Below are 48,777 nucleotides of genomic sequence, written 5' to 3' on the forward strand. Positions count from 1 at the left end.
CCTCAATAATCGCGAGAAGCCCCTTCAGATTGAAATCGCCGGAAAGGCGGACATGCGGGTCTATCTGTCCCTCCAGCAAAAAGAATTTTCCCTCCTCCTCCAGGGCATCCAGATCCCAGCCGAAGATGGCGGCGTTCTGGCGTATGCTTTCCCCGGTTTCTTCAAAGCTTAGAAACATGCCCGGATTTCCGGCCAGCGCGCCCCGGTACAAAAACTCCAGCCCGATCAGGCTTTTTCCTGTGCCCGGACCTCCGCTGATGAGGGTGGTCCTCCCTGCCGGAAAACCCCCGTTCAGTATCTCGTCCAGTCCCTCAATCTGTGTGGACACCTTTGGAAGCCCTGTGACTGCCTTTGGCACCCGCGGTGTGCCTGTCATTGGGTACCCTCATTCATGAAACAATTTTTTGTTGCGATGTGCGATACGGGCCATATCCCATATCCCATATCCCTGTACCATATCTCACATCTGGAAGCGAAAGTTAAAAGCGACCTGGAACCACATCCCACATCTCACATCTCTATTTAGTACCCGAACGGAAACCCGAAAAATCAAGAAACAGTGAAATATGGGAAGAAGTTCTGTTAATGTAAAATTTGTTCCATCAATTTTGATGGTCTCGTAAAAAGTCAGGAAATGTCATTTTTCGTCATTCCGGCGAAGCTTGTCCCGGACTCCGATCCGGGAGCCGGAATCCAGTCCCGCAACAGCGGGATTCAATCAGTTACAAAACCTCTGGACCCCGTCCCGCCATTCGGCGGGATTCAACGGGGTGACGACTTTTTACGAATGCATCAATTTTCACTTTTCAATTCTTGAATATTCAATAGTGCCTGAATCACGCCAAGGCGTGATTTCCGTTCAGGCACTGCTATTCAACCGGTATCTCCGCGCTCACAATTGTGCCTTTTCCGATCCCGGAGTCCACGGTCAATTCGCCGCCCGCAAGAAGGGCCCGCTCCTGCATCATCTTTATCCCTAACGCGCCTTGGCCCGTTTCGGATCTCATTATCTCATCCACATTGAACCCGATGCCGTTGTCTTCCACGCTCAACCGGAGTGAACCGTCTTTCCTGATCAGGCTCACAAACACCTCTGTTGCCTGGGCATACTTGGCCATATTGGCGAGGGCTTCCTGGGTGATGCGGTAGACGGCAAGGGTTTTGTCAGGGTCAAGGTCCTTGAAGGTATCTTTGCAATGAAAATGTACCTTGAGGCCGGAGTCCATACGAACGTTTTCGATCAGAGACCGGAGCGCCCGGTCGAGCCCCAGGGTATCCAGTACGTTCGGCCTCAGGTCTCGGGAAATGTCCTTGACCTTCCTCATAACCCCAAGCGCCTTGGCTTCCGCCCTTTCCAGCATCTCCTTGGATGGGCCATCCGGTCTTCCAAGGCCGTCCCTGGCCAATTCCAGGTCCATTTTCAAGGATGTCAACATCTGGCCGAGATCGTCATGAAGATACATGGCCATGTCACGACGATCCCTTTCGATAATTTCCACAAGCCTGGCGGACAAATATCGTCTTTTTTTTGATTCCCGCAATATTTTTTCTGATGCGGCCTTCAAATCCGCCTCATACCGTTTGCGTTTGGCCACTTCGTTAAGAAGCATCTCGTTCGTTCGTTTGAGCTCTCCTGTGCGCTCTTCAACCTTCTCTTCGAGCGTCTTGTAAGACTCGTGCAGTTTGATGGACAGGAGTTTGGCATCCGTGATGTCGAAGTTCACCCCGGACATGCGGATCGGCTGCTCCCCCTCATGGTGGAATATCCGGCCGAAGGAGGCCAGCCAGCGCACCTCGCCATCTTCGCGTATCACCCTGAATTCATCGACATAATTCGTCAGGTTCCGGAATGCCTCTCGCACGCGTTCACGTACCCGGGGCAGGTCGTCCGGGTGAATATATTCAAAGAACGTCTCCCCGGTGATGGGCCGGCCGGGGTCCCGGCCGAGCAGGCCGTACAGAATACTGTTCCATGTCACCTCATCGGTAATCAGGTCGATGTCCCAGGTCCCCAATTGGCCTCCCTCGACTGCGAGGCGAAGGTGCTCCTCGTTTCTTCTGAGGGTCTCCTGGATTTGCCTGCGCCAGGTCAAATCCCGGGCAATTCCAAAGATGGCGACAAGTTCACCGTCACTATGGGCAAGCGCCGTACCGATCTCCAGGGAAACAGGGATTCCGCTCTTGCTCACGGCGCAAATCTCGAAAGGTGGGGTCTTCTTGCCGCTGAGCATCTCTTGAAATACACCCCGTGCTTTTGGAACGTCAGAGGCTTGTACATATTTCTCGAAAGGCGTTCCTCGAACCTCTTCGGGCATATAGCCGAACAGATTTTCCACGGCGGGCGAGCTGTAGCGGATGATCCCCTCCCTGTCTATCTCAAAAATAACGTCGTTGCTTGTCTCGGCGATCAGCCGGAACTTTTCTTCAGCATGGAGCCGTTCGGTAATGTCGAGCATCACCGACCTGCAGAAAACGCGGTCCTTATGATCTTCATGGAATTTCCCCTTCAGGGTGACCTGTTTTACCTCCCGGCGCTCATTCTTGATTCGAAGCTCGCATTCCGCACCTTTTTTGTGCCGGAACGTCTCTCTCAAATAGATATAAAGGGTATCTCTGTCATCCCGGACAATATGGTCGTAGAACGATCCGCCGATCAATCCCTGCCTTTCGGTTTCCAGCATAAGAGCGGTACCCAGATTGAGATCCAGGATTTGGCCGTTTGGATCCAGACTCAAATAGCCGACCGGCGAGAAATCATAAAAATCCTCAAGTTCCTTGATTCTGGCCAGAAGCGCCTCTTTCGAATCGCGGTCCGTGTGGGCAGAGATATTATCAAGCCCCGAATCATCATGCCGGTAGTCGTCGATTTTATGTGCCATAGTCAAAAAATAATAAGGCGGGTCACCGTATCCGCAGGTTTCAATTTTCCCTTGCACAGATAGGTTACTCTACAGTCCGAAGTTCTTCTAACATATTGATATTATTAGATTCGAGAATCTCGATCCGTCATTCCGGCGAAAGCCGGAATCCAGTCCCGCCACTGCGGGATTTCAATAAGTTCCATCATATGGATGCCGGATCAAGTCCGGCATGACGAGAGAACTTTGGACTCTCAAGATAGGTTAATTTATTTTGTTTTTTTCAAATACACAACAAAAAATTCGTTGTTTTGACACAGAAGCCTGCGCTCCTGACCAAAAACGGTCCTCATGTTACCTCCTTTTATTTATTGAAATACAGGATTGCCCTCATGTACCGGAACACGGTTATGGCATAGGGTGGAATATGGATCCGGTACCAAGCTCAAAGCTGAAAGCAAATAAGTAACCCAATAACCCCTAAAGCGGATACCCGCAACCAGAACGGCTGTGTGCTGTCCCGTCATTCCGGCATGCCCTTGGCCGGAATCCAGTCCGCCGTATTTCTGGATTCCGGCTGGAAGCGTGCCGGAATGACGGAAGGCTAATATCCAGTACCCAATACCGAGTACCCAGACGATGGAGGTTACAAATGGTTATCCCGGAATTCTTTGTTTCGTTCGTAATCGCTGTGATTTTGACCGGTCTCTACGTGCTCGTCACCCGAAAGTCCGGGCGCAGGACCGGGTTGATCTGGCTGTTCCTCCTCATTTTCCTGGCCATCTGGGCAGGAGGGGTATGGATCAGGCCTTTCGGTCCGACCCTGTGGGGCCTCCATTGGCTGGTCTTTGTCCTGGCGGGCCTCATGATCGGCCTGCTTCTCATCATCATTTTGCCCAGGAAGCCCCCCGCGGGGCGACATGAGACCCTCAACATGCTTGAACGCGTTGAGTTGGAAAAAGAGCTTGAAACATTGACCTATATTACACTCAACATTTTTTTCTGGATACTGATCATTGGGCTCGTCATAGCCATCATCCTCCACCATGTCATCGGCGTGGACCTGTAGGGATGTGGGATGTGCCACCGAAAGGATCAATAACCCATGAACGGCAAACAGACCCCCCCGTTGAACAAGGAACCCATGGGCTGGAGAGGGTTTAACTGGAAAATCGTCATCTGGATGGTCCTCTTCTGGATAATGATGTCTTATCTCTTCGGCCGGTGGGGCGGCCCGGTGCGGATGAATCTCTCCTATTCGGATTTTAAGCAGAGGGTAAGAGAGGCGCAGATCGAGGCCATAACGGTCAGGGGACAGGAAGTGACGGGAACATTTAAAGCACCCGTGGAGGGGGAGCCGCGCCCCACCCTGTTCGGCGATAAAGAGACGCCTGAATTCAAAGAGTTTAAGACGACCCGGCCCTCTTTCGAGGACCCGGGGCTCATGGATCTCCTGGAAAAGAAAGATGTGATTATCCATGCGCAATCAGGAGAACACTCGTGGTGGTGGACCCTGATCATCAGCGTACTTCCATGGATCCTCATCATCGGATTTTTCGTATACACCAGCAAAAAATTCCAGGAACGGATGGGAGGCGGGGCCGGCCCCTTCGGATTCGCCAAGTCCAAGGCCAAGCTCTATACCAAGTCCACGAGCAACCTGACCTTTCAGGATGTGGCGGGGCTGGCCAATGCCAAGAAGGAACTTCATGAGGTGGTTGATTTCCTGAAGGATCCGTCAAAATTCAGAACCCTGGGTGGCGAATTGCCCAAGGGAATCCTCCTGGTGGGTCCCCCGGGGGTGGGCAAAACCCTCTTGGCGCGGGCCGTTGCCGGGGAGGCGGATGTCCCCTTCTACAGCATCAGCGGGTCGGAATTCATAGAAATGTTCGTGGGCGTGGGGGCATCCCGGGTGAGAGACATGTTCAAGAATGCCAAAAAGGACGCCCCCACCATCATCTTCATTGACGAACTTGATTCCATAGGGAGGGTACGCGGAACCGGTCTCGGCGGCGGCCATGATGAGAGAGAGCAGACCCTGAATCAGATTCTGGCCGAGATGGACGGGTTCGATCCCAATGAAAATGTAGTGGTCATGTCGGCCACCAACCGGCCGGATGTACTCGATCCCGCCCTGGTGCGGCCCGGCCGTTTCGACCGGCAGATCACATTGGAACTGCCCCAGAAGAAGGCGCGCATCGAGATTCTTCAGGTTCACACACGAAAAGTCCCTCTGGCAGATGACGTGGACCTGGAGGAAGTATCCGCCCGGACCGTCGGGCTTTCGGGGGCGGATCTCAAGAATCTGGTCAATGAAGCGGCCCTGCTGGCTGCCCGCAAGGAAAAGCAGAAAGTGGAAGCAGAGGATTTTGATCAGGCCAGGGATAAGATTATCATGGGGATCGAACGTGAGGATGTGATCAAAGATGAAGAGAAACAGCTGATCGCCTACCATGAGGCGGGCCATGCCCTGGTGGCCAAACTCTATCCCGGCGCGGATCCCCTGGAGAAGGTGAGCATCATTCCCCGGGGCCGGTCACTGGGCGCGACTGAACAGCTCCCCACGGAGGACCGGCACAATTTCAGCCGCAGTTATCTCCTTGGCCGGATAGCCATCATGCTGGGCGGAAGGGCGGCGGAAAAGATCGTGTTCAAGGATGTCTCCTCCGGGGCCGGCGATGACCTCAAGAAGGCCACCGAACTGGTGCGTCGAATGGTGTGCCAGTGGGGGATGAGCGACAAGGTGGGTCCGGTGACCTTCCGCCGGGGCGAACCCCACCCCTTTCTGGGGCGGGAGATGTCGGAAGCGAGAGACTTCAGTGAAGAGACCGCCCGCCTGATCGATGAAGAAGTACGGCGCATGATCCAGGAGATGGCGGATAAGGCCGCGCACCTGCTGGAATCCAACCGCGACAAACTGGATGGCCTTGCTGAAGCGCTTCTGGAACATGAATCCCTTTCCAGAGAGGAGATCGATGAGATCCTGGAGTCGAAAGGAGGAGGCCCGGAAGAGAAGCAAAAATCACCTGCGACGTCCGGCGCCCCTGTGAAATAAAGCGCCTTTTACGTTCCACAGCCTCCGGGATACTGTCTTCACCCCATTTTCCCGCTGCCCCGCATCCGCTATTGATATAAGCTCAATATTAAGGAAAAGGAGTAATTCGTATGGCGAAAGAGAGCCCCTATGTCCTTTCATTCGAGGAGATCGGGTCCAAAGACGTGCCGAAGGTGGGGGGAAAGAATGCCTCCCTGGGAGAAATGATCCGAAATTTGAAGGAGGAAGGCATTCGCGTTCCCCTGGGCTTTGCCACCACAGCAGAGGCGTACCGGGAGTTTCTGGATGCCAATAATCTTCAGGAAAAGATTGAACGCCGGCTGAGGGATCTGAATCAGGGAGACACATCGTTGGAACAGACAGGCAAAGCCGTCCGCAGGTTCTTCCTCAAGGCCGCGTTCCCGGAGGGTGTTTCCCTGGCCGTGGGGAATGCCTATAAGCGGTTGTGCGAGCAGTATGGCGTTGAGGATGTGGATGTGGCGGTGAGGAGCAGCGCAACGGCCGAAGACCTGCCGGATGCCAGTTTTGCCGGGCAGCAGGAGACATTCCTCAATGTGACCGGGGAGGAGGAACTCCTGGACGCCTGCCGGAAATGCTACGCGTCTCTGTTTACGGACAGGGCCATCAGCTATCGTCAGGAAAAGGGATTTGACCACATGAAAGTGGCCCTCTCGGTAGGCGTTCAGAAGATGGTGCGCTCGGACAAGGCCGGCTCCGGGGTTATCTTTTCCATCGATACGGAGACCGGTTTCCCGGACGTGGTGGTGATCAATGCGGCCTGGGGGCTGGGAGAAAATGTGGTCCAGGGGACCGTTAATCCGGATGAGTACAGGGTTTTCAAGCCCCTGTTGGGCAAGGATGACTATCGACCCATTATTGAAAAGACCCTGGGCGCCAAAGAAAAAAAGATGATCTATGCCAGTGGGGGGAGCAGCACCACACGGAACATCGATACCCCCAAAAAGGAACGCGGCGCCTTTGTCCTTAACGACGGCGACATACTGAAGCTGGCGCAATGGACGTGCCGTATCGAAGACCACTACGGCAGGCCGATGGATATCGAATGGGCCAAGGATGGTGAAACCAATGAACTGTTCATTGTACAGGCCCGCCCGGAAACGGTTCAGTCGCAGAAAGAGGCAGGTACGCTCAAGGCCTATTCTCTCATGGAAAAAGGAGAAAGGCTTCTGACCGGTCTGAGTATCGGAGATGCCATCGCCGCGGGAAAGGCGTGCCTCATCAAGAGCCCGGATCAGATCGGACAGTTCGAAAAAAACGCGGTGCTGGTTACCGAGATGACGGATCCTGACTGGGTGCCGATCATGAAGAACGCCGCGGGCATCATCACAGACCACGGAGGCCGCACCTGTCATGCGGCCATTGTCAGCAGGGAACTGGGAATACCTGCCATCGTCGGAACCGAAGAGGCCACCGAGGTCCTCAAGACAGGCGAGGAAATCACCCTCTCCTGCGCCGAAGGAGACCAAGGATATGTTTACAAGGGGATCCTGAAATTCGAGGAGGAGGAGGTGAACCTGGAGGATATCCCGGAGACCCGGACCCGCATCATGATGAACATCGCCAGTCCCGCGGCCGCCTTCCGCTGGTGGCGACTGCCCTGTGAAGGGATCGGGCTGGCCAGGATGGAATTCATCATCAACAACATCATCAAGATCCATCCCATGGCCCTGGTCCGCTTTAAGGCCCTGAAAGACAAGGAGGCGAAAAAGGAGATCGACAGGCTTACCCGGGGATACGAGGACAAGACCGAGTATTTTGTGGATCACCTGTCACGGGGGATTGCAAAGATCGCCGCTTCCCAGTATCCGGATCCGGTGATCGTACGAATGAGCGATTTCAAGACCAACGAATATGCCGAACTCATCGGAGGGAGGGAGTTTGAAGGAAGGGAAAACAACCCCATGCTCGGCTTTCGCGGGGCCTCCCGCTATTACAGTGACAAATATCGTGAAGGCTTTGCACTGGAATGCCGGGCCGTCAAGCGCGTCCGGGAAGAGATCGGGCTGACCAATGTCATTATCATGATCCCCTTCTGCAGAACCCTTGAAGAGGCGGACAGGGTCCTGGAGGTCCTGGCGCACAACGATCTCATTCGCGGGGACAAAGGCCTGGAGGTCTATGTCATGTGCGAGATTCCCTCCAATGTGAGCCTGGCCGAGGAATTCGCCGAACGGTTTGACGGGTTTTCCATCGGATCCAATGATCTCACCCAACTGGTCCTGGGAGTGGATCGTGACGCTGCGGAGCTGGCAGACCTCTTTGATGAGCGGAATGAGGCCGTCAAGAAAGAGATCCGGAGGCTGATTGAGGCCGCTCACAAGAAACAGACAAAGGTGGGGATCTGCGGGCAGGCGCCCAGCGACTATCCGGACTTCGCCGCCTTTCTCGTGGAGGAGGGGATTGACTCCATATCCCTGAACCCGGACAGCGTCATCGAGGTGAAAAAACGCGTTGCAGAGGTGGAAAGAAAGTAGGACTCGAACAGGGGATGTGGGATGTGGAATCGCAGAACGCTGGGGGAAGTGGAATGAACGAAAGGCGGCATTCCGAGGGTGAAAACATCGGGACCGTTCTCTCCGTCCGGGGGAGCGTGGTGGATGCCCATTTTCCCGAACGGCTTCCATCCCTGCTCAATGTGTTGCGGGCAGGGGATGACGGGGACATCATCATCGAGGTGGTGACCCACCTGAGCGCCGAACAGGTTCGAGGCGTCGCCCTCACCTCGGAGCAGGGGCTGGCTCAAGGGTCTCCCATCACGGATACGGGCCATCCGCTGAAGGTGCCGGTGGGAAAGCGATTGAAGGGAAGGGTATTCAATGTATTCGGGGAGACCATTGACAGGGGGGACCCTGTCACGGGCGGAGAGTGGCAGTCCATTCATCAGGCGCCGGTGCCCCTGCACAGGCAATCCACCGCATCAGAGATCTTCACCACCGGCATCAAGGCCATTGATGTCCTGTCGCCCCTTGAGCTTGGGGGAAAGGCCGGCCTGTTCGGCGGCGCGGGGGTGGGCAAAACGGTCCTCATCATGGAGATGATCAACAACATGGTGGGCGGGCATGAGGGGGTCAGCCTTTTTTGCGGAATCGGCGAGCGGGTTCGGGAGGGCGAAGAGCTGTACCGCGAAATGAAGGAGGCCGGGGTCCTGGAGAACACGGTCATGGTCTTCGGCCAGATGAACGAGCCGCCGGGGGCCAGATTCCGGGTAGGGCATGCGGCCCTGACCATGGCGGAATATTTCCGGGACGAGATCCGGCAGGACGTGCTCCTCCTGATAGACAACATTTTCCGTTTTGTCCAGGCGGGCATGGAGGTCTCCGGACTTCTGGGACAGCTTCCGTCACGGCTCGGATATCAGCCCACCCTGGGGACGGAACTGGCCGGACTGGAGGAGAGAATCTGCAACACCTCCACAGGCGCCATTACCTCCATTCAGGCGGTATACGTGCCGGCCGATGATTTCACGGACCCGGCCGCGGTTCACACCTTCGGCCATCTGTCGGCATCCATCGTCCTTTCCCGTAAAAAGGCCAGCGAGGGGCTTTACCCGGCCATTGATCCGCTCCAGTCCGGGTCCAAAATGCTGGTGCCCCACATGGTGGGAGAACGACACTACGCCATTGCTCAGAAGGTGCGCAATACCCTTGCAGAGTATGAGGATCTCAAAGATATCATTGCCATGCTGGGGATTGAAGAACTCTCCCAGGAGGATCGGCGAACCGTGTATCGGGCCCGCAGGCTGGAGCGGTTTTTGACGCAGCCGTTTTTTGTCACTGAACAGTTTACGGGTCATGAGGGCAAAATGGTGGATCTGGAGGATGCCCTTGATGGGTGCGAGCGGATCCTGAACGATGAATTCGCCGATTATCCAGAAAGGTCCCTTTACATGATCGGCAAGATCGATGAAGCCTAAATTCCCTTGGGTATCGGGTATCGGGTGCCTGACGCCTTGGGCCTAACGCCTCGAGCCTTTTCCCGAAAGGGGGAATTACATGCGTCTGAAAGTACTGCTTCCCACTGAAGTCCTCCTCGATGAAGAGGTAGGCAAGGTAACCGCAGAGGCGCAAAATGGATTTTTTTGTCTGCTCCCCGCACATATTGATTTTGTGACGGCCCTGGTCCCCGGACTCCTCTCTTTCGAGTCAAAAGAGGGCGAGGAAATTTTCGTGGCAGTGGATGAAGGGGTGCTGGTGAAAGAGGGGCAGAATGTATGGGTTTCCACGAGAAACGCCATGCGGGGGACGGAGCTTGGCCGGTTGAGAAAAACCGTAGAGGACACATTTAAGGTTCTGGACGATCGGGAAAAGACAGCCCGTTCCGCCATGGCGAAAATAGAGGCCGGCTTTGTCCGGCGCTTTTTGGAGATCCAGCGACGGGGGTGAGGGCCCTTTGTAAATGAAAAAAGATAATCCTAAAGATTTCTCGGAAGAAGTGAGAAAAAAGGAAGCGCGTAAGGTCCAGGCGAGAAAGGAAGGGGACCGAAGTGTCTGGTTCGGGCTGGGGATGTTCGGCCTCGTGGGATGGTCCGTGGCCATTCCTACCCTGGGCGGCATCGCCATCGGCATCTGGATCGATAAGACCTGGCCCGGTCCCCGGTCCTGGACCCTCATGTGTCTCGTCATAGGGGTCATCATAGGGTGTGTGAATGCATGGTACTGGGTGAAACGGGAGAGCGGGCGTGAGTAAATACGAACTGAATTATCCGCTTGTCATCCTCATGGTCGGCAGCGTCATCTTCCTGGTGATGTTGATCAAATCAGGATTGGATCGGACCAGTGTGCCTTCTCTGGTGGGGTTTCTGATCCTCGGTTTCTTCATTCGGCTGGCAGACGATTACCTCGGATTTTTCACCATCGGCTGTGAAGAGATCTTTGGGTTTTTAGCGCAAATAGGGCTGTTTACGCTTCTGTTTCGGGTCGGGCTGGAGAGCAATCTCCGGGGTCTGCTGGGCCAGCTCCGCCGTGCGAGCGTCATTTGGATCGCCAATGTGATTATCACCGGCCTTATCGGTTTCGCCACGGCCTTCTACATGCTCCATTACCACTGGGTCGCGAGCCTCGTCATTGCAACCGCGTTTACCGCCACCAGCGTGGGCATATCCGTGGCCGTATGGGAGGAATCCGGAATGTTGAACACTCCCCGGGGCGAACTCCTGGTCGATGTGGCGGAAATGGATGATATCTCCGCCGTGGTACTCATGGCCATGCTTTTCGCCGTCCTCCCCAGCCTGAAGTCCGGCTCACCCCCTGACTGGCTGCCAATGATCTCCAGTGTCCTCGGCCTCTTCTTGATTAAGCTGATCGGGTTCGGAACATTATGTTTTCTATTCAGCCGGTATGCCGAAAAAGGGTTGACCCATTTCTTTCGAAATCTGGAACCTCCACCGGATCCCATGCTCGTGGTTGTGGCCATAGGACTGATGATTGCCGCCCTGGCAGACCTGCTCGGGTTTTCTCTGGCTATCGGCGCTTTTTTCGCCGGGCTGGTCTTCAGTCGAGACCCGGACAGTGTAAAGATGGAATCTTCCTTTCTCCCTTTATATGAGCTTCTCAGCCCCTTTTTCTTTATTGGAATCGGATTGGCCCTGGACCCCGCCGTTATGGACACAGCCCTGGGAATGGGCGGCATTCTTCTGGTTATGGCCATATTGAGTAAACTGATAGCGAACGGCGTACCCATGTTTCTGATGGGCGGGATAGCGGGCGCCCTCCTTATCGGGACGAGTATGGTCCCGAGAGCGGAAATCGCCATGGTGATCATGCACAAAGGGCTCAGCCTGGGAGAATGGGCGGTCCCTTCCCATGCGTACGCCGCCATGGTGGTGGTCTCAGCCGCCACATGCATCCTGTCCCCCCCGGTGGTGCGATCCCTTTTGAATAGCCGGTTTTTGGATGGAGAAGCGCGATGACGGAGCATATTTCTCATCTCTTATTGGCGTTTGCAGCAGGTGCGGGCATCGGGGCCTTTTACTTCGGCGGCCTGTGGTGGACGGTCAGGCGACTCGCCACGGATGACCATCCGGCGCGGTTGACCCTGTTAAGCTTACTGGTGCGCACAGGCCTGTCCCTGGGCGCATTCTATGTGGTCATGGGAGGGGAATGGGAGCGGCTCATGGCTGCGCTGTTGGGCGTCATGGTGATCCGCCTCTTGATGGTTCGGCGGTTGAGACCGGATTAGAGGTCGGGGATGAGCAATTTTTTTTCTGACCTCTGGCTTCTGATCTCTGTTCTTTGGGATGTGCGATGTGAGATGTTGTTTCATCTTCCGCGCTCCGCGTTCCGAGTTCCGCGTTTGGGACTGTTGATTATCAGCTTTCAGCTTTCAGCTTTGAGCTTTCAGCTTTGAGTTTTCAGCTTTGAGTTTTCTGGAGGTAAGACGAAGTGGATTTTATGACCATAAAGGATATCAGCCCGGATCAGGTGATCTTTTGGCAATGGGGACCGGTTTCCATCAACGCGACCATCGCATTTACATGGCTGGTGATGGCCCTCATGGTGATCGGTTCCTGGTTGATCACACGGCGGTTGTCAGCGGATGTGCGCCTGTCACGATGGCAGAACCTCCTGGAAGTCGTGGTGGACGGGATACGAAAGGAGATCCGCGAGATCAGTCAGCAGGAGCCGGACGCTTACCTCTATTTTGTGGGGACCCTGTTTTTGTTCATCCTGATCTCCAATATCCTCTCCATTATCCCGGGATATGTGGCGCCCACGTCATCCCTCTCCACCACGGCAGGACTGGCCGTGTGCGTATTTGCGGCCGTTCCTGTTTACGGCATTCTGCGCCGTGGCCTTCGGGGCTATTTAAGGCAATATATCAAGCCCACGCCGTTCATGCTTCCCTTTAACATCATCGGCGAGGTGTCCCGCACCCTGGCCCTTGCGGTCCGGTTGTTCGGAAATATGATGAGCGGTACAAAGATCGTCGCCATCCTTCTGGCCATTACGCCCCTTATATTTCCCATTGTCATGCATGCGTTGGGCCTCCTTACCGGCGTGATTCAGGCCTATATCTTTGCGGTGCTCGCCATGGTCTATATTGCATCGGCGACACGGATTCAAGAACAGAAGAAAGATAACCCGGAACAAGAGAAAGGAGAAGATTCATAATGGACAGTATTTCGCTAATCGGAATGGCCTCCGTGATCACCGCCGGACTCACCATCGGCATCGGCGCCATCGGTCCCGCCCTCGGCGAGGGCCGGTCTGTGGCCCAGGCGTTGAGTTCCATGGCCCAGCAACCGGATGAAGCCAACAGGATTACGCGGACCCTGTTTGTGGGTCTGGCCATGATCGAGTCCACGGCCATTTACGCCTTCGTGGTCTCCATGATTCTGTTGTTTGCCAACCCCTTCTGGGACCATGTGGTCTCCAAGGCAGGAGGATAAGCCGTGCTCATCGACTGGTTCACCGTCGTCGCCCAGATCGTCAATTTTCTTATCCTGGTGGCGTTGCTCAAATACTTCCTCTACGACCGGGTCATCCGGGCCATGGACGCGCGCGAGGAAAAGGTCCATTCCCGCCTGGAATCGGCTGAAGAAATGAAAAAGGAGAGTGAAGAGGAGGCGGAGAACTATCGCCGGAAGAACCGGGAGATTGAAGAGAAACGAAAAGAGATATTGGACAATGCCAGGGAAGAGGCTGAGCATCAGCGTAAGGAACTGACCCGGCAGGCCCGCAGCGATGTGGAGAACCTGCGGTCAAAGTGGCAGGAATCCGTGCATCGGGAGAAGGCGGCCTTTCTCAGGGAGTTGAAAGAGCTGGCCGGTCAGCAGGTCTATGCCCTGTCCCGCCGCGCCCTGAGGGATCTGGCCGATGCAGATCTGGAAGAACGGGTTGCCCATGTCTTTGTCCGGGAAATGAGGCACGTGAAAAAGGAAGAACGACAAAAGATGGCCGAGGCCGTCAAGGCGGACGGCAACATTGCAACGGTTCGAAGCGGATTCGAAATCCCCGACACCCGACGTCAAGAGATCACGACGGCCGTTCATGAACTGATTTCAGAGGATGCGGAGGTCAGGTATAAGGAGGATCCTGAGATCATCCTTGGAATTGAACTCAAGAGCGGGGGAGAGAAAATGGCCTGGAGTCTTGAGGACTATATGCGGGACCTGGAAGACAAGACACGATCGATGTTGAAGCAAGAGGCAAGAGAAGAAGACGCTGACGCCGCTGAAGAGAAGAAAGCCAAAGGGGATAAGGGCGGGGGACGAGGAAATGGTGAAGGCTGAAGCCGATGAGATGGGAGCAGCTCTCCATAACGTGTTTGATGTTATGGCGGACGCCCTGAAATCCCACCGAACCCGATTGGGGCTTCAGGAGGTAGGCGTGATCAGTTTCCTGGGACCGGGTGTGGTTCGTGTTGCGGGCCTGCAGGGTGTTCGGTCCCGGGAACTCCTTCGCTTTCCCGGTGAGCGTTTGGGAATGGCCTTTGATGTGGCGCCTCATGAGGCGGGGATTGTACTCCTTGATGAAAGCGAGGATCTGGGGGCCGGTGATGAGGTGCGGCGCACGGACAGGGTGCTGGACATCCCCGTAGGCGATGACCTGTTGGGACGGGTCATCGATGCCCAGGGACGTCCCCTTGACAACCGGGGGCCGATACATGGTTCGAAGCGACTTCCTGTTGAGCGGCCTGCGCATCCCATCATGGACCGTCTCCCCGTCACCGTCCCCCTTCAGACCGGGATCAAGGTGGTGGATGCCCTGATTCCCATCGGCCGGGGCCAAAGGGAACTGATCATCGGAGACCGCCAGACAGGCAAGACCGCCATCGCCTTGGATACCATCATCAACCAGAAGGACACGGACGTGCTCTGCATCTATTGCGCCATCGGCAAACGCGCCTCGGCCGCGGCAAAGGTCATTGCCGATCTGCATCAGGGCGAGGCCATGGACCACAGCATGGTGATGGTGGCCACCGAAGAAGACCCTCCCGGCCTTCAATTTGTCACGCCCTACGCGGCCATGACCGTGGGTGAATATTTCATGGAACAGGGGAGGAATGTGTTGGTGGTCTTCGACGATCTCACCCGGCATGCACGGGCATACAGAGAACTCTCCCTTCTTCTCCGTCGTCCACCCGGGAGGGAGGCCTATCCCGGCGACATCTTCTATATCCATTCGAGGCTCCTGGAACGTTCCACCCATCTTCGCGAGGAACTGGGCGGGGGGTCGCTGTCGGCCCTCCCGATTATTGAGACAGAGGCCCAGAACATCTCCGCCTATATCCCCACCAACCTGATTTCCATTACCGACGGCCAGATATATCTCTCGCCGGACCTGTTCCAGAAAGGGATCCTCCCTGCCGTCGACGTGGGGAAGTCCGTATCCCGCGTAGGCGGCAAGACCCAGCTCAGCGCCTATCGGGCCGTGGCCGGCGATCTTCGATTATCCTATTCGCAGTTTGAAGAACTGGAGGCGTTTGCCCGGTTCGGCACCCAGTTGGATGAGGATACCCGCAAGACCCTGGAACGGGGCCGCCGGGTGCGCGAGGTCCTCAAACAGCCTCAGTATGCCCCCATGGGGGTGGCCGAGCAGATCGCCGTACTGGTGGCCGTGAACGAGGGGGTATTGGATTCGACCGCCCCTGAAAAGATGGCCGGGGCGGAGAGACGGATACGAGAGGCGGCGACGAAAAACCTGGGCGATCTCTGTCACCGGATCGAACAGGGTGAAAAAATCAGCCAAAACGATATGGAGGCCCTGAAAGAGACGGCGGCGAATGCGGTTTAGAATGGGGATGCAGGATGTGGGATGTATCGTTTTTTTCTGACCTCTGACATCTGATCTCTGTTTTTCTCGGTTGGGCACTTGCTTATGGAAACCCTGGAGGAACTGAAACAGCGGATTGAAAGCACCAAAGATCTGCAATCCGTGGTGAAAACCATGAAGGCCCTGGCCGCGGTCAGGATCCGGCAGTTCGAACGGGCTGTGGAATCCCTCGGCGATTACAATCAGACCGTGGAGATGGCCCTTCGCGTTGCCCTTCGGGACCGTCCCCACATGACGGTGGGGGCCCGGGCCGGGCCGAAGGATCAACTGGGGGCGGTGGTGTTCGGCTCCGACCAGGGGATGTGCGGGCAGCTCAACGATCAGATCGTCGCACACGCGCTCGATGAAATGGGACGATTTTCTCAGGTGGCGCATCAAAATCGGATGATCATGGCCCTGGGTGAGCGTGTCAGGGGGAGGCTTGAGGATGCGGATCAGCCGGTGGATGTGGCATTGTCCGCGCCCGGCTCTGTGAGCGGCATAACACCCCTGGTCCAGGACATTCTGATGACCATTGAGGGTTGGCACAAAGAGCGGGGCCTGGACCAGGTATTTCTGTTTTACAGTAAACACCTCTCCGGCGCATCCTATCGGCCCCACACCATGCACCTGTTGCCGGTGGACAGGACATGGCTCTCGAAGGTGCGGGAAAAACAGTGGCCCAACCGATGTCTCCCCATGTTTACCATGGACTGGGACCCCCTGTTTTCGGCATTGATCCGGCAGTACCTCTTTGTTTCCCTTTTTCGCGCCTTTGCAGAATCCCTGGCCAGCGAAAACGCCAGTCGTCTGGCCTCCATGCAGGGGGCGGAACGGAACATCCGGGACCAGATGGAAGAACTCAATATGCAGTACCACCAGCAGCGGCAGATGTCCATTACAGAGGAACTGCTGGATATTGTGTCCGGATTCGAGGCCATGGAACATGATGCGTAAGAGAGTGCACGGCCCATGGCGAATCATACGACCGCATTTTATTGCAGCTCTTGAGCAGAGACCCCCACGGGCGTCCGGAACGCTTCCGGGACTTAGGTGAAACCTGTTTGGTTGCGGCCGTCAGGTCGCTTTAGGGAGGGACTCGCATGTCCATATTGACTTTGACCATGAACCCCTGCATCGACAAGAGTTCAAGCATCGAAAATGTGGTGGCCGAACGGAAATTGCGTTGTGAAGAACCCGTCTATGAGCCTGGGGGCGGGGGCGTTAATGTCTCCCGGGCCGTCCATAAGCTCGGCGGGACATCCACGCTCATCTATCTCTCAGGAGGTCAGATAGGCCGAATGCTGGATATGCTGCTGGATCAGGAAGGGATAGTCTGCCAGAGGATGCCGATCGAAGGCATGACCCGCGAAAACCTCATGGTGTATGAGAAGGCCACCGGCCAGCAATACCGGTTCGGAATGCCGGGGCCGATGGTGGTTGAAGAAGAATGGAAGCAGTGCCTTGGAAGCATATCGGCGGTGGATCCCGCACCCGAATATATGGTGGCCAGCGGCAGTCTTCCTCCCGGGACCCCGGATGATTTCTACGGGCGGCTTGCCCGTCTGGCAAAAGACCGGCATATCAGGCTCATTCTGGATACCACCGGAGAGCCTCTCCGTATTGCGGTGGAGGAAGGCCTCTACATGATAAAACCCAATTTCCGCGAACTCGAGGCCCTGTCGGATACAAAGATCGATCAGGAATCGTGTCAGGTGACCCTGGCCGAGCAGATTGTTCAAAAGGGACAGAGCGAAGCGCTTGTAGTCTCTCTCGGGGCGGCAGGTGCGCTCCTGGTCTCGAAAGACGGCTGTGAACGCCTGCGCGTCCCCACCGTACCGATCAAGAGTAAAGTGGGGGCAGGAGACAGCATGGTGGGCGGCATGGTCCTTGCGCTGGAACGTGGCGAGCCCCTCCTGAATGCCGTCCGATTCGGTATGGCGGCAGGCGCCGCCGCCGTCATGACGCCGGGAACTGAACTCTGCCGAAGGGAGGATACGGAAAGGCTCTATGAGGAAATGCTTTCGGAAGGACCTTCATAGGATCGTCTCATCGCACGTTTTCCGGTATGAACTCATCCGGAGGGCTGACAGGCTTTCCGGATTTGCTCGAATGAAACACTTCTTCATTAATGTCCTCGCCCTGCAGCAGTTCCTCCTCTTCTGTTTTTTTCAGGTCTGCCGGACGATCGCGATCCTCCCTTTGCCGGGAGATACCTTCAATCCGCACGTGGTCCTCAAGTTCGTGAAACCCCAGGGTGTCCTGAAGTATTTCCATCAGGATTTCATGGGATGCTTCACTGGGCAGGGAACCCTCCATGCGAACCACACCTTTGTCCACATCGATTTGAAGATCTTCCAGCTCAATACTGCCGTCATCCTTCAGTTTTTCATTGATGAGCGTTTTCAGTTCATCATCGGACATCCCTTCAAAATCCGACGGCAGCCCGGTCTCACCTGTCTCGGGGGAAACCGACATGTCTAACCCTTCTTTCCGCGTCTTTGCACACCGGGTACAGTGCTGCGTCCATGGCAAGGCGTTCAGGCGCCTTGGTGAGATGGGCTTTCCGCAGACCCGGCATACCCCGTAATCGCCGGTCTCCATCCGGCGCAGGGCCGTATCGATGGCCTCGATTTCCCGCGCCTCCTGCTCATCCAGTTGCTCGAGGCCCAGGGATAATTGTCTCTTTTCAGCAGTCTCCTCAAGCTCTACTTCTTTTTCCTGCAGTTCTTTCCAGGAGGTGTCAAAACCTTCTCGAAGTTTGAAGATTTCTTCGCGTCTCCTCATGAGGGTCTCTCTTAAGTTTTCCATATCCGTCTGGCTCATGACATCTGCCATTTGGTTACTCCTTTGCTGTCAGGAACTGGTGTCAACCATAAACTGTCTTTCGAATTCTTTTATCCTCTCCATCGGGAAATGGGAATAGGGTCCATGCGGTATTTCTCCCGCAAAGGAGGATGGGTCCAAAGGAAAATCGGATATGCCGGCACCGAGGCTTGATAGGGCTGTAACTACGGTGGGGGATGGGGTGTCCGGATATACAGGATCTACCCCATTTACTTATTCCCGGGGTGAAGTAAACTCCACAAACAAGACTATACCCTATTTTAAAGAATGCCTTGATTCTGTTGGCTGTCCGGCGCGGTGAAGCGGACAAGGGAGAACTCATGGGACTTTTCAATCTTGATAAAATATTCAAACCGGAATCCGTGGCGGTAATAGGGGCAAGCCCCAGTCAGGGGAGCATCGGCTTCGCCCTAATGGAAAATCTGACCGGGGGCGGATACGAGGGCCGGATCGTCCCGGTAAACCCCAAGCATTCCGAGATCATGGGCATCAAAACATACCCCGCCCTCTCCATGGCAAAACAGGATGTGGACCTTGCAATCATCGCAACACCGATCGCCACGGTGCCGGAAATTGTCAAGGAGTGCGTGGAAACGGGGGTCGGGGGCGCCATTATTATTTCCGCCGGCGGGAGGGAGACCGGACCGGAAGGTCTCGAGTTGGAGAAGGAAATTGACAGAGAGGCCAGAAAAGGCGGGCTTCGGATTATCGGCCCCAACTGCATGGGCATCATACGTCCGGATCGGAACCTGAACGCCAGTTTTGCCGCTCACATGGTGCCAAAAGGGAACCTTGCCTTTATTTCCCAGAGCGGCGCCATCTGCTCCGCCATGCTCGATCTCTCTTTGAAAGAGCACATGGGGTTCAGATATTTCGTGAGCATCGGCGCCATGCTGGATGTGGATTTCGGAGATTTGATCGATTATCTGGGAATGGATCCTGAAGTAAAAAGTATTCTCCTCTACATCGAAAGCCTGACCCATTTTCGCAAATTCATGAGTGCGGCGCGTGCGGTGTCGCGTGTAAAACCGATCGTGATTCTGAAAGCCGGAAAAGGAAAGGCAGGGGCCCGGGCCGCAGCATCCCATACCGGCGCCATGGCCGGAGAGGATACGGTGTACGAGGCGGCATTTAAACGGGCGGGAGCGGTGAGGGTCGATACCCTGCAGGATTTCTTCGACTGCGCAGAGTTGCTGGCCAAACAGCCCCTCCCTTCGGGACGACGGTTGGTGGTGATTACAAATTCAGGCGGTCCGGGCGTAATGGCAGCAGATGCCATAGAAGAATATGGACTGGAACTCAGCCCTTTGAGCCGGGAAACCATGAACGGGCTCAATAAAATCCTGCCGCCCCACTGGAGTCACGGAAATCCCATCGATATCCTGGGGGATGCTACGGCCGAGCGGTATGAAAAGGCGGCCGAATGCTGCTTCAAGGCCGGGGAGATCGACGGCATGCTCGTCATTGTCAATCCTCAGGCCATGACCAATCCCACCGAGGTGGCCCGGACCCTGGGAAAGGGCCTGCAAAAGAGATCTTTCCAGGTATTTACCGCCCTCATGGGGGGCGCGGACGTGGAGGAGGGGAGGCATGTCCTTAACAGGGCGGGCATTCCCACATATGATACCCCGGAACGTGCCATCCGTTCTTTCATGTTTCTCGACAAATATGCACGGAACCTGAAACTGCTTCAGGAGATCCCCTCCAAACTTTTACGAGATGTTGCTGCGGACGAAGATTCCGCCAGGGAGGTGATCGGGAAAGCGCTGGAAAAGGGGGAATGCCTTCTCACGGAAACCGAATCCAAACGGCTCCTCTCTTCCTACGGGATCCCGGTCAACCGGACGGAGACGGCGGGATCACCGGAGGCGGCCGTCGGTTTGGCCTCAGAAATAGGATATCCCGTGGTGATGAAGGTGCTCTCTCCGGATATCTCTCACAAAACCGAAGCCGGAGGGGTGTTGACGGATCTTGGAAGCGACCAGGAAGTCCGCGAGGCCTATGAAAAGATCATGAACAGTGCCCATGCATACGATCCTGAGGCCGAGATTCTGGGTGTGACGCTCCAGTCCATGATAAAAAATCCCGATGTGGAGCTTCTGGTGGGCGCGGTCAAGGACCCGAATTTCGGGCCGGTGATCGTCTTCGGTCTGGGGGGCATCTTTGCCGAAGTCCTCGGCGACAGGGAGATGGGATTGCCGCCGCTGAACCGGACACTTGCGCGAAGGCTCATGGAACCTACAAAGGCCTTTACCCTTCTCAACGGATTTCGCAACATCCCCCCGGCCGACATGTCCCTCCTCGAAAAGTTGATCGTCTGTCTTTCTCATCTTTTGGTGGATTTTCCGGAGATTGCGGAGTTGGACATGAATCCGGTAATTGTAAAGGATGGAAAGCCCTATGCTGTGGACGCCCGGGTTCTGATAAAAAAATCCGATACGCCTTCCCCCCTCCACCTGGTGATCAGCCCCTACCCTGAACAGTATGAATTCCAGGAGGTAACCTCCGGGGGCGTGGAGATCTTTATTCGACCCATCAGACCCGAAGATGCCTCCCTCCTCTTGGATCTCTTCGACAACATGTCCATGAAAAGCCGGTATCAGCGCTTTTTCATACCGATGAAATCCCTGTCCAATGATCTCCTGATTCAACTGACCCAGATCGATTACGATCGTCATATCGCCCTGGTGGCATTACGTCGGGAAGCGGGGGAAGATGAAATGCTGGGAGTGGCCCGGGCAATCGCCGGTCCGGATAATGAGGAAGCGGAATTTTCCGTGGCGGTGGGAGATGCCTGGCAGGGAAAAGGGATCGGCAGGAAACTTCTCCGGACGTGCCTTCGCGTGGGAAAGGAATACGGGATCAAAACCCTTTATGGGACTGTTCTTGCAGAAAACACCCAGATGCTGGGACTGGCCCGGGAATTCGGGTTTAAGGTGACCAGGGGCAAAGGCGGCAATGAATATCAGCTGTTTATCGACCTGGAGCAGTATCAGGAATCGGCCACTGAGTAAAGCTGTTTGTATCCCGGTATACCTTATTTTATAGACTCACACGGAGCCAAAGAACACAGAGAAAAGGGCATGTTCCCGTTTATTTTCAAAAAAAATCCTTTGTGTGCTTTGTGTCTTTGTTTACCCCGTAGCTTCGGAAAATGGTACTGGGGTGTGAGTCCCGCCTGGCGGGATTGGTTGCGGGTATCCGCTTTAGACTTTTTGTCCGTAACTTCTCTGCACCGTGCAAAGAAGTTTGCCCGTGGGGGTCTCTGCCCAAGAGCTGCAATAAAATGCGGTCGTATCGTTCGGCGGCCGCCCCCGGGCTCCGAATAATGTTTACGGAAAGGCAGCAAGGACATACGGTCCCATGAAAGGCTGTGCTTGGGGCTGGAACAGACTGTATTGTAAAGCCCTGCTGCCGTCCCCAGGAGCTGTATTCGGTTTTTGCAGCTCTTGGGCAGAGGCCCCCACGGGCGTCCGGAACGCTTCCGGGACTTAGGTGAAACCTGTTCGGTTGCGGGCGCCTGTCCGCCTTAGAATCTTTGGTGGCAATCCCGCCTTGCGGGACACCACGCGGAGAACTTACTGACACAGGTCCAACCCTGTTGCCCATTAACGGGTAACCATGCCCGATATCCAATAACCGGCACCACCTGAGCCGAATTTCATATAAATTCCTTTGGGCAGAGAGCATTTTGGGTCTTCAAGATCATGACGAATAATTCAGAACACTCCTTGAAAGCACCCTGGGCATCCCCCTGGGAAGAGGTGGCCGAGGCGCTGAGGGTTTCTGCGGATAAAGGCCTGGGGCCTGCGGAGGTGAAAAAGCGGCGGAGCCGGGCCGGACCCAATCTTCTCAAGACCACCCCTAAAAAATCCGCATGGGTGATCCTGTGGAACCAGGGCAAAAACCCCATTGTGGCCCTCCTGGTGCTGGCTGCGGGCCTTTCATTTTCCTTCGGCCGCTTGCTGGAAGGCGTCTCCATCGCCATAGCCATTGTGATCAACGGTCTCATCGGGTTTTTTACGGAACTGAAGGCGGTCCGGTCTATGGAGGCGCTTCATCGCATGGGTCACGCCACGGCCAAGGTCCTCCGGGAAGGAGAACTTCGGGAAATCCCAGGAAGGGATCTCGTCCCCGGCGACATCGCTCACCTGGAGGCCGGAGACGTGGTCTCCGCCGATCTGCGGCTTTTTGAGGCATCCAGACTTCAGACCAATGAGTCTTCCCTCACGGGTGAATCCATGGCAATTTCCAAAGAGATCTCCCAGCTGGAGAAGGACACGCCGTTGGCCGAACGACGCAACATGGTCTTTAAGGGGACTGCGGTAACCATTGGCTCCGGACGGGGAATCGTGACCGCCACGGGGATGCAGACCGAGTTGGGCAGCATCGCCTCTATGGCCCAGGAGGCTGAAGAGGAACTGACCCCCCTGGAGAAACGTCTCAACAGCCTGGCCTACCGGCTCATCTGGATTACCCTGGCCATTGCGGCATTATTGATCGTCACCGGTCTGATTGCTCAAAGGGAGATTCTCCTCATTATCGAGACATCCATCGCCCTTGCCGTTGCGGCCATTCCCGAGGGGCTGCCGATTGTCGCCACGGTTGCCCTGGCCAGGGGGATGTGGCGGATGTCTCGCCGCAATGCATTGATAAACCGCCTCTCTGCCGTGGAGACCCTGGGCGCCACAAACATCATATGTACCGACAAGACGGGTACGTTGACGGAAAACCGAATGACCCTTTCTCAGCTCCTCCTGCCGTCAAAACATCGGAATGAAATAGAGGAAATCGAGATCCGGGGGACAGCGGGGGAAGATTTCCGATTTCTGTCAGGCGATCAGGAAGTGGATCCTTCCGATGATACTGTATTACGGGAGGCCCTGCAGGTGGGGGTCCTCTGTAACAATGCGGACCTGGGGCGGCAATCCTCCGGAGAAAACGGGGACGGGGTGGGGGATCCGATGGAGATTGCGCTCCTCAAAGCCGGCCTGGGCGCGGGATGGCCCCGGGCCGACCTGCTCCAGTCCATGCCCGAGGAACGGGAAGAGGCCTTTGACCCGGACGTTATGATGATGGCCACATTTCATAAGGTCAACGGCCAATATCTCGTGGCCGTGAAGGGGGCGCCCGAGGCGGTGCTGGAGGTGTGCACCCGAATGCGAACCGGAGAGGGAGATACGGAACTGAACAAGGAAACGCGGGAAAGATGGCTGGATGCCAACGGACGGATGGCCGAAGAAGGTCTCAGGGTACTGGCTGTGGCAACCAAGCATACGGAATCGAGGGATGAGAAACCGTATGAGAATCTCGTCTTCCTCGGCCTTCTCGGCCTCGTGGACCCGCCGCGGAAAGATGTGGCGGGCGCTATTCAGGCCTGTCGGGAGGCCGGCATCCGCGTAATCATGGTTACCGGGGATCAGCCGGTGACGGCGAGGTATATCGGTTCCGTGCTGAACCTGACGGACGAAGATGGAACCGGGGTGATCCACGGTAAAGATATAGGAGATCCGGATGAGCTTTCCCAGGATCAACGCAATAGACTCTTACAGGCGTCTATTTTCGCCAGGGTGAGTCCAAAACAGAAGCTGGACCTGATTGCGCTTCATCAGAAAAACGGCGCTATCGTGGCGATGACAGGCGACGGGATTAATGATGCGCCTGCCCTTAAGAAGGCGGACATCGGCGTGGCCATGGGGAGGCGGGGGACACAGGTGGCACGGGAGGCCGCAGATGTTGTATTGAAGGATGACGCGTTCAAGTCCATTGTGGTGGCTGTTCAGCAGGGACGGGCCATCTTCGACAACATCCGGAAATTTATTCTGTTTCTCCTCTCAGGCAACGTGGGCGAAGTGATGATCGTCGCATTTGCACTGCTGGCCGGGGCGCCTCTGCCCCTCCTGCCGTTACAGATCCTTTATTTGAACATGATCGGCGACGTCTTTCCTGCCCTGGCGCTGGGTGTGGGGGAAGGGGATTCTTCTAAAATGAACCGCCCGCCCCGCGATTCAAAGGAGCCGATTCTTACCCGCGGGCATTGGATCGCCATCGGAGGATACGGGTTCTTGATTTCGGCATGCGTGCTGGTCGCCTTTTACATCGCACTTGCCTCGCTGGAGATGGACACGGACAAGGCAGTAACCGTGTCTTTTCTAACCCTGGCATTTGCCAGGCTCTGGCACGTGTTCAACATGAGAGATAAGGGATCCCGTCTCATACGCAACGACGTCACACGGAATCCCTTTGTGTGGGGGGCATTGGGACTCTGTTCTGCGTTGCTGGTTGCAGCCGTCTATCTTCCAGGCATTTCCACAGCACTCCAGATGGCGCCCCCCGGCATATCGGGATGGGGGGTCATCTTCGGGATGAGCCTGATCCCCCTTTTCATCGGACAGACCGTGAAACAAATAAGGAGCTAGAGGCGTCGCATAGGGCGTTTCCAATCTTCTGATTAATAGGACTGGAGAACGGAACCGGAGATATGAAATGGACCTCGTCATCAGAGCTTTGATAGACCGCTTGTCAGACAAAGGTCTGCCCATCGACGTCATCCCTGCCTGCATCCGGAATGCACTTCAGATCATTGCCGTGGATCCCTGGATCCCCCTTGAGGAACTGAAAGCGGAGATGCAGTCCCTGGGCTGGGATGATTTGGATCTGGATGAATGCACTTTTCAGCTCATTATGGCCACTTTGGATCCGGGTTCCGACGATTATTCCGCGCTCAGGTTGTCAATACATGTGCAGCAACCATGCTGACCATCGGAAGAACAAGGAGAGCACACCACGGTTCGCCTGATGCGCCATTCTTGAATTTCAACGGTGCGGTAACCAAGCGCTACGCCTGTTTTTCCATACATAAAGGGGTTGGATCGTATACGGGATTTAACCCATTTACTTTGTCAATATAAGCTGTTATACTTTTCTTCGACATTCAGAATTCGAGGATTCTGCAGACTGAGCGTTCAAGGGTGAAGCGGTTTATGACCACGGCACGCATGACACAGGGCGGGTCACCCCATCCGCCTGAGCCGGGTCGGTTCGATGACCAATCTACAGGATAGAAGGAAATTACCTTGAGTAATCCCGAAATACCTCCCTTTTCCATCAAGGATTGTGCATTAATTGCCATTGCCTCCGGAAAAAGGGCTCAAAATTTGCGAGAACTGCGAGAGCACTTGCGGTCTATCGATCCCGGAAGCATCTATTATCATTTCTGGGGCGGTTTGCTGAGGCCTCGTTTTAATGATCCCGAATACCATAACGACTTTGCCCATTGGGTGGCCCACAGCCTTAACAACAAGAGCCTTGCGGAAAGGCTGGCGGTTATAGATCCCACGACATTCGGATCAATGGAACTGATCAGAACGGAACTTATCGAAACAATCGAAGACAGCCTGGATGAAATCGCCTTTCCCACCTGGGCCAAAAGAGATGATCAATTCGAGTTCATTCAGCACCAGATTGTCGTCTTTGATACCAGGATGACAGCCAACACCCCGGAAGATTTCCTCCATATCATGCCCGGGATATCCGTCGGATCGATATTTTACCATTTTATCGATGCGAGACGCCGAAGTCTCAACTCTCTGGATGATTTTCAAAATTGGCTGATGAATTCCGGAGAGGAGTATCAGGTGCTATGCCGGATGATCAATGACATATGTCCTTATTTTACCTCCTTGAGAAAATTGCGTGAGGAGCTGGCAAAGGTTTTCGAGACCTATTTTCAGAAAGAGGAATTGTGAAAGAGAGCAGCCTGCTTGAAAAATATGCAGAGATCGCGGGGAGGGATGTCATTGAGCATTTACGGCAGCTGGCCCGGCCTTTGAAAGGACTCCGTCTGGTGCACGTTAACGCGACCCGGATGGGAGGAGGTGTTGCCGAAATATTGCAGAAGATGGTGCCCCTGATGCAGGAGCTTGGCATCGAAACCCGGTGGGAAGTCATCACCGGCGAAAGCGCCTTTTATCAATGTACGAAGAGCTTTCATAATGCCATCCAGGGGAATCAGGTCAGTATACCTGAAAGTTATCTCACGATATACGAAGAGACCAATGCAGAAACAGCCGAAAAGCTGAGAGAGCCATTGGAAGACGCCGATTTTGTTATTGTTCACGACCCGCAACCCGCTGCCTTGATCAAACATTTTCCAAACCGCAGGGGGAAATGGGTCTGGCGATGCCATGTGGATGCCAGCAAGCCCTTCAGGCCGGTGTGGCGATATCTGAGCAACTTCGTCTCAGAATATGATGCAAGCATATTTTCCATCTCAAGTTTCGCCCAGCAACTCCCGCACCCTGCATATATTATCGCCCCGAGCATCGATCCGCTGCACGAGAAAAATATTCAATTATCCCAGGAAGAAATCAGAGCCGTACAGAACCGGTTTGAAATCGACCCTGAAAGGCCGATGATTCTCCAGGTTTCTCGTTACGATCGATTTAAGGATCCCCTCGGCGTCATTCACGCGTTTCAGCTTGCAAAGAAATTTGTTGCCCCCTTGCAGCTGGTACTTGCGGGAGGAGGGGCCACAGATGATCCCGAAGGGGAAGAAGTCTTGCAGGAGGTCCGATTGGCTGCCGTGGATAATCCGGATATTCACGTGCTCCTCCTGCCCGGGGACGCATTCCGTACGATCAACGCCCTTCAACGCTGCGCAGACATTGTCATACAGAAATCCACTAAAGAAGGTTTTGGGCTGACGGTCACCGAAGGCATGTGGAAGAAAAAACCGGTGATAGGAGGGGATACCGGGGGGATTCGGTTACAGGTGGTAAATCATTACACGGGGTTTTTGGTAAACACGCCTGAAGGTGCCGCGCTCCGGATTCGATATCTTTTCCACAACCGAGAGATCATGGACAGGATCGGAGAGACGGCAAAGGAGTTTGTACGTGAGAATTTCCTCATTACACGGCAATTAAGGGAATATCTGACCTTGATTCTCGCCCTTTTCAACGGTAAATCGGAACGCATTGAACTCGATTAACCCCTCATCCCTCCTGCGGCGTCGATAATGCGTCCGCCTCAGACGGGCCGCACCGACTCCCATATGGTAACTGGTGCCTGAAGGAAAACCCCGTTCAGGCACTGAATATTGAAGAATTGAATATTGAAAATTGATGGAATAAATTTAAGCTTAACAAAACGGATTCTCACATTTGCCTGCTTCTTGATTTCCCGGGTTTCCGTTCGGGTACTAACTATCGGATACAGCATATGAGCGACCTGGTCATTATTTCAAACAGGGGGCCCTTCAGCTTTTCAGAAACGTTTCTTAAGGACGCCCGGAATTCTCTGAAGACAGGGAAACTCCCGGACTCGCCCGAGTTCGGAGCCGGGGGTCTGGTTCAGGCAATGTCCGGGCTTTTGAAACCGGGCGCCTGGACCACCACATGGATTGGCGCCTCATTGGGCGACAGGGATATCGATGTTGCCAGAGGTCATTATACGCGGTTATTCAATAGGATGACCAAGGCCGGGATTGCCCCGAAACACTTTCCCCACATCGAGATTGAACCCGACAACAGGATGCGTTTCAGATATCAGAATTATGATTTTTACATGCGGTTCGTCTTGTTCGACACGCGGCATATGCACAGTTATTACAGCAACTTCGCCAATGGCTTCCTCTGGCCTCTCTTACACCTTACCCGGGCCCCCCTCTTTTACAAGAAGACCGGTGTGTTTCCCAGGCCATTTTTTGAAAAGAACGATTTCGTGCAGTATACAAGCAGTGCCGTCACCTTTGCCAACACCATCGTCGATGAGATTCGAAAGAGCAGAGAACTCTGGGAAGAAGGAGATGACGTTGTGGTTTGGAATCAGGACTATCACCTGATGCAAATTGCCGAGATTTCCAATTTATTGCTTAAGGAGGGGGGACTTTCGAGTGAGATCAACAGGAGAATCCATGTGGGTCAGTTCATGCACACCCCCTTTTTCAATATTCATGAAATCCAGGGGCTCATTCGGGAAGACAAGAGAAAAAGGGTCAAGACTCAGATTTATGAGCCCTTCGGGGAATCCGTTGAAAGTGTATTGCAGAAATTGACCTGGGGTCTGCTTGCCAATGATTTTATCGGGTTTCACACCAAGGAATTCTGCGATCACTACCTGGAGGCACTTGAAGAATGGTTTCCCGTCGAAATCCGGATAAATGATCAATCCTATGAAATCTTTCACCAGGATCGGGTGACCACCATCATGCCGATACCCATCGGTCTGGATGTGGATAATATCCTTGCCGAGGTTTCGGCAAAGAACAAATTGAATTATAGATTAGGGAGAGAGAGCCTCTATCGGAAAATCAAACATGACAGAAAACAGAACAAATATATCTTTGGCGGTCTTGAGAGGTGTGATTATACCAAGGGGCTGGTGGAGCGGTTGGACATCTTCTATCATGCATTCCAAAAATTGAAAGGGTTAAAGAAGGATGCCCATTTTTATCAGGTATCGATCCCGAGCAGGATGGATAACCCCCATTATCAATACCTCAATACCGTACTGAGCGAAGAGGTTTCGAAAATGAATGCGAAACTGCCGGGCGCTCCGATCACCCATATCGACAAAGGGATACCCTCGCCTCAGAACTATCGGTTTATGAAGGAAGTCGATGCCATGCTCGTCACCCCCCTTGAAGACGGGATGAACCTGGTCGCTTTTGAATATATCCTGTCGCAGAAGTACAAACGTCCCGGGGATCGGGGCATCCTTGTTCTGGGCACGAGCGGCGCGTCCAGGGTATTGACCCAGAAGGGCTTTGGAGAAGAAGACGGGATTGTGTATGCAAACCCCTTTAAACCCAAAATAGCCGGAGAGAAGACCGCACAGGCCCTGGTTAACGGCCGGCATATATCCGATAGGATTATCAGCTATGTTGAAAATGAAAGAAGGATTGACGACTGGGCCGAAAAAAACATCCATGCCATTCTGAATTGTCGAAAAACAGCGTGACGGCCCGTTCTGAACCCGTTTTTTGAAGACATGCAGACGCGTCTTGTTGTTGGCGCTGCCGCTGCAGATGCGGATTCATTCGCACAGTCCCGCTGTGTGCGGGATGCGCACGAATCCGCGTAACGGCTTGGACGGATATTTTAGAAGACCGGCAGAACAATCCTGAAAGCGAGGGATCTGAGAAAGGACCGTATCACCGAATCCGCATCAAAAGCTTCGTTCCAGGTTAATGGTCTTGGACGGGCTGAATCGGTTCGCGCTGAAGAAGCGGATCAGGTTTGAATTATTCCAGTCGACCAGGGTGTTTACTTTGTGAACGCCGACGCTTTTCAAATGATCCATGAACTCGTTCATCAACTGCTCGCCGATTCCCGTATGCTGGCAGCCGGGGTCGACGCCGATGGTATCCAGTCTGGCTTCTTCCTGAAAAATACCATACTCGCCCATGTAAATCTCCCCCATGACAAACCCCACCACCTTCCCGTCTTCATCTTCAGCCACAAGGGAAGCCGGGAGGTAATCCTTGGACTTGAAAAGCTTTTCAAACTTTGATTCATAATACTCGGGCCTGGAGGCCTTGAGTATCTTCTCGTCGATCTCCACCACAGCGTCGAAATCGTCGGCCTTCATGAGTCGAATTTTGACAGCGCTCTCGTTCATAGGGTCTCCAAAGAATCTCTCTCGTCCCGGTTACTCTTTTTTGCTCTTTCTGGCCACCGTCCTTTCCTCCTCAGGAATAGGAGGGGGAACAGGGCCGCCCACGATTCGCGTCACCGCGGCGAAACGGGGGGGACAGGCCTCAAAGCAGGTGCCGCATTTAATGCACTTCTCCTGATCGATCACATGAATCCGGTTCTTGCCGCCTTCAATTGCCTCTACAGGACATTTCTTGGCGCAAATCATACACGCCTGGCACTTTTCCGGATCAATATAGTACGAAGGCGCTTCACGAAACAAGGCCTCGATTTCGTCGCTGGTGAAAAATCCGTCATAGTCTTCCGGGTTTGTAAGACGGGTATCCAGTTTCTCCCTTTTTGCCATCTTGATATAAGGGACGAGCTTTGAGACTTCTTCAATTTTGGTTTTCAACTCACGGGTATCGATTCCTTCGCTCGTGCCCAGGGGGCCTAACGCTTTCACCTTTTTTCCAAAGTCATTCATCACTTCGGCAAAGAGGATCCCATCCCCGGCAGACATGAACCGGATGCCCAGCCTTTCCGGGTTCAGCCCGATGTATTCCATTATCCTTTTGCAGAGAAGCGCCATGTTGAGTGCATGGTAATTTCCATGCGTCACATAATTGCACTCATTCAAACGGCAACCACCGATAAACACGCCGTCTTGCCCGCTGGAGAAGGCCCTGAGAACAAATTCAAGGTCGACTCTGCCGGAACACATCACGCGAATCAGCCTGACATCCGTTGTATATTGCAGTCTGGAAACTCCAGCCAGGTCAGCGGCCCCGTATGCTCACCAATGGCACACAAAACCTAATATTTTGGGCTTGAATTTAACTCCCGCACGCATTCGTCTATAACTCCTTTATTGGCAATCCCGGCTGTCGTCATTCACCTGTGATGTGCGATCGCGGGCCCTTTATCCTGCACCCCCATCCCACATCTCACGTCCCCGGCACTCCCCCATCGGGGTCTACACGTCTCCAACCGCCATATCAAACTGCGACAGGGCCTCTTCCTCCGGACCCACCGCATCGATCTGGCTCATGATCTCTTCGTCGGTAAAGTGCTTGAGCCTGATGGCCCCGGTCGGACACTTGGCATTGCAGAGGCCGTCTCCTTTGCAGATCACAGGATTCACTACGGCCTTTTTCCCCTGTCGGGTCTCACGAAACTCGACAGCGCCATAGACACAGGCTTCGACGCACGCCCCGCACCCCATGCATTTTTTCTCATTCACCTCACACACAGATCCTGAGACGGTGACGATATCATTGGAAAGAAGGGTTAAGGCCCTGCCTGCGGCCCCGTAGGCCTGGTTGATGGTCTCTGATATATGCTTGGGATAATGGGCCGTACCACACAGATAGACGCCTTCCGCACTGAACTCGACAGGCCTCAATTTGACATGGGCCTCTTTGAAAAAATCATCCGGTCCCAGAGAGACCTTGAACAATTGCGCAATCTCCTTGTTTCCGGCGGGGGGGATGACCGCCGCGGCCAGGGCAAGGATGTCGGCATCGATGGCCAGCTTCTCTCCTAAGATGGGATCGGTCACGCTCACCCTCAAGACAGGCCTCCCTTCCGCGGTTGTTGCCTCCACCTGAGGGGCATCCCCGGGCTCCCAGCGGATGAACTTGACATCCTTATTGGACGCCTCCCGGTAAAAGTCCTCTTTCAATCCGTACGTTCTCATATCCCGAAAGAGAATAGTGATATCCATCTCGGGATTTTTTTCCTTCAGTTTCAGCGCGTTCTTGACCGCCTGGCTGCAGCATACCCGGCTGCAGTAATTTCTGTCTTCATTCCGGCACCCGACGCACTGGATCATCACCAGGTTCCGGCAATTGATGATCTTTTCTTCCTCCCTGGCGATGTGCCCCTCCAACTCCAGCAGGGTCAGGACCCTGTCATCCTCTCCATAGAGATATTCGGTCGGCCGGTACTCATCCGCACCGATGGCGATGACGGTGGCGCCATGTTTGATCTCTGTGACCCCTCGGTCCGACGTCACTGTGGTCACAAAATTTCCCACATACCCGGTCGCCTCCTTAATAACGGCATCGGTATAGACATGGATCCGGGGGTGCTGGTAGATCTTGCGCACCAGATCCCCCAGATAGGCCTGGACGTCCAGCCCTTCCAGGGTGGTATGGATTCTCCTGGCCATCCCCCCCAGGTCTGGGGCCTTTTCCACCAGGTAAACCTCGTGCCCCTGGCTGGCGATGGAGAGGGCGCATGTCATGCCGGCGATACCGCCGCCCACCACCAAGGCCGTCTTGTTGACCGGCAGATCGATTTCCTGCAACGGCTCCAATAGTGCGCATCGGGCGACCGACATCCGGATAATGTCCTGTGCCTTCCGGGTGGCCTCTTCCGGCTCTTTTGAGTGGACCCAGGAATCATGCTCCCTGATATTGGCCATTTCGCAATAATATTGATTGATCCCCGCCTCCCGAAGGGTGTCGCGGAACAAAGGCTCAAGGGTCCTGGGGGAACAGGCGGCGACCACCACCCGGTTAAGGCCCTTTTCCTCGATCATATCGGTTATTTCTTTGGCGGAATTGGTCGCGCAGGAAAAGAGCTGTTCCTGAGCGTAGACCACATGGGGCAAGGTCAGGGAATATTCAACGGTGGAGGGCACATCGACGATCCTTCCGATATTGGCCCCGCAATGACACACAAAAACGCCTATACGCGGCGCCTCCTGGGCTACATCCTTTTCTTCCGGATAGACCCTCTCTCTGGTCAGTTTTCCCCGCCGGTAGTCAAGGAATTCGCCGCACTGGGCACCTGCCCCGCTGGCGGTAAAGACCGATTCGGGGATATCCATGGGGCCCTGGAAGGCGCCGCTCACAAATATTCCACGTCGGGTGGTTTCCATCAGATTGGAAGGCTCGGCTTGGCAGAATCCGTGTGGGTTGAGGTCGATCCCGAACCGATCGGCCAGGGCCGTTGCGTCGGCAGGGGGATTCAATCCGACGGATAAGACCACCATATCGAATTCCTCCTCTTTGACGCCCTCGTCCGGGGTCGAATATTTTACGATGAGATTCTTGGTCTCCGGAACCTCTCTCACAACGGATGCGTAGCTTCTGATAACCCGGATCCCGGGGAGTTGTTCGGTTCGCTGGTAGTATGGTTCAAAATCCTTGCCGTAGGATCGGATATCGTTATGGAATATGGTGCACTCGGCCTCTGCGTCATGGTCTTTTGCCAGGATCACCTGTTTCTGGGTATAGGTGCAGCACACAGCGGAACAATAGCTGTTGTCGCCCGGGGTCACCCGTCTGGACCCCACGCATTGAATCCAGGCGATCTTATGGGGATGCTTCTTGTCGGACGCCCGCAGGATCTCCCCCTCGTAGGGCCCGGTGGCGCACAAAAGCCGTTCAAAGTCAAGGCTGGTGACCACGTTTGCATATTTTCCATAGCCGTAATCGCCCCTGATTCCGGGGTCGAACGGTTCATAGCCCGGCGATAGGAGAATCGCCCCCACGTTTATTTCCATCTTCTCCGGTTGTTGCTCCAGATCGACGGCGTCATTCTGACAGACCGCCTCGCAGATACGGCATTTTTTCTCTTTCAGGTAAAGACAGCTTTCATCAATATACGAGATCAGGGGAATGGCCTGGGCGAAGTATATGTGTACCGCCTTATTCTGGGATATCTCCTGATTGAACGGATCAGGATATTGGGCCGGGCAGTATTCCACGCAGGTGCCGCATCCCGTGCATTTGTCCTCTTGAATGTACCTCGGCTTCTTGAGCAGGGTGACCTTGAAATTCCCTGCGTCCCCTTCTGCCCTTTCCACTTCCGTATAGGTGAGAACCTCTATATTCGGGTGCCGGCCGACCTCGACCAGTTTGGGTGAGAGGATTCACATGGAGCAGTCATTGGTGGGATAGGTCTTGTCCAGCTGGGCCATATGCCCGCCGATGGCAGGGGATTTCTCCACCAGGTAGACCTTGAACCCCGCGGTGGCGAGATCGAGCGAGGCCTGAATGCCGCTGATGCCGCCGCCCACCACCATGACGTCTCCAAAATTGCTGTCCTTAAAACTTTTACAAAGCCGCTCAATCTGTTCGTTTTCCACTTTTATCCGCCTTTATCAAATCTAAAAAATTCTCACACAAAGGCACAAAGCCATAAAGTTTTACTTATCGGTTGGGAAAAAATTCTTAAATCCCTCAATCCTTCAATCCCTGAATTCCTCAATTCCAATACTAAATCACTTCCGCGATAATCTCTGTAATGTCCTTAACCTCTATCTTTTCATCCATACCCATGGTTATTCTGCTGTCCTCGAACATGGTGATGCAGTACGGGCAGGAGGTCGCCAGGACCTCAGCCCCGGCCTCCACCGCCTGTTCTATTCTGAGGTCGGAAAATCGTTCACCCTTCTGGGTCTCCATCCACACCCTGCCCCCTCCCCCTCCGCAACAGAGACTGTCTACCCGACAATCGGGCATTTCACTCAACTGTAATCCGGGCACCTTTTTCAGGACCTCCCGGGGCTCGTCATAGATGCCGTTGTGCCGACCCAGGTAGCAGGGATCATGATAGGTGACTTTCTTCGCATACTCCTTTTTCAGCTCGAGTCTTCCCTCATGAATGAGCTGAAATAAATATTCGGACATATGGATCACGTCAAAGTTCACACTGAATTCGGGATACTCGTTCTTGAACGTATGGTAGCAATGGGGAGAAGAAACAAGGATCTTTTTCACCCCATGATCGATGAAGGTCTTTATGTTTTCCCTGGCCAGGCGTTTGAATAATTCTTCATCGCCCGTCTTTCGAATGCTCTCTCCGCAGCAATTTTCCTTTGGACCCAGTATCCCGAAATCCACCCCTGCCTGGTTAAGAATACCCGCTGTGGCCACCGCCACCTTTTTTAATCTGGGGTCATAGCTGGGATAGCAGCCGGGAAAATATAATATCTCCATCCCCTCGGTGAATTCTTTTACAGAATGTCCTTTGGCCCAATCCCCCCTCTTGGCGCGTTCTTCACTCAAGGTGTTGCCTTCACCGACAAGACTTCCTCTGATGGTGCGGATAGGCTGGACCGCCTTTGGGAAGACACCGTATTCCGTGGCAATCCTCCGCAGGGCGATTCCGGAGTCTATCTGCTGTACATCCCTCGGGCACTGCTGGGGGCATCTTCCGCAGGTCGTACACAGCCATATATCTTCACTTTCAATATCCGTCATACCGAAGGTCGCCTGCCGGACGATCTTGCGCATACTGAAGTTCCGCACCCGATTCCACGGGCAGACCACATCGCACAATCCGCATTGAAAGCATCTCTTGAAGGCGTCTCCACCGCTCGCCTTGATGACATCAACGATCTCTTTGTAATCAGCTACATTCTCCACAATATTTCTTGATCCTCTTTTTCAAACTGAAGGGTCTATGCCTTCATCGACAACCGGGCAACGGCATCCATGAGTTCCTGGGCCCCGTACTTCTGGGCCAGCGATTCCAACCCGATATCCAATTCCTTCTGCTCTTCCGCTTCTTCCGCTTCCTCTTCCCTTTCCTCGTACGTCAGGGCGTCCACCAGACACCACTTCACGCACAAGGGCTCTTCTTCGCCTTCGCACATATCACATTTAAGCGGAAGACCCGAGTCCGGCTCCTTGAAAATGTCCCTGGATGGGCAGGAGGCCCTGCAGAAGGCGCACTCTTCGTATTCCTTCCCGTCAATGACATACTTGTCTCTGCCCATGCATTCGGCTGCCGTATACTCGCCCGCGTATACCGGGACATAGATGTCTCTGAGCGGATAACGGATGATCCGAATACGGGACCTGGCCGGATTATTGCTGCTGTATTTCGGCTGCGCGTGAAAGGCCGAGCAGACCACCTCGCAGGCCCGGCACCCGTTGCACAGATCAGCATTGACTTTTATGGTCTTGATGATTTTCTTGTTTTTATCACCCACGGCTATGCCTCCTTCTCTTTTTCCGCCGAGGTCTCCTGGGAAAGGGCATCCGGACGATCTGAATAAACCCCTCTCTTTTCAAAATCTTCGAATACGTAATCCAGACCCAGTTCATGTAAAGACGCTTGGGTAGGAATCCCCTGCTCATTCCATCCCTTGAATTGGTAGTACGTATCCAGGAGCTTCTCTTCAAGCTCGGGAAATCTTTTCTTCCAATGATCCTTCGGAGGCTTCTCGTCTTTTCTCCGCATGCCTCTTCTTATATTATTGGCCCTCACCAGCGTCCGGTATCTCTTAATGGCCTGCGTCAGCAGTTCTTCATCCATCTCGATACCGGCCCCTGAGGAGATGAATTGAGGATAATTGTGCATATGATAGGGCGGTTTCAGAGGGAATGACGACAGACCCGCGCACATGCCGAGGGCGTCATCGATATAGTGCATCCGCTCCTGCCAGTCCACAATATCACAGCACATTTCAGGGGTCGGATAATAGGGGATGGAATTTTCCCCCCGCAGCTCCCAGTCCAGAAAATACTGTTTGAACTTCTCATCCGGCACCTGGAACCAATCCTTGACAAAGGCCTCCCGATCCTCCCTCGTGGGGAAAGGGGCCTGGGGAAACTGCCCTTCAATCTGGGTGATGTTTATCTTCTCGCCGGTGGCATACATGAGGAAATAGATGGGATTCAGCATGGACAGTTTGAGGGGGAGCTGCTCATGTTTCTTGATATTATTATGCGCATAGGCCTCCGCCCCCTTGCCGATCTCTTTGGCCGCCCAGTAGGTCCCGTTAGCCAGGACATCTCCGATCCCTTCCCGACGGACAATCCGGTCAAGGAGCCAGTAAAATCTCCCCTCGTTGTCCGACGGCATTCCAGGAAAATCATCATCCGTTAAGATTCCGTCCTCGTAGAGCTCGAGGGCGAAGGCCATCACCTGAGGGGTTGAAAATCCGTCCACCCCGTACTCCGTCGCACTCTGGGCAATGCCCAGACCGAATTCCAGGTCTGCGAAGGCCGCCATGGTATAGGTCAGTTTGGAGAAGCATTTCATCATGTAGGTGGGAAGGCCCGGAGGGGAAATGGTGGCCCCGCATGTCATGGGACAGTTGTAGCAGCTGATCAGCCGCGTCCGCATGCTGTCCAGGGTCTGCGCCCACTCCTGTGCGATCTCTTCGTTCCAGAAATCCTTTTGGCGGATACGTGAATTGCCCCACATGAAATTCTCGGTATGCCACTTCTCGTCATGGACCTTCATCTCCTGCGGCGATCCAAGCCCTGCCAGAATGGGCATGACCCCTGGAATAGGATGTTCATTGCGCCATTTGATATACTCCAGGACCTGATTGCAGAGTTCCATGAATTCTTCCGGTCGGGCAACATTGATGTCTTTGGTCCCCCGAACCGCAACGGCCTTGACCCCTTTGTCGCCCATAACGGCCCCGATGCCTCCCCGGCTGGCGCTGGACCTCCCCTGCTCGATGGAAGCAAAGTAGACCCTGTTTTCACCGGCCAACCCGATCGCCGCCACCTGGGCCCTCGGCTCGTTCAACTCCTGTTGAATCAATTCCGCGGATTCAACCGCGCCTTTCCCTTTCAGGTGAGAGGCGTCGCGTATTTCCACCTTGTCATTGTTGATCCACAAATAGACCAGGTCCGGGGACTTGCCGCGAAGGATCACCTTGTCATATCCCGCATGCTTCAATTCCGGGGCCCAGAATCCCCCCATCATGGAAAACGCCATCAACCGGGTCTGAGGCGAAATAGTGGAAATAATGGTACGGTTGCATCCGGTTGCAGGCGTGCCGCATAAAAGACCGGCGCCGAATATGAGTAGATTGTCCGGAGAAAACGGGTCCACTTCAGGGGGGACCCGATCCCACAATATCTTGGCATTGGTGCCCAGTCCCCCCAGGTACAGTTCGGTGTCTCTCGGGTCGGTTTCCACCCGCTCGATGTTTCCCCGGGTGAGATCAATTTCTAAATTGAATCCTGTCTCTGCATACCTCATTTTTTACCTCTTCACACTTAGGGCCTCGCCCCGATGGGAATGTTGGAATACCGGAATGGAATAACGGGCCATGGGAAGATGCGGCAGTGCCTAATTGGGAAAAATTCACGTTGACATCCCATCACTCCATCATTCCATGAGTGCGTCGATGAAAATGTCCTTGATGTGGAACCGGCCCGGTCTTCACCTGGAGGGAACAGCCGGGCCGGGCGCAACGATCAACCCTCCAATTCTTTCCGGAGATTGATGAAGTTACTCCGGTCAAAACCCAGCGTCTTAAAAAAGGACAAGAGATCCACAGAATCCCACCGGACCGAGGTATAGATGTCGTTGATCCCCTTTTCCCGGTATACCGCCAGTATGGCCTCTGCCAGTTTTTTTCCGATACCCCGGCCCATAAATTTGGGGTCAACGCCGAGGGTAGCGATCCAGGCCCCCTTTTCAAGCCCGAAGCCGCCGAACACGATGTAGCTGATCATGTAGCCGACCACCTTCCCATTGTTCACGGCCACGAAGCTGGCATCTTCGCCCTTTCGTACCTGGTCCTCAATAATATATCTGAAATCAATGGTTACGGGTGACTGGGTAATGGCCGACTGAATCCTGCTGATATCAGCGGCATCCCCGACCTGAATCCTCCTGATCTCCAGATTTTCAACCTGTTCATTCATAGCAAATTCAACGTGGCTAATTGAGCCTGATGATTTTGACCCGGCATCCCACCCAATCCGGTGGCAGATAGACGCGCCCGCTGTTGCCGCTTTGCCTCACGACCTTTTCGACCATCTCTTCACCGTACACCTCCAGCTTGACCTTGCCGCGGTCAGGGTCCGGAGCGCCGTTTTTCTCTTTTTTGGGTTTCTTTTCTTCGGGCATTTCTGTTAAGCTGTGCTCCTGATCCCCGCAGCTGGACTAAAAAACGCAACTATCTATAATATATTACAAATTTACATTTCTATGGATGAAAATCAGGAAAATATATGGTTACAATTTAGCTACATCGTAACTACGTGTCAAGGAAAAAATGCCCACCGTCGCCGGCAACCTGGTAGGTATTCTTTTGAAGAATAGACCTTTACATCAAAGGACAAGCGCGTACAAGGAGCAGCCCACATGAACCCGATTCTCCCCGAATATCTGGCCCCCACCTCCATTATTGACAGCGATCACCCCGCGGTCAAAGATTATGCCGCCGCAACGGAGAATACGCGGGATATGATGGAACGGGCCGTAAATCTCTATTACGCCGTCCGTGACGGCATCTGGTACGATCCCTACTATCCATTTTATCTCCCTCAACATTACCGGGCCAGCAACGTCCTGAAAAGCGGCCGGGGCTACTGCGTCTGCAAGGCCTCCCTCCTCTGCGCCCTGGGGAGGGCCTGCGGCATTCCCTCACGGATTGGGTTTGCCGATGTCAAGAATCACCTGGCCACCCGGCAGCTCCTCGATTTCCTGGGATCAGATCTCTTTGTCTACCACGGGTACGTGGAGTTCTATCTGGAAAACAGATGGGTCAAGGCGACCCCGGCCTTCAATAAGGAATTGTGTGAGCGGCACCGGGTAGCCCCCCTCGAGTTCAACGGTCGTGAGGATTCCATTTTCCACCCGTACAATCTGGAGCAGGAGCTGTTCATGGAATATGTGGTGGATCACGGGACCTATGCGGACATCCCGGTGGATGTCATTGTGACTGCCTGGAAGGCGGCCTATGGAGAGGAGAGGGTCAACGCCTGGATTCAGGGATTTGAGACATCGGGGAAAACCACACAGCGCAACTTCCTCAGTGAAACCGTGGTCGAAGATTGAGGAATTGCGGATTGAGGAATCTGGGAATTTAGGGATTTAGGGATTGATGGATTGGGGGATGTTTTGATTTCCAGATAAACACCCTATGTCTAACGCCTCGCGCCTCGCGCCTCGCGCCTTCTACATCAGAGAATGCCGGAAATGATACCCGAGGCGTTGGGGCCTTCAAACGGCAGCCTTTTGATGCGGCCCAGTCCGGCTTTTGTCATCATCTCCCGAATCTGGCGGTCGGTATAGGAGCGACCCTTTTCGGTATTCACCAGCATATTGAGGGAAAAAACAGCCGGGAAAAGCGGCCCGTCCGATGTGTCATTCAGGATAAAGTCGTGGATCAGCATCACCCCGCCCGGAGAAAGGGTCGAAACCGTTTTATTGATGATCATCTGACACTCATCGGGCCCTTCGCCGTGAAGCACGTGGGACAGCCATGCGACATCGTAAGTCCCGGGGATGTCGTCCTGGAGGTAATTGCAGGGGACAAAGGCGATTCGGTCCGAGAGGCCGAAACCGGAGATGGTCTTTTCTGCAAACGGCCTGGACGTGGGGAGATCGGCCACCGTTGCCCTCAGACCGGGGTTGGCGAGACAAAAATGGATGGCATAGGTGCCGGGACCGCCCCCCAAATCAAGGAGATGACCCCTCCCCTTCAGATCGATGATGCCTGGCAGACGGGGGGCAATTCCCATGGCCATGTTGAACATCCCCATAAGAAAGCTCTCTCGCTCTCCAGGGTCCGGATGGCGCCTTTCGCGAACGGGCCTGCCGGATATGACCGCCTGATCCAACCGTGCCCATGCCTCTACCAGGTGATGGTGGTGCATCACCATGTAGCCGATATATTGAGGAGAATCCTTAACCAGGAAGTTCCTGCTGAAGGGGGTGTTGACATATTGCTCCCCGGTCTTCTCAATAAGCCCCATGGCTGCAAGGGCGTTCAAAAGCGCGGCAGTTCCCCTCACATCAGAGGGGAGATGTTCGGCTATTTTTTCAGCGCCGGCATTGCCGGCCTCTATCATAGAAAAAATGTCTAATTTGACGCCCGCATGTAAGGTGCATGCCTGCCAGTAGCTTCCCGAGACCTCCAGAAGTCTGCCCGCATTCCACTCAGTCATCCCAGTTATCCCTGATCCACTTTGTCTCTGACGCAGGCCACCAGCGTCTCGATCTCTTTCTCTTCCAGTTTTTTCAAAAAATCGAGGGTTGCATCTGTTTCCAGGACTTTTTTAAGAATCTTTATCAATTCATCCTTTTTCATGGTATGGCATTCCTTTAGATCCGGCAACTTTTGGCATGGCGGCATCCGTGCAGCACCCATGCCGTTGGACAGCGCGTCTCTTATAGCCCGGGGGAAGCGATTCGTCAATCAAAAGCGTGCTCTCTCGTCCCACTTGGAATTGTCTCGAAAAAGATCAAATCGTCACCAGCTTATATTCTCGGCTCCCAAGCCCTATCGACTCGGCATGATTGAGCTGAACGGTCCAGTCTATCTTGGGATAGATGCCCTTGAATTTATCTTCACCCGACTCCCTGCATCCCGTGAGGCACGAGCCTTCACTCGCCACCTGCTGATTCACCAGATCCACGGAGGCCTGATCAATGGCCACAGGATCTCTGGACGCCAGGATGCCGATATCGGGAACCAGGGGGGCGTCGTTATGCCCGTAACAGTCGCAGGCAGGAGAGATATGGGTAAGGAAATTCAGAAAAAAGGACTTCTCCCTCTTTCCCTTCAACACAGCCGATGTGTACTCCGCCATCTTTTTCTGAAACAGGGGGATATCGGCGTTCCACTGGACATCGATGGCCCCGTTCGGGCAGATCAGGATGCACTCGCCGCAGCCCACGCACTTTTCAGGGTCAATGCCCGCCTTTCCTTCATTCAGGGATATGGCATGTTGCGCACAGTGGCTCACACACTCCCCGCAGCCGATGCATTTCTTCTTTTTGACCTTGGGCGACAGATCCGAATGCTGCTCAAGCTTCCCTTTCCTGGCTGCACACCCCATCCCCACATTTTTGATGGTACCCCCGAAACCGGACAGCTCGTGCCCCTTGAAGTGGGCCGCACTGATCAAGACCTCGGCTTCTGCGATCTCCTTTCCGATGTAGGCGGTCTTTATGATCTCCAGCCCTGTTTTTACCGTTGCGTAGGAGGCGCCCCGGATCCCGTCCGCAATGATGAGGGGCGCGTTGACCACTGAATAGGCAAATCCGTTTTCCATGGCGGTGATGAGATGAGAGACGCTGTTCCCCCGTGTACCGGCATACAGCGTGTTTGCATCGGTCAAAAAAGGAGATGCCCCAAGATCCTTGACCGCGTCCACGATCGGACGAATCAGAATGGGCCGGATAAAAGCGGCATTCCCCTTCTCGCCGAAATGCACCTTGATCGCGACCAGGTTCCTGGCCGCAATGATACTGTTCAGACCCGCAGCTTCCATGAGCCGCTTCAATTTAGCCGGAAGATTTTCCTTCATAGAGGTCCTGAGATTGCAAAAATAGACATTACTGGCAACCATGCTGAATACTCCCCCTCCCGAGACAGGGCATATGCTCCTGATCGTCGCGCTGTTGGATATTGGGCGTGTTGAATTGTCTCGACATCGCCGGTTTTTCATTGACAAACCTACGGTACTGGATTATTGATTTAAACTCAAGTGTTTCTTGAATCTCCCGCCGTTGGGCTCATGCCCCGGCCGCCGGATTCGAGGCGGACCGCTGATCCGGAAAATAACAGAAAAGATGATCCCATGAACAAAAAAATTCTTCCAATCCTGGCAGGCGGCGTACTCAGTATTGGGTTACTCCTCTTGCTCTCCGGCGCCGTCTTTGCGGACGACCCCAAAAAGATATTGTGCATTGAGGCCTACGACATGCTCAATACCGTCCCTGACACCTACCTTATCGATGTCAGAACCCGGGAAGAGTATCAGCTTGTGGGGCATCCTCTCAATGCATACCTGTTTCCCTTTATGTTCATGAGTTCGGAACTGAAAAAAACCAATGACACTTATGAATACCCCATTAACATCAAGAACAAGGATTTTATAAAAGAAATCACCCAGGTCTTCAAGCAGACAGACAATCTTCTCATTATCTCCCGGAGCGGCCTGCGGAGCGAACTTGCGGCAAAAGAACTCATGAATGCCGGTTTCAAGAAGGTCTATGATGTGGAGAACGGTTTTGAAGGGCCTGAATTCCCCTTCTTTTCCGACAGCAACAAGCATAAATTCTACCGGCAGCTTGCTAAACGAAATAAGATCTATGGGTTCAACCATAGACGACATTATGGATGGCAGTGGTGGGGGCTCCCGTGGACGTACGAGATGGACCCGAAGTTCATCTACCCCCCCGACCTGAACCCACCCAAAAAAAAATAGGGAGGATGACCATGAACTCTGAAGAGCTTATCAAACTTATGCAACAAGTGGACGAAAAGGGGATCAGCTGGGAAACGGTGGAGAAGAAGCTTAAGGTTTCTCATGAGGTGCTGGATCTTTACACCCACTCCGGACCGGTACCGGTGACCATCATCAATAACCTGAATAAACTGCTGGAACAACCCGCCGGGTAGACGTACCCGCATTCAAAATTATTCTATCGGGTGTAACCTCAGACGCGATTCTGTCTCTTCTTATTAAGTGGGGTGAGATGAGTTTATGAACAGCGCCCGGCTGCTCTTGATAAACCCTGTTTGGGTCCCGGTTACCGAAACGGTATGACAATGTTGCATTGAAAGGAGATAAAAATATGGCCGATCTGTTGCATGTATCGGATGCAGATTTTGAAAAGGAAATTGTTCAGGCGGATATTCCTGCCATGGTGGACTTCTGGGCGGAATGGTGCGGTCCGTGCAAGATGGTGGGGCCGACCGTTGAGGCTTTGGCAAAGGAGTATGAAGGAAAAATAAAGATTGCCAAGATGGATGTGGATCAAAACCGTGAAACGCCCGCCAAATTCGGCATCCGCAGTATCCCGACCCTCATCCTTTTCAAGGATGGCAAAGTGGCCCACACCCTTGTTGGGGCGCTGCCCAAGGGCGATATCGAGAAAGAATTGAAAAAACTGTTGTAGGCATTTCACGTATCCCCCCAAGGCGGCCTGACCGCCGCAACCAAAAGGGTATGGGTGCAACTCCCGGCAATTTTTGAACGCTTACCGATAAGGCGCCAACTTCTCCGCATGGCGCGGAGAAGTTACCACCAAAGATGCTAACCCTGACGGAATGAAGGCGGGGGGTTGTTTGGAATATGTTGGCGATGATATGGAAGATTTGATCATTATCGGCAGCGGGCCCGCGGGCCTCACCGCCGGCCTGTATGCTGCCCGGTCACGGCTGAAAACCCTGCTGCTGGAGAAACTCAGCCCCGGCGGACAGGTGCTGCTCACGGATACGGTGGAAAATTACCCCGGCTTCCCCGAAGGAATCTCTGGTTTTGAGTTGATGGACCGGATGAAACGCCAGGCGGAAAACTTCGGACTCATCATCCAGAGCCAGGAGGTCGTCCGACTCAATCTCACCCCGGAGAAGAAGGAGGTGGTCACGGATAAGGGAACCCTGGAGGCCCGAAGCCTGATCTTGACCACCGGCGCCACACCTCGGAAACTGGCCGTCGAAGGGGAAGAGCGGCTGACGGGCAAGGGGGTTTCGTATTGCGCCACGTGCGACGGGCCGTTTTACCGGGACCGGGAAGTGGCGGTCATCGGGGGGGGGGATACGGCCGTCGAGGAGGCCTTGTACCTGACCCGGTTTGCCAGCAAGGTCCATCTGGTGCATCGCCGAAATGAACTCAGGGCCACAAAGCTGCTTCAGGAAAGGGCGTTCGCCCAGGAAAAAATAGCATTTGAATGGGGGACCATCCCCCATCGCATCCTCGGCGAGGCAGGGGTGGAGGAAATCGAGCTGAAGCATGTGAAATCAGGCGACCTGTCCCGGCTGCGGGTGGATGGTGTCTTCGTCTTTGTGGGCTACGATCCCAATAACGAGCTGGTGAAAGACCTGTTGGAACTGGACGGTTACGGCTTTGTGGTGACCGATAATGACCTGAGAACCTCTAGCCCGGGAGTTTTTGCCGCCGGCGATATCCGGTCCAAGCTGCTTCGTCAAATATCCACTGCTGTAGGGGAAGGCGCGACAGCCGCCTTTGCCGCAGAAAGGTACCTGGAAAACGGGATATAAATGCCGCCTGCCATACCCACTCCCAGATCTAACAGATGGATCCTGCAATTGATTGTGGGGATCTGCCTGCTCCTCCTCTTGAACGGATGTGCCCTCTGGAACAGCATCTTTGGCGGGGGGGAAGAGCTGACCCCTGCGGAACTCATGGCCGACGGGATGGAGGAATTCAACGACGGTAACTTCGAGACTGCGGCCGAGATGTTTCAGAAGATAAAGGACCGGTATCCGTATAGTAAATACGCCACCGAGGCCGAACTCAGGATGGCCGACGCCCAGTACGAAAAAGAGCTTTTTGACGAGGCTTATGACGGATATACGGAGTTTGAAAAGCTTCATCCCAGAAACCCCAATATCCCCTATGTGATGTTCCGGAAAGGGATGTGCAATTTCAGGCGGGTGAGTACCATCGACAGGGATCAGTCCTACACCCGTAAGGCACAGGAGGATTTCGAGCGGCTCATCAAGATGCACCGGAGGAGCCCCTATGCCGAAAAGGCCCGCCGGAAAGTGCGGGAGTGTTACATAAAACTGGCCGAGCATGAGATGTATGTGGGTGATTTTTATTTCAAGATGGCGAAATACCGGCCGGCCATGGAACGATATCTGTATCTGATCGAACACTATCCCGATGTCGGGCAATATCATGAGTCCCTGGAAAAGATCAAGATATGCAGGGAAAAGATCGCCGAAACGCCCGAAGAGCTGTCCTGGTGGGGCCGGTTAACCCACTCTATTCATACTATTTTCAATTAGCCCATACAAGGTCTCAAGGGCCTGGCCCAGTTTTTCCGGTTGATCCCCGCCGCCCTGGGCCATATTCGGCCGACCGCCGCCTTTTCCCCCCACTAGGCCCGATACCTGCCGGATAATTTCGCCCGCATGGAACGTTCCCGTTAAATCATGGGTCACCAGACAAATCAGCATCGCCTTTCCGTCTGACCTTGCGCCCAAAAGGACGATGCCCGAGTCCAGCTTATCCTTCACCCGATCCGCCCATTCCCGAAGCTCTTTTGGCGAACCGGCCTCCACCTCCCGGGCGATGGCCCGGATGCCCTTGATCTCCCGGCCACCTGCCAGGAGGTCATCCGATCTCTTGGTAAGAAGTCTGGCGGTGAGGGTTTCGACCGCCCGCTCCTTTTCCTTCAGGGTCTTCAATACCCGTTCGATCTTGTCGCCCACCTGGTCCGGCGTCGTCTTGAGCAGCAAGGCCGCGGTCCTCAGTCCATGGTCCCTCTGCAGGGTATATTCAAAAGCGGCTTCGCCCGTCAGGGCCTCGATCCGGCGCATATTGGCGGCCACCGCACCTTCACTGACAATCCGGAAAAGACCGATATTACCGGTCCGTTCCGTATGGGTCCCCCCGCACAGTTCCATACTGATCCCGTCGCCGATGGTGACCAGCCTGACCGTATCGCCGTATTTCTCTTCAAAGATGGCCATGGCCCCGGTTTTCATGGCCTCTTCCTTTGACATCACCTGGGTTTGAACCGGGAGATTGTCCCGGATATGCCGGTTCACCAGACGTTCGATCTCTTCGATTTTTTCCAAAGACACCTGGGTAAAATGACTGAAGTCGAATCGAAGCCTGTCTGCGGAGACCAGAGACCCTGCCTGTTTCACGTGATCGCCCAGCACCTCTCTGAGGGCCGCGTGAAGGAGGTGGGTGGCCGTATGGTTACTGGCCGTGGCCCTCCGCCTTTCAAGGTCCACCGCTGCCTCGACCCTCTCGCCGACGGTCAACTCACCGGTCTCCACAAAGCCCCTGTGGACAAAGAGATCGGTGCCGGCCTTCACTGTCTGCGTTACCCGGAACCTTGCCGCAGGGCCCCTAAGCCAGCCGAGATCCCCTGTCTGCCCCCCCGATTCTGCGTAGAAGGGGGTCTGGTCCAGGACCACCTCGGCCGTTTCGCCGGCCGCGACTGACCGGACCTCTTTCCCATCCGCCACCATGGCGAGGATCACCGGTTCCGATTCCAGGCGATCATATCCCACGAAGCGGCTGACAAGCCCGCGGCCCAGGAGCCTTCGCAAGGTCGCCGGGACCTCCGCCTCCCCGCTTCCCTTCCACGATTCCTGGGACAGGGTCCTCTGCCGGGACATGGATCTGCCATAGCCGTCCGTGTCCACGGTCAGGTTTTCGTCACGGGCCACGTCTTCCACAATATCGAGGGAGAGCCCGTAGGTGTCATAGAGTTTGAAGGCCACCTCACCGGGGATGGTATCGAGCCCCTTTGCCCGCAATTTCCCTATCTCTTCTTCCAGCACCCGCATGCTGTAGTTGAGGGTGTCGGAAAAGCGTCTTTCCTCATTTTCCACCACCCCCTCGATCAGGCTCCTTGCCCGGATCAGCTCGGCGTAATCCTCGCCCATGACATCGATGACCTTGCCGCAGACAGAGCTGAGGAATGCTCCCTTCAGGTCCAGAACCTGCCCAAAGCGGAGAGCCCTCCGGATAATCCGCCTCAGGACATACCCCCGTCCTTCATTTGAAGGGATGATCCCGTCGCCGATCAAAAAGGCGGCGGCCCGGGCATGATCGGAGATCACCCGGAAGGCCACATCCTCTCTGTCCCGGCCCCCGTATCGCCGCTGAGATATCTCCTGGATGCGCAGGAGGATATCCCTGAAGAGGTCGGTATCATAATTGGAGGGGACCCCCTGAACAACCGCCGTAATCCTTTCCAGCCCCATCCCGGTGTCGATGTTGGGCCGAGGAAGGGGAGTCAGGGTACCGTCCGGACCCCGATCGAACTGGGTGAACACCAGGTTCCAGATCTCCAGAAAGCGATTGCAGTCGCACCCGGGGGCGCACTCGGGCTTTCCGCATCCTGCAGCCGGACCCTGGTCCATATGAATCTCCGAACAGGGTCCGCAAGGCCCGGTATCTCCCATGGCCCAGAAATTATCCTTTTCCCCCAGCCTCACGATCCTGTCCGTCGGAATCCCGATCTTCTCCTCCCAGATCCGGTAGGCCTCGTCATCATCCCTGTACACGGTGATATGGAGCCTTTCAGCCGGAAGTCCATACCCTTTGGTCAGCAGTTCCCATCCCCACTCGATCGCCTCCTCCTTAAAGTAATCGCCGAAGGAGAAATTTCCCAGCATCTCAAAAAAGGTATGGTGTCTCGGGGTGTATCCGACGTTTTCGAGATCATTGTGCTTGCCGCCGGCACGCATGCACTTCTGTGATGTGGCCGCTCGGGTATATCCCAGGTTCTCTTCCCCCAGAAAGGCCCCCTTGAACTGGACCATCCCCGCATTGGTGAAAAGCAGTGTGGGATCATCCCGCGGGATCAGCGACGAGCTGTCAACGATCCGGTGGCCATGGGCCCTGAAGTAATCCAGAAAAGCCTTCCTGATTTCCCTGAAATTCATTGATCCACCTTACGTGTCATATAATTTGGGAACTGAAGAATTTAGGGATTTGGGAATTCAGGAATTTAGGAATTAGAGGAAATCATCCCAATCCCTTAATGCTTCAATCCCTTAATTCCTCAATCCCTCAATTCCTAAATTTCTAATCCCCCAATTCCTCAATCCGTCATCCGAATATTGCGTCAGGACGCCTCTGCCTCCGCTTTCTCCTTCACCACCTTTGTCAGCCCCGTATGTTCCCGGATCAGGCCCGCAATTTTGTCTCGGATATCTCTGTTTTCGG

General features: G+C 54.5%; 41 protein-coding genes. 26 read left to right on the forward strand and 15 right to left on the reverse strand.

Translation table 11 applies throughout. The annotated features are described in order from the left end of the window. Together K9N21_18010 and K9N21_18015 are read right to left on the reverse strand one after the other, a co-directional pair. Positions 1-376 (reverse strand): hypothetical protein (locus tag K9N21_18010; GenBank protein ID MCF8145808.1); only part of this gene is annotated, 376 nt, incomplete at its 3' end. Positions 377-869: 493 nt separating this feature from the next. Further along, the gene (locus tag K9N21_18015) at positions 870-2,879 is read right to left on the reverse strand and encodes a PAS domain S-box protein (GenBank protein ID MCF8145809.1); all 2,010 of its coding nucleotides are present in this window, start codon (positions 2,877-2,879) and stop codon (positions 870-872) included. A gap of 631 nt (positions 2,880-3,510) precedes the next feature. Here K9N21_18015 and K9N21_18020 point away from each other — a divergent pair. The 14 genes from K9N21_18020 to K9N21_18085 all read left to right on the forward strand — a co-directional run bounded on the left by K9N21_18020 (position 3,511) and on the right by K9N21_18085 (position 17,728). Next, positions 3,511-3,927, forward strand: coding sequence for a hypothetical protein (locus tag K9N21_18020; protein ID MCF8145810.1), 417 nt, complete (start codon positions 3,511-3,513; stop codon positions 3,925-3,927). Between the two features lie 75 nt (positions 3,928-4,002). Further along, positions 4,003-5,913, forward strand: a complete 1,911-nt coding sequence (gene ftsH / locus K9N21_18025; GenBank protein MCF8145811.1) for an ATP-dependent zinc metalloprotease FtsH — start codon at positions 4,003-4,005, stop codon at positions 5,911-5,913. A gap of 110 nt (positions 5,914-6,023) precedes the next feature. After that, positions 6,024-8,408: a phosphoenolpyruvate synthase gene (ppsA, locus tag K9N21_18030; protein ID MCF8145812.1), complete on the forward strand. Its 2,385-nt coding sequence runs from the start codon at positions 6,024-6,026 to the stop codon at positions 8,406-8,408. Positions 8,409-8,461: 53 nt separating this feature from the next. Beyond that, positions 8,462-9,847: a F0F1 ATP synthase subunit beta gene (atpD, locus tag K9N21_18035; GenBank protein ID MCF8145813.1), complete on the forward strand. Its 1,386-nt coding sequence runs from the start codon at positions 8,462-8,464 to the stop codon at positions 9,845-9,847. Between the two features lie 79 nt (positions 9,848-9,926). Continuing rightward, positions 9,927-10,316, forward strand: a complete 390-nt coding sequence (locus tag K9N21_18040; GenBank protein ID MCF8145814.1) for a F0F1 ATP synthase subunit epsilon — start codon at positions 9,927-9,929, stop codon at positions 10,314-10,316. Between the two features lie 13 nt (positions 10,317-10,329). Further along, a complete protein-coding gene (locus tag K9N21_18045; GenBank protein MCF8145815.1) occupies positions 10,330-10,620 on the forward strand; it encodes an AtpZ/AtpI family protein in 291 nt (96 codons plus the stop codon). A gap of 31 nt (positions 10,621-10,651) precedes the next feature. Next, the gene (locus K9N21_18050) at positions 10,652-11,842 is read left to right on the forward strand and encodes a cation:proton antiporter (GenBank protein ID MCF8145816.1); all 1,191 of its coding nucleotides are present in this window, start codon (positions 10,652-10,654) and stop codon (positions 11,840-11,842) included. Next, positions 11,839-12,111 carry an ATP synthase subunit I gene (locus K9N21_18055; protein ID MCF8145817.1) on the forward strand — a complete coding sequence of 91 codons (273 nt, stop codon included), beginning with the start codon at positions 11,839-11,841 and terminating at the stop codon, positions 12,109-12,111. The genes K9N21_18050 and K9N21_18055 overlap by 4 nt, the downstream gene beginning before the upstream one ends. Positions 12,112-12,323: 212 nt before the next feature. After that, on the forward strand, positions 12,324-13,043 hold the full coding sequence (locus tag K9N21_18060) for a F0F1 ATP synthase subunit A (GenBank protein MCF8145818.1): 720 nt from the start codon (positions 12,324-12,326) through the stop codon (positions 13,041-13,043). Further along, positions 13,043-13,321 (forward strand): F0F1 ATP synthase subunit C, encoded by a 279-nt coding sequence (locus K9N21_18065; protein ID MCF8145819.1) that lies wholly within the window; start codon positions 13,043-13,045, stop codon positions 13,319-13,321. The genes K9N21_18060 and K9N21_18065 overlap by 1 nt, the downstream gene beginning before the upstream one ends. A 3-nt stretch (positions 13,322-13,324) precedes the next feature. Beyond that, positions 13,325-14,164 (forward strand): hypothetical protein, encoded by an 840-nt coding sequence (locus K9N21_18070; protein MCF8145820.1) that lies wholly within the window; start codon positions 13,325-13,327, stop codon positions 14,162-14,164. A gap of 10 nt (positions 14,165-14,174) precedes the next feature. Further along, positions 14,175-15,668: an alternate F1F0 ATPase, F1 subunit alpha gene (locus K9N21_18075; protein MCF8145821.1), complete on the forward strand. Its 1,494-nt coding sequence runs from the start codon at positions 14,175-14,177 to the stop codon at positions 15,666-15,668. An 84-nt stretch (positions 15,669-15,752) separates the two neighbouring features. Continuing rightward, entirely contained in the window at positions 15,753-16,643 is an 891-nt protein-coding gene (locus K9N21_18080) for a F0F1 ATP synthase subunit gamma (GenBank protein MCF8145822.1), read from the forward strand. A 146-nt stretch (positions 16,644-16,789) separates the two neighbouring features. Beyond that, positions 16,790-17,728 (forward strand): 1-phosphofructokinase family hexose kinase, encoded by a 939-nt coding sequence (locus K9N21_18085; GenBank protein ID MCF8145823.1) that lies wholly within the window; start codon positions 16,790-16,792, stop codon positions 17,726-17,728. A 7-nt stretch (positions 17,729-17,735) separates the two neighbouring features. On the opposite strand, the gene K9N21_18090 is transcribed toward K9N21_18085, so the two are convergent. Next, positions 17,736-18,524 carry a TraR/DksA C4-type zinc finger protein gene (locus K9N21_18090; GenBank protein MCF8145824.1) on the reverse strand — a complete coding sequence of 263 codons (789 nt, stop codon included), beginning with the start codon at positions 18,522-18,524 and terminating at the stop codon, positions 17,736-17,738. A gap of 329 nt (positions 18,525-18,853) precedes the next feature. On the opposite strand from K9N21_18090, the gene K9N21_18095 reads away from it, so the two are divergent. The 6 genes from K9N21_18095 to K9N21_18120 all read left to right on the forward strand — a co-directional run bounded on the left by K9N21_18095 (position 18,854) and on the right by K9N21_18120 (position 29,495). Further along, complete coding sequence (locus K9N21_18095) at positions 18,854-21,547, forward strand: bifunctional acetate--CoA ligase family protein/GNAT family N-acetyltransferase (GenBank protein ID MCF8145825.1); 2,694 nt, start codon at positions 18,854-18,856, stop codon at positions 21,545-21,547. Between the two features lie 693 nt (positions 21,548-22,240). Continuing rightward, on the forward strand, positions 22,241-24,952 hold the full coding sequence (locus K9N21_18100; protein MCF8145826.1) for a cation-transporting P-type ATPase: 2,712 nt from the start codon (positions 22,241-22,243) through the stop codon (positions 24,950-24,952). A 67-nt stretch (positions 24,953-25,019) separates the two neighbouring features. Next, on the forward strand, positions 25,020-25,292 hold the full coding sequence (locus tag K9N21_18105; GenBank protein ID MCF8145827.1) for a hypothetical protein: 273 nt from the start codon (positions 25,020-25,022) through the stop codon (positions 25,290-25,292). A gap of 317 nt (positions 25,293-25,609) precedes the next feature. Beyond that, positions 25,610-26,281, forward strand: coding sequence for a DUF5752 family protein (locus K9N21_18110; GenBank protein MCF8145828.1), 672 nt, complete (start codon positions 25,610-25,612; stop codon positions 26,279-26,281). Beyond that, positions 26,278-27,525: a glycosyltransferase gene (locus K9N21_18115; GenBank protein MCF8145829.1), complete on the forward strand. Its 1,248-nt coding sequence runs from the start codon at positions 26,278-26,280 to the stop codon at positions 27,523-27,525. The genes K9N21_18110 and K9N21_18115 overlap by 4 nt, the downstream gene beginning before the upstream one ends. A gap of 230 nt (positions 27,526-27,755) precedes the next feature. Continuing rightward, on the forward strand, positions 27,756-29,495 hold the full coding sequence (locus K9N21_18120; protein ID MCF8145830.1) for a trehalose-6-phosphate synthase: 1,740 nt from the start codon (positions 27,756-27,758) through the stop codon (positions 29,493-29,495). Between the two features lie 207 nt (positions 29,496-29,702). On the opposite strand, the gene K9N21_18125 is transcribed toward K9N21_18120, so the two are convergent. The 8 genes from K9N21_18125 to K9N21_18160 form a co-directional block, all read right to left on the reverse strand. After that, positions 29,703-30,155, reverse strand: a complete 453-nt coding sequence (locus tag K9N21_18125) for a GNAT family N-acetyltransferase (protein ID MCF8145831.1) — start codon at positions 30,153-30,155, stop codon at positions 29,703-29,705. A 30-nt stretch (positions 30,156-30,185) separates the two neighbouring features. Then, positions 30,186-31,022: a hydrogenase iron-sulfur subunit gene (locus tag K9N21_18130; protein MCF8145832.1), complete on the reverse strand. Its 837-nt coding sequence runs from the start codon at positions 31,020-31,022 to the stop codon at positions 30,186-30,188. Between the two features lie 123 nt (positions 31,023-31,145). Continuing rightward, positions 31,146-34,268, reverse strand: a complete 3,123-nt coding sequence (locus K9N21_18135) for an FAD-dependent oxidoreductase (protein MCF8145833.1) — start codon at positions 34,266-34,268, stop codon at positions 31,146-31,148. A gap of 130 nt (positions 34,269-34,398) precedes the next feature. Continuing rightward, positions 34,399-35,550 carry a (Fe-S)-binding protein gene (locus K9N21_18140; GenBank protein ID MCF8145834.1) on the reverse strand — a complete coding sequence of 384 codons (1,152 nt, stop codon included), beginning with the start codon at positions 35,548-35,550 and terminating at the stop codon, positions 34,399-34,401. Between the two features lie 35 nt (positions 35,551-35,585). Then, positions 35,586-36,119, reverse strand: coding sequence for a (4Fe-4S)-binding protein (locus K9N21_18145; protein MCF8145835.1), 534 nt, complete (start codon positions 36,117-36,119; stop codon positions 35,586-35,588). Positions 36,120-36,121: 2 nt separating this feature from the next. Next, positions 36,122-38,131 (reverse strand): aldehyde dehydrogenase, encoded by a 2,010-nt coding sequence (locus K9N21_18150; protein MCF8145836.1) that lies wholly within the window; start codon positions 38,129-38,131, stop codon positions 36,122-36,124. A 218-nt stretch (positions 38,132-38,349) separates the two neighbouring features. Next, positions 38,350-38,802, reverse strand: coding sequence for a GNAT family N-acetyltransferase (locus tag K9N21_18155; GenBank protein ID MCF8145837.1), 453 nt, complete (start codon positions 38,800-38,802; stop codon positions 38,350-38,352). 16 nt (positions 38,803-38,818) lie between these two features. Then, the gene (locus K9N21_18160; protein MCF8145838.1) at positions 38,819-39,007 is read right to left on the reverse strand and encodes a DUF2080 family transposase-associated protein; all 189 of its coding nucleotides are present in this window, start codon (positions 39,005-39,007) and stop codon (positions 38,819-38,821) included. 261 nt (positions 39,008-39,268) lie between these two features. Between K9N21_18160 and K9N21_18165 the strand changes: the two genes are divergently transcribed. Beyond that, a complete protein-coding gene (locus K9N21_18165; GenBank protein MCF8145839.1) occupies positions 39,269-39,940 on the forward strand; it encodes a transglutaminase-like domain-containing protein in 672 nt (223 codons plus the stop codon). 125 nt (positions 39,941-40,065) lie between these two features. Here K9N21_18165 and K9N21_18170 read toward each other — a convergent pair whose 3' ends face one another. The 3 genes from K9N21_18170 to K9N21_18180 form a co-directional block, all read right to left on the reverse strand. Beyond that, positions 40,066-41,052, reverse strand: coding sequence for an SAM-dependent methyltransferase (locus K9N21_18170; protein ID MCF8145840.1), 987 nt, complete (start codon positions 41,050-41,052; stop codon positions 40,066-40,068). A gap of 5 nt (positions 41,053-41,057) precedes the next feature. After that, a complete protein-coding gene (locus K9N21_18175) occupies positions 41,058-41,195 on the reverse strand; it encodes a hypothetical protein (GenBank protein MCF8145841.1) in 138 nt (45 codons plus the stop codon). Between the two features lie 154 nt (positions 41,196-41,349). Continuing rightward, a complete protein-coding gene (locus tag K9N21_18180) occupies positions 41,350-42,459 on the reverse strand; it encodes a DUF362 domain-containing protein (protein ID MCF8145842.1) in 1,110 nt (369 codons plus the stop codon). 231 nt (positions 42,460-42,690) lie between these two features. On the opposite strand from K9N21_18180, the gene K9N21_18185 reads away from it, so the two are divergent. From K9N21_18185 to K9N21_18205, 5 genes are all read left to right on the forward strand, one after another. After that, complete coding sequence (locus K9N21_18185; GenBank protein MCF8145843.1) at positions 42,691-43,320, forward strand: hypothetical protein; 630 nt, start codon at positions 42,691-42,693, stop codon at positions 43,318-43,320. Between the two features lie 11 nt (positions 43,321-43,331). Next, positions 43,332-43,514 carry a hypothetical protein gene (locus K9N21_18190; protein ID MCF8145844.1) on the forward strand — a complete coding sequence of 61 codons (183 nt, stop codon included), beginning with the start codon at positions 43,332-43,334 and terminating at the stop codon, positions 43,512-43,514. A 176-nt stretch (positions 43,515-43,690) separates the two neighbouring features. Further along, complete coding sequence (gene trxA, locus K9N21_18195; GenBank protein MCF8145845.1) at positions 43,691-44,014, forward strand: thioredoxin; 324 nt, start codon at positions 43,691-43,693, stop codon at positions 44,012-44,014. 190 nt (positions 44,015-44,204) lie between these two features. Continuing rightward, positions 44,205-45,119, forward strand: a complete 915-nt coding sequence (trxB, locus tag K9N21_18200; GenBank protein ID MCF8145846.1) for a thioredoxin-disulfide reductase — start codon at positions 44,205-44,207, stop codon at positions 45,117-45,119. Next, the gene (locus K9N21_18205) at positions 45,120-45,872 is read left to right on the forward strand and encodes an outer membrane protein assembly factor BamD (protein MCF8145847.1); all 753 of its coding nucleotides are present in this window, start codon (positions 45,120-45,122) and stop codon (positions 45,870-45,872) included. On the opposite strand, the gene alaS is transcribed toward K9N21_18205, so the two are convergent. Next, the gene (gene alaS, locus K9N21_18210; GenBank protein MCF8145848.1) at positions 45,840-48,494 is read right to left on the reverse strand and encodes an alanine--tRNA ligase; all 2,655 of its coding nucleotides are present in this window, start codon (positions 48,492-48,494) and stop codon (positions 45,840-45,842) included. The two genes, K9N21_18205 and alaS, sit on opposite strands and share 33 nt — an antisense overlap. Positions 48,495-48,777 lie beyond the last annotated feature (283 nt).

It is taken from the genome of Deltaproteobacteria bacterium (genome assembly GCA_021737785.1).
GTDB lineage: Bacteria > Desulfobacterota > DSM-4660 > Desulfatiglandales > Desulfatiglandaceae > AUK324.

What these genes read in the sequence shown, in the direction of transcription:
- K9N21_18015 (MCF8145809.1), bottom strand. Translation starts at nt 2,879, where the DNA reads ATGGCACATAAAATCGACGACTACCGGCATGATGATTCGGGGCTTGAT.
- K9N21_18020 (MCF8145810.1), top strand. Translation starts at nt 3,511, where the DNA reads ATGGTTATCCCGGAATTCTTTGTTTCGTTCGTAATCGCTGTGATTTTG.
- ftsH (MCF8145811.1), top strand. Translation starts at nt 4,003, where the DNA reads ATGGGCTGGAGAGGGTTTAACTGGAAAATCGTCATCTGGATGGTCCTC.
- ppsA (MCF8145812.1), top strand. Translation starts at nt 6,024, where the DNA reads ATGGCGAAAGAGAGCCCCTATGTCCTTTCATTCGAGGAGATCGGGTCC.
- atpD (MCF8145813.1), top strand. Translation starts at nt 8,462, where the DNA reads ATGAACGAAAGGCGGCATTCCGAGGGTGAAAACATCGGGACCGTTCTC.
- K9N21_18040 (MCF8145814.1), top strand. Translation starts at nt 9,927, where the DNA reads ATGCGTCTGAAAGTACTGCTTCCCACTGAAGTCCTCCTCGATGAAGAG.
- K9N21_18045 (MCF8145815.1), top strand. Translation starts at nt 10,330, where the DNA reads ATGAAAAAAGATAATCCTAAAGATTTCTCGGAAGAAGTGAGAAAAAAG.
- K9N21_18050 (MCF8145816.1), top strand. Translation starts at nt 10,652, where the DNA reads ATGGTCGGCAGCGTCATCTTCCTGGTGATGTTGATCAAATCAGGATTG.
- K9N21_18055 (MCF8145817.1), top strand. Translation starts at nt 11,839, where the DNA reads ATGACGGAGCATATTTCTCATCTCTTATTGGCGTTTGCAGCAGGTGCG.
- K9N21_18060 (MCF8145818.1), top strand. Translation starts at nt 12,324, where the DNA reads ATGACCATAAAGGATATCAGCCCGGATCAGGTGATCTTTTGGCAATGG.
- K9N21_18065 (MCF8145819.1), top strand. Translation starts at nt 13,043, where the DNA reads ATGGACAGTATTTCGCTAATCGGAATGGCCTCCGTGATCACCGCCGGA.
- K9N21_18075 (MCF8145821.1), top strand. Translation starts at nt 14,175, where the DNA reads ATGGGAGCAGCTCTCCATAACGTGTTTGATGTTATGGCGGACGCCCTG.
- K9N21_18080 (MCF8145822.1), top strand. Translation starts at nt 15,753, where the DNA reads ATGGAAACCCTGGAGGAACTGAAACAGCGGATTGAAAGCACCAAAGAT.
- K9N21_18085 (MCF8145823.1), top strand. Translation starts at nt 16,790, where the DNA reads ATGTCCATATTGACTTTGACCATGAACCCCTGCATCGACAAGAGTTCA.
- K9N21_18090 (MCF8145824.1), bottom strand. Translation starts at nt 18,524, where the DNA reads ATGGCAGATGTCATGAGCCAGACGGATATGGAAAACTTAAGAGAGACC.
- K9N21_18095 (MCF8145825.1), top strand. Translation starts at nt 18,854, where the DNA reads ATGGGACTTTTCAATCTTGATAAAATATTCAAACCGGAATCCGTGGCG.
- K9N21_18100 (MCF8145826.1), top strand. Translation starts at nt 22,241, where the DNA reads ATGACGAATAATTCAGAACACTCCTTGAAAGCACCCTGGGCATCCCCC.
- K9N21_18105 (MCF8145827.1), top strand. Translation starts at nt 25,020, where the DNA reads ATGGACCTCGTCATCAGAGCTTTGATAGACCGCTTGTCAGACAAAGGT.
- K9N21_18120 (MCF8145830.1), top strand. Translation starts at nt 27,756, where the DNA reads ATGAGCGACCTGGTCATTATTTCAAACAGGGGGCCCTTCAGCTTTTCA.
- K9N21_18125 (MCF8145831.1), bottom strand. Translation starts at nt 30,155, where the DNA reads ATGAACGAGAGCGCTGTCAAAATTCGACTCATGAAGGCCGACGATTTC.
- K9N21_18150 (MCF8145836.1), bottom strand. Translation starts at nt 38,131, where the DNA reads ATGAGGTATGCAGAGACAGGATTCAATTTAGAAATTGATCTCACCCGG.
- K9N21_18155 (MCF8145837.1), bottom strand. Translation starts at nt 38,802, where the DNA reads ATGAATGAACAGGTTGAAAATCTGGAGATCAGGAGGATTCAGGTCGGG.
- K9N21_18160 (MCF8145838.1), bottom strand. Translation starts at nt 39,007, where the DNA reads ATGCCCGAAGAAAAGAAACCCAAAAAAGAGAAAAACGGCGCTCCGGAC.
- K9N21_18170 (MCF8145840.1), bottom strand. Translation starts at nt 41,052, where the DNA reads ATGACTGAGTGGAATGCGGGCAGACTTCTGGAGGTCTCGGGAAGCTAC.
- K9N21_18175 (MCF8145841.1), bottom strand. Translation starts at nt 41,195, where the DNA reads ATGAAAAAGGATGAATTGATAAAGATTCTTAAAAAAGTCCTGGAAACA.
- K9N21_18180 (MCF8145842.1), bottom strand. Translation starts at nt 42,459, where the DNA reads ATGGTTGCCAGTAATGTCTATTTTTGCAATCTCAGGACCTCTATGAAG.
- K9N21_18185 (MCF8145843.1), top strand. Translation starts at nt 42,691, where the DNA reads ATGAACAAAAAAATTCTTCCAATCCTGGCAGGCGGCGTACTCAGTATT.
- K9N21_18190 (MCF8145844.1), top strand. Translation starts at nt 43,332, where the DNA reads ATGAACTCTGAAGAGCTTATCAAACTTATGCAACAAGTGGACGAAAAG.
- trxA (MCF8145845.1), top strand. Translation starts at nt 43,691, where the DNA reads ATGGCCGATCTGTTGCATGTATCGGATGCAGATTTTGAAAAGGAAATT.
- trxB (MCF8145846.1), top strand. Translation starts at nt 44,205, where the DNA reads ATGGAAGATTTGATCATTATCGGCAGCGGGCCCGCGGGCCTCACCGCC.
- K9N21_18205 (MCF8145847.1), top strand. Translation starts at nt 45,120, where the DNA reads ATGCCGCCTGCCATACCCACTCCCAGATCTAACAGATGGATCCTGCAA.
- alaS (MCF8145848.1), bottom strand. Translation starts at nt 48,494, where the DNA reads ATGAATTTCAGGGAAATCAGGAAGGCTTTTCTGGATTACTTCAGGGCC.